This window comes from Rhodococcus sp. WY5, from assembly GCF_018588185.1.
In the GTDB taxonomy this organism is placed as follows: domain Bacteria; phylum Actinomycetota; class Actinomycetes; order Mycobacteriales; family Mycobacteriaceae; genus Rhodococcus_F; species Rhodococcus_F qingshengii.
In genome coordinates, this window is the sequence record NZ_JAAMPR010000001.1 from 3609822 (window position 1) to 3666122 (window position 56301).

Consider the following 56301-nt stretch of genomic DNA (forward strand, 5'->3'; position numbering starts at 1 on the left):
GACTCAGTGGCAGGTCGTGCTCGATTCGGAGTCGCTGGTCGGCGGCCGTCCACAATTCGGTTTCGAAGCGGACGAGGTTGTCGAAGTGCCTGCTCAGGGCTGATCTGGTCACGAGCAGACTCCGAACCGATATGCATTCCGTGGAATCATTCGTTCACCGTACGCCCGATTCGTGATTAATTCCATGGAATCTATTTCCGAACCTTACGCAGTGTCGGTGGGTCATGGGAACATATGTTCGTGTCATATGAACCGCTGGACCAAGAAACGCCAGGTGAGCACCCCGGCGATACTCGTTCTGGCGGGAACTGTTCTGGCGGTAGTCGGCCCACGGGTGACGCAACGATCCTGCATGCGGACCTCGATTCGTTCTACGCATCAGTCGAGCAACGCGACGACCCGACTCTGGCCGGCAGGCCGGTCATCGTCGGCGGTGGGGTGGTCTTGGCGGCAAGCTACGAGGCCAAGGCGTTCGGGGTTCGCACAGCCATGAGCGGTGGTCAGGCCCGATCACTGTGTCCTCAGGCGATAGTCGTCCCTCCGCGAATGTCGGCGTACTCGCAGGCGAGCAAAGACGTGTTCGACGTCTTTCACGACACGTCGCCGCTGGTCGAAGGAATCTCCATAGACGAGGCCTTTCTCGAGGTCGGCGGGCTCGCCAAGATCGTGGGAAACCCGCTGCAGATCGGAGCCAACCTCAGACGCGATGTGGCCGAGCAGGTCGGACTACCGATCACGGTCGGAATCGCACGCACCAAGTTCCTGGCCAAGGTCGCCAGTGCATTCGCGAAACCCGACGGATTGCTGCGAGTGCCGCCGGAGGGCGAGACCGAGTTCCTGCATCCCTTGCCGGTCGAGAAGCTGTGGGGCGTCGGCAAGATCACGGCCCAGAAGCTGCGAAACTTCGACATCGTGACGGTGGGTGACATCGCGCGGCACGACGAATCCTCGATCGTCTCGATTCTCGGGGGCGGCGCCGGTCGCCATCTCTACGCACTCTCACACAATCGAGATCCGCGCCCCGTCCGCGCCTATCGTGGCCGCAGTTCGATGGGTGCTCAGCATGCGCTGGGTCGCGGATCCCATCCCCGCGCAGAACTCGATGCGTCGTTGATGTCCCTTGTCGACCGTGTCAGTCGACGCATGCGTTCGGCGCAGCGGACGGGGCGCACGGTCACGCTCCGGCTCCGCTTCGCGGATTTCACGCGGGCAACTCGATCTCACACGCTGCGCCGGTCCACCGCCGACACAGCGGAATTGCTGAACGCCTCGATGGTGCTGCTGGACGAAGCGATACCGATGATCGCGGACAAGGGCATCACGTTGATCGGCGTCGCTGTCTCCAACCTGGATCGGGACGGCGCCGAACAACTCGAATTGCCCTTCGACGGTCCAGGATTCGCGGGTCCGGACACTGCCGCCCTCGACTCGGCAATGGACAGTGTTCGGAAGAAGTTCGGCTCCGCGGCCCTTACGAGGGGAGTGCTCCTGGGACGCGATCCGGACCTGTCGGTGCCGCTACTGCCGGACTAGGTGAGGTTTGCTCGCAGAGTCGCTCCCTTGTATTCGCGACGGAACAACCCACGCGCCTGCAGCACCGGAATCACGTGATCGACAAAATCTTCCAGACCCTGCGGATAGGTCGGCGGCATCAGATTGAAACCGTCGGCACCGCGGCCGTTCAACCAGGATCCCATCTCGTCGGCAATCGACTCCGGTGTTCCGATCATCGTTGCGTGACCACCACCCGCAGCGAGCGTCCCGAGGAGTTCCCGCACAGTCGGTGCGTCCTTCTCGACGATCCGCAAAATAGTGGCGTAGCGGCCCTGCGGCCCGGTGAACGCTTCGAGTGGAGGCAACGGGGGCACGGGCCCGTCGAGATCCCAGTTCTCGCAATCCTGTCCGGTGAACAACGAGAGTTGGCGTATCGACTGTTCGGTGGGCAGCAGGAGATCGAGTTCGGCCTTCTTCGCCCTGGCCTCGGCGACGGTGCTGCCGACGTAGGTGACCAGTCCCGGCATCACGGCGACCGAACTCGAATCCCGGCCGGCTCGCTCGATTCTCGATTTCACGTCCGCGTAGTAGGTCTGTGCGCTGGGTAAGTCGTAGGCAACCGAATAGATTGCCTCGGCGCGACGCGCCGCCAGATCGCGACCCTGCTCGGACGCCCCGGCCTGGAACAACACCGGCCGGCCTTGCGGGGAGCGCGGAACCGTCAACGGCCCGTCCACCCGAAAATGTTTGCCGTCGTGATCGATTCGAGAAATCCTGTTTGCGTCGGCAAAACGCCCCGACCGGTCGAGAATCAGCGCGTCTTCCGACCATGAATCCCACAATGCGAGGGCCACTTCGACAAATTCGTCGGCTCGTTCGTATCGGGATGCGTGATCGGGCATCGCCTCGAGTCCGTGGTTGCGCGCCTCCTGGTCGAACATCGAGGTCACGACGTTCCAGCCGGCCCGTCCGCCGCTGATGTGGTCGAGCGAGGCCAACAGTCGCGCCGCGTGAAACGGCGTGTAGAAAGTGGTGGAAATGGTGGTCACCAGGCCGATGTCCGCTGTCGCTCGTGCCATGGCAGTCAATGCGGTGATCGGCTCGAGAAACCACGACGCACCCGACTCGGGTTCGCGAACACTGTGACCGTCAGCGAAGAAGACGGCGTCCAGCTTGCCGCGTTCGGCGATCTGGGCGAGCGACTCGTAATACGTGATGTCACCGAGACTTTCGACCGGTGAGTCGCGATGACGCCATGCCGCACTGTGATGTCCGCAACCGAGCAGGAACGCACCTATCCGCAGCTGTGCGCCCATCAGTTCTTGACGAGTCCGCCGTCGACAACCAGGTTCTGACCGGTCACGGCCCGCGACCATGGGGAGGCGAAAAAGAGTGCAGCGTCGGCAAATTCGTCCGGCGTGGTGACTCGGCGCAGGGGAGTGCTTGCCGCGATCATGTCGAAGACGGCTTCGGGTGTTGCGGCGCTCGCATCGGTGGTGCGGAGCAAGCCGCCCGAGACCATGTTGACTGTGATCCCGTCCGGACCGAGGTCGGCGGACAGTGTCCGTGTCAGTGCCAGCAGTGCGGCCTTGGCAGCGGTGTAGTCGTGGTACGGAACTACCGGATTCTGGACCAGATTGGTTCCGACAGTGATGATTCGGCCGAAGCCGAGTTCGCGCATGCCTGGTAGCGCTGCCTGGGTGGTGTTGAGTGTTCCGGCAACGGCTCCGCGTAGTTGAGAGTCGAAGTCGGCCCAGGTGATCGTGTCCGCGTTCGGCCGTGCATCGCCGTTGAACGAGAAGTCGACCAGTGCATTGTCGACCACGGTCGAGATCGGTGCGTCGAATCTCTCGCGTGCAGCGGAGAACAACTGGTCGACGGAACTGCGGTCCGTCACGTCCGCCTGGACTGCGAAGGCACGATCCTCACCTAGTTCGGTGACCAGGGTCTCAGCGGCGTCACGGCTCTTGTTGTAGTTCACGATTACCCGGGCCCCCGAGCGGGAGAATGCTCGGCTCAGTGCGGCGCCGAGCCCGCGGGCGCCACCGGTGATCAGAACGATCTGCTCGTCCAGGCTGAGTGCGCGCTGAAATTGCTGTTCGGTCATGTCGACATCCCTCCGCCAGTGCTAACTGGTCAGGTTCATCGGGTCTGATCTCAGCCGACTTTTTCGGCACCCCGTGTCACCGTCCATCAGACCACGTGAGGTGAATCGTCCTGAACGCCGGGTGCGTTGTAACGGCCGGCGCGATGAGTTTTCGATCGCTCGGGAGTCGTAATTGCAAGCGAAGTGGCAACCGGCCGCTCGCCTTCGCCCCAGGAGATTCCGATGACCACCCAGCCCGTCCACAACGAAACTGTTTCCGGTAACGCCACGACGACGACACCTTCGGCCACGGCTCGCAAGCTCGGATACGTCCTGAGTGGGCTGTTCGTCGTTTTCATGCTCTTCGACGGCATCATCCACATTCTCAACCTTCAGACAGTCAAGGATGCGTCGGCTGAACTTGGGTTGCCGGACTCGCTGGCATTGACGGCTGGGGTGGTGCAACTGATCTGCCTTGCGCTGTACGTGATTCCGCGAACGTCGATACTCGGCGCGATTCTGCTCACCGGTTACCTGGGGGGAGCGGTGTTGACCAACCTTCGAGCTGAACAGCCTCTGCTGAGCACGACCCTGTTTGCCGTCTACACCGGAATCGTCATGTGGGCGGGACTGTATCTCCGGGACGAGAAGGTTCGCGAGATCATCCCGCTGCGTCGGGCCTGAAATAGGCCCCCGAGGGGGTTGCGTGGGACGCGGTGTCCCATTATGTTTGACCTCATTCAAGTCCGTCGACTGCAATCGACGGACTGGCCGTGAGGAGACACCGATGGCTCGGTCAGCGTCGATCGAAGTGGAAAAGCCGTACCACCAGGTACTGCAGACTTTGTCCGAGGGCTCGGTTGCCCGCAGTTTCGATCCCTATCTCGACATCGACTGGGATTCACCAGAGTTCGCGATCGATCCGCATGATCCGAGATGGGTGCTCTCGTCCGTGTCGGACCCCCTCGGGGCGACGCAGTGGTACCAGGATCAGTCGTTGGAGCGTCGAATCGCCATGGGAATGTGGCGTCAGGCGAACGTGACCAAGGTGGGTTCGGCTTTCGAGAGCATCTTGATCCGGGGAATGCTGCAATACATCATGGCGCTACCCAACCAGTCGCCTGAGTTCCGGTACTGCCTGCACGAGATGACCGAAGAGTGCAATCACATCCAGATGTTCCAGGAACTCGTCAATCGCATGGACATCGACGTGCCGGGTATGCGTCCGATGTTCCGGCGGCTGTCGCCGATCATCGGAGTGCTGGGAGCAAAGTTCCCGGTCATCTTCTTCATCGGCATTCTGGCTGGTGAAGAACCGATCGACCACTTCCAGAAGGATCTCATCCGTGAGGGTAAGGACACGCCGCCGGCGATGCTCCGCACCATGGAGATTCACATCGCCGAAGAAGCGAGACACATCTCGTTTGCTCACGAGTTCCTGCGCAATCACGTCCCCAGACTCAGTCGTACGAGTCGAGCCATCACATCGGTCGCCTTCCCCGGCGCGATGCGTTGGCTTGCGGGTGAAATCATGTCACCGCCAAAGGAATTCGCCGAAGAGTTCGGAATCCCGGACGAGGTGATGAAGAGCGCCTTCTGGGGGAGCCCGCATTCACGCCGCATCCTGGGTAACTACTTCGGCGAAATGCGAGCCCTGGCAGACGAACTCGGATTGATGAATCCGGTGTCGAAGCGTGCGTGGCGAAAGCTGCGCATCGACGGCGACTACGCCCGCTACCGCGGCGAGCCGAAGCGTTCCGACAAGACCCGGATCTAGTCCGGCCGCGAAGTTCCTCCGTCGGAGGACACCAGCTCGGCTATGAGCGTGGACAATTCGACATGGGGATCGATCTGTAGTCCGCTCGAGCGGGCAACGCCGTCGAACATGTACCAGGTGTATTTCGCGAGGTCGGCGACGATCTCTTCGCGGCTCGGCTTCGGATCGGTGCTTCGGACCCAGTGGGTGAGCGTGCCCTCGACCATTGTCACCACTGCGAACGGTAGTGAATCGAAGGGTGAGGAGTCGATCCCCACGGATCGACCGACTTCGGTGATAGTGGTGCGGGCGGAGTCGGCGATTGTGGCCTTCAGACTGCTGATCGCGTCGATGCTCTCGTCGTCGTAGTCGGTGGGGCCGGTACCCATGAACTCGTGAATCCGCGGATGCTCGGTGATCCACTCGGCGACGGCGCTGATGGTTCGGGTCAGGATCTGGTCGAGAGTGCCTACCGAAATGCTCATCGACGCGTCCAGGGCCGCCGCAAATTGTCCGAGCACAAACGCTCGGACTCGTCGATCGAGGTCGTCTCGGCCGCTGAATTGGCGGTACACCACCGACTTGGCGAGGCCGGCACGATCGGCGATCTGCTGGACGGACACCTCGGCACCTGCCGCACGCTCTTCGATCAGTTCGACCGCCGAGGTGAGTATCCGTTTCTGACGCTCGGAGTTGTGTCGCTCCCACCGCGCTTCGCGACCGGTCAACTCTGCAGTGACAGGTTGCGCAATTGCGTCGCTCGGCATCGCGCCAGTCTATCCGGACGGACCTGCCGTGTTTCCGACTTGTCATCGGGCGCGGCATCGGGATCGGTCGTCGGTACAACGTGGGACACTGGTCGAGTGAGGTTGTATCGAGACACGGCAGTGGTGCTGCGCCTGCACAAACTGGGCGAAGCCGACCACATCGTCACGTTGCTCACCCGTCAGTTCGGGTTGGTACGTGCCGTGGCCAAAGGTGTCCGCCGAACCACCTCCAAATTCGGTGCCAGACTCGAACCGTTTGCTCACATCGACGTGCAACTACTTCCGGGCAAGAATCTCGACATCATCACTCAGGTGCAGACGGTCGACGCATTCGCCACCGACATCGTCGACGACTACAGCCGGTACACCACGGCCTGCGCCGTACTCGAAACTGCCGAGCGGTTGGCCGGCGAGGAACGCGCGCCGGCCCCGCAGCTTCAGCGATTGACGGTGGGAGCGCTGCGTGCGATTGCCGAGCAGGCACGACCGGTCGAGTTCGTGCTCGACGCGTTCTTGTTGAGAGCCATGGGCTATGCGGGTTGGGCGCCTGCCCTCGAAGAGTGCGCCCGCTGCAGTGCTCCTGGACCGCACCGGGCCTTTCATGTCGCCGCAGGCGGAGCCGTGTGTACCTATTGCCGCCCGGCGGGTGCTGCGACGCCGTCGCCCGGAGTGCTCGACTTGATGGAAGCCCTGCTCCGAGGGGAGTGGGAGGGTACCGATTCGGCGCCCGCGACGCTGCGGACGCAAGCCAGCGGACTGGTCGCGGCACACCTGCAGTGGCATCTCGAGCGCCAATTGCGGACGTTGCCGCTGATCGAGCGTTCGAGGCCGCATGCAGCCGTCGAGGTCGACTTGCCCGTGAGGCAGGATGGAACACGTGATTCGACGACGCGAACCGCGAACTCCGCTTGATTCTGCTGCTGACCGGGTGATCCGACCACCGGACCCACATCCGTCCGGGGCGACCCCGCCGATCCTGCAAACCGAACTGATCCCGCGCCACGTCGCTTTGGTGATGGACGGCAACGGACGATGGGCGCAGGAGCGCGGTCTGCCCCGAACCGCCGGGCACGAACGCGGCGAAGCTGTCCTGATGGACACCGTCTGCGGGTGCATCGAGATGGGTGTCGAGTGGCTCTCCGCTTACGCCTTCTCCACCGAGAACTGGAAGCGCAGTCCCGACGAGGTTCGATTCCTGATGGGCTTCAACCGTGATGTCATCCGCCGCCGACGCGACGAGATGAACGAAATGGGTGTGCGTGTTCGGTGGGCCGGTCGTAAGCCGCGCCTGTGGGCCAGCGTGATCAAGGAACTCGAGATCGCCGAAGAACTGACCAAGAACAACACCGTCATGAACTTGACCATGTGTGTGAACTACGGCGGCCGGGCCGAAATTGCCGATGCGGTAAAGGAAATCGCGAAGCGTGTCGCGGCCGGTGAGATCAATCCGGACAAGATCACCGAGGCGACTGTTGCCAAGTACCTCGACGAACCCGACATGCCCGACGTCGATCTCTTCCTGCGTCCGTCGGGGGAACAGCGGACGTCCAATTTCTTGATCTGGCAATCCGCCTACGCCGAAATGGTGTACCAGGAGAAGCTGTTTCCCGATTTCGACCGCCGCGACCTTTGGGCCGCCTGCGTCGAGTACGCCTCACGTGACCGTAGATTCGGTGGCGTCAAATGACAGGGGAGAACATGACCGACACCACCGACGAAGCAGCCCGCCTACAAGAACGCGCGGCCGCCTCGCTGGCGCATTTCGTGACGGTCGATGTTGCCGCCGACGGATCACTGGGTTTCCAGTACTCCGGCGCGCTGTGTTCCATCCAGGCGATGAATCTGTCCGAGGGTCTGGACGTGCTGTCCATGACGTGCGTTCTCGCATGGGACCGACCGGTGAGCGCGGCACTGCATCGCAAGGTGGCCGAGCGGAATCGCACCATCCAATTCGGCTCCATCGCGGTGTTCGGCCACGGCAGTCTGGCGGACGTCATCCTGCGTTACACGTTCCCTGCCGCCGGACTGGACGACGAGGCACTGACCACGATGTTGCTACTGGCGCTCACCGGTGCCGATACCGCCCGGCAGGGTTTGATTCCCTGACGCTCTCAGGCGGCGGCGCAGTCGCGGCAGGTGCCGAAGATCTCGACGGTGTGACTCACTTCGGTGAAACCGTTGTCCTCGGCGATGGTCTGTGACCACTGCTCGACCGTCGGGCCCTCGACCTCGACGGTGAATCCGCAGTTGCGGCACACCAGGTGATGGTGGTGCCCGGAGGAGCAGCGTCGGTAGACGGACTCACCTGTGTCGGTGCGTAGGACGTCGATGGTTCCGGCGTCGGAGAGTGCCTGCAGCGTGCGGTAGACGGTGGTCAGGCCGATGCCTTCACCTCGCTTGCGCAGTTCGTCGTGCAATTCCTGTGCCGACTTGAATTCGTCGATGTCGTCGAGCAGGGCGGAGATGGCGCTGCGCTGTTTCGTGGAACGAACGCCGACTGTGGCCGGTCCACGTTTCGAGGTCGTACTGCCCGGGGTGTTCATGCGGTGGAATCTCATCCTTCTTCGGCGTGGGCGACAGCGTCGACGACGATGTGTGCAAGGTGATCGTCGACGAGTCGATAGAGAACTTCTCGTCCGTTGCGCTCGCCGCGGACGACGCCCGCTGCTTTGAGTACGCGCAGATGCTGGCTGATGAGTGGCTGAGTGACACCGAGAGCTCCGACGAGTTCGTGAACGCAACGCTCCGACTCGTGCAACTGAAGCACGATCGCGATCCGAACGGGTGCAGCGAGCGCCCGCAGAATTTCGCCGGCTGCCGCCAGGGTTTCCTTGGGCGGCACGGGCGCGGGCGGTGCGGCTTCGAACGGGTCGTGCGTGTGTCCGAGGTCGGAATGATCATGGCTTTTGTGGAGATCGCCGGTATCCGCAATGCTCACAGCGAGGCTCCTTCGAGGGGTAGATCATGATGTCCGGGCATAGCCATCTCACCACATTATTGCAAATCACTTTCATTTTGATATGCACAAGTATGCATGTCAACCTTGGACGGAAGTGCGTGGCAGCCGCCAGATAGGCTGATGGTGCGAAAAGCGCACGAAAATCATGCATCTATTACCCAGATGGAGAGCAATCGAGTGGCACCCAAGTCCAAGATCGAAGCCGTTGTCAATCTCGCCAAGCGGCGAGGCCTGGTCTACCCGTGCGGTGAGATCTACGGCGGTACCAAGTCCGCATGGGACTACGGCCCATTGGGTGTCGAGCTCAAGGAGAACATCAAGCGCCAGTGGTGGCGCAACATGGTCACCAGCCGCGAGGACGTTGTCGGCCTCGACTCGTCGGTGATTCTGCCCCGCGAGGTGTGGGTCGCGTCCGGTCACGTCGGTGTCTTCAACGACCCGCTCGTCGAGTGCCTCAACTGTCACAAGCGTCACCGTCAGGATCACCTGCAGGAGGCGTACGCGGAGAAGAAGAAGCTCGACAACCCGGACGACGTCTCGATGGATGTCATCGGTTGTCCCGATTGCGGCACCGTCGGCCAGTGGACCGAGCCGCGCGACTTCAACATGATGCTCAAGACGTACCTCGGCCCCGTCGAGAGCGAAGAGGGCATGCACTACCTTCGCCCCGAGACCGCACAGGGCATCTTCGTGAACTTCGCCAACGTGCTGACCACCTCGCGGAAGAAGCCGCCGTTCGGCATCGGCCAGATCGGCAAGAGCTTCCGCAACGAGATCACCCCCGGCAACTTCATCTTCCGCACCCGTGAGTTCGAGCAGATGGAGATGGAATTCTTCGTCAAGCCGGGCGAGGACGAGCAGTGGCATCAGTACTGGATCGACTACCGCCTTGACTGGTACACCGGCCTCGGTATCAACAAGGACAACCTGCGTCTGTACGAGCATGCGCCGGAAAAGCTTTCGCACTACTCGAAGGGCACGACCGACATCGAGTACCGCTTCCACTTCCAGGGCAGCGAATGGGGCGAGCTCGAAGGTATCGCGAACCGTACCGACTTCGATCTCTCGACGCACTCCAAGCACTCGGGCACCGAGCTGAACTACTACGACCAGACGACGGGCGAGCGGTACACGCCGTACGTCATCGAGCCGGCGGCCGGTCTCACGCGTTCGCTGATGGCCTTCCTGGTCGACGCCTACACCGAGGACGAGGCGCCCAACTCCAAGGGCGGCGTCGACAAGCGCACAGTGCTCCGCCTGGATCGTCGACTCGCTCCCGTCAAGGCTGCCGTTCTGCCGCTCTCGCGTAACGCGGACCTGACGCCGAAGGCCAAAGATCTTGCAGCGCAGCTGCGTCAGAATTGGAACGTCGAGTTCGACGACGCCGGCGCCATCGGTCGTCGTTACCGTCGCCAGGACGAGATCGGCACACCGTTCTGCATCACGGTCGACTTCGACACTCTCGAAGACCAGGCTGTGACGGTGCGTGAGCGTGACTCCATGGCGCAGGAACGCGTCGCCCTCGATCAGGTGGAAAGCTACCTGGCCGCACGGCTGATCGGCTCCTGATTCTCGTTCGAAGCTGACGGGCGGTCCTTCTCAATCGAGAAGGACCGCCCGTTTTCTCTTTCCCCGATGGTCCTTCAGGCGCAGGATCGAAGTTATGAGAAAACTCAGCGTGACCAACAGCGTGACTCTCGACGGTGTCATGCAGGCACCTGGTGGGCCGGACGAGGACCGTCGTGGCGGATTCGAGCACGGTGGGTGGGCAGCACCCTTCAACGATTCCGTCATGGCGCAGAAGATGGGGGAGGGGATGGCGAAGAAATCGGAGTTGCTGTTCGGCCGCAGAACGTACGAAAACTTCGCCTCGTACTGGCCGTTTCAGACCGACAATCCGTTCACCGAGGTGCTCGACAACACGCAGAAATACGTAGTTTCAAGAACTTTGGGTGAACCGCTGCCGTGGAAGAACTCGACCTTGTTGAAAGGTGATGCCGCCGACGCGGTCGCCACGCTCAAGGAAAGTGAGGGCCCGGATCTGGTGATTCTGGGCAGCGGCGACTTGATCACGTCCTTGGCCGAGCGACGTCTCGTCGACACCTACACTCTGCTGATACATCCGCTGGTTCTCGGAACCGGGCGCAGATTGTTCCCCGACGGAGCTGCGCTCGCTCAGTTCACCCTCACCGACAGCGTCCCCACGACAACAGGCGTCATCATCGCGACGTATCAGTTGAGCTGAACGCAGTTGAGCTGAACGCAGTTGAGCTGAACACAGTCGAGCTGAGTACATCAGGGAACTCGCCGAAATGCCGAATCTGCCAGCGCTGAGTTCTGACTGCTTGCGCGCTGGTCGGCGTAACCCAGGGCGCATAGACCCGGACAGCGCGCTTACCGCCGGAGAAGTTCGTCGAGACGATGTCGTGTTCGACGAGGGTTTCGACGGGAAAGACGAAGTGCCCCGAATGCTCTTCGTCGTATACCTTCACCACGAACAGCATCACGCGGTCGCCGATGTCGAAGGGGCGGATGGGCCCGGCCTCAGAACGGCGCCACAGTGTGACGAACTGACCGAGCTTGGTCGGCGTCGTCTTGGCGGTTCGATAGACGGTGGGAAGGCCGTTGACGGTCAGCGTGTGAGCGTCGTACTCAGCACCCTCGGACTCGGGAATCGGTGTGGACCAGGTAAATCCGTCGGCGTTCATCGGCACCGATGATGCCACGAACCACCGACAACCTTCGTGACGAACGCTGTCGGTGGTAGTCCCGATTCAGGCCGAAGGCACCTTGTCGAGAAACCCGAGGACAAGCGTCACCCGGCCGTCGTCGTCGCGTTCGAGTACGTCGAATCCGTCGATCAGTGACTCGGCCCCCGACGGGCCGAGAGCCCAACCGAATCGGGCCTGTCGGTGATGCGCGTCCACAGGTCCGACGAGGGTGAAGTGCATGCCCGGAAATTGTTGCTGCACAGCGTCGATCATCGCGTCGATCTGATCGTGTCCGGTGACGTCCGCGAGCGGATCGGTGTAGCGACCGCCGGGTGCGAACAATTGCTCGACCCGTGCTTTACGGGCGGTGGTATCGGTTTCGTTCCACATGTCGATGTAGGCGTCGGCGATTGCGTCGAAGTCGCTCATGGTCGCTCCCTTGATCAGTTTCCGGTGGTGAATGTCCGGCGGCCTCGCCGGCTGAGACCACTGTTCCTCCGAAACTGCGTCGGGTCGATTACCTCTGAGGTCATGGCCTCGGCTACCTCGGGTCGCTAACTTGAAAGAATGACCTTCGAGACGATGGACGTGGGCTCCGAACTCAAGCGGTGGCGGGAGCGGCGAAGGCTCACTCAGTTGGGACTCTCGGCGGCGGCAGGAGTGTCGACCAGGCATCTGAGCTTCATCGAAACCGGCCGCTCCAAGCCGAGCCGGGACATGATTCTTCACCTGTCCGAATGTCTGGATGTTCCTCTACGACAACAGAACACGCTTCTGCTGGCAAGTGGCCACGCGCCGGAGTACTCGCAGAAGTCGTTGGCAGAAGCGCCGATGTCAGCGGTGAGTGAGGCCATCGATCGCATCATCGACGCGCATGACCCGTATCCGGCCGTGGTGGTCGATCAGCAGTGGGAGATGGTCGCCGGGAACCAGGCCGTGGGAATTTTGACCGCGGGCGCCGCTGATTTCCTCCTGGAACCACCGGTGAACGTATTGCGTCTGAGCTTGCATCCCGAGGGCATGGCGCCGCGGATCGTGAACCTCGCGCAGTGGCGGGCCCACCTGCTCACAAGGCTGGCTCGGGAAGTGGAGGTCAGTGCGGATGCGCAGCTGTCGTCGTTGCTCGACGAGCTGCGCGCCTATCCCAGCGGCGGAGACTGGCACGACGACCGCGCGAATTCCCTGCTGGTTCCGTTGCGTCTACGCGTCGGCGATACCGAACTGGCGATGTTCAGCACCACCACAGTGTTCGGTACGCCGCGCGACGTCACGCTCGCAGAGATTGCGATCGAATCGTTCTACCCGTCGGACACGCAGACGGCCGACTACTTTCGATCGGCCGCCGAGGTCACAGGGACTTCTTGCCGAACTTGAGCTTCCACGGCACCAGTGCAGACTCCAACTGAACCGAGAGACTCATCTTGGAGACGCCTTCGGTGCGCTCCTCGAAGCGGATGGGCGTTTCGGCGATCTTCATGCCGCGCTGAACAACTCGGTAGTTCATCTCGACCTGGAACGCGTAGCCGTTGCTCTGCACCGATTCGACGTCGATGTCGCGCAAGGTCTTTGCATGCCACGCCTTGAAGCCGGCGGTCGCATCCTTGACGTGCAGTCGCAGAATAGCGTTGACGTAGAAGTTCGCCCAGGCGGACAAAGCCTTGCGGTGCCACGGCCAGTCGCCGGCGACTGCGCCGCCTTCGACATAGCGGGAGCCGAGAACGACTGCCGCATCGGTAGTGGTGAGGATCTCGATCATGGCGGGGATCGCCTCGGACGGGTGCGAGAGATCTGCGTCCATCTGAATGACGATGTCTGCGTTCTCCGCCAGAGCCCGGCTCATGCCCGCGACGTAAGCACGGCCGAGTCCGTCCTTGACCGTGCGGTGAAGCACTCCGACCGGGATGGGACCGTCGATACCCAACTTGTCCGCAACCTCACCCGTGCCGTCGGGGGAGTTGTCATCCACCACGAGGACGTGCAGATTCGGGATCTTCAACGCGGCGAGGCGATCGACGAGCTTTGGCAGGTTCTCACGCTCGTTGTATGTAGGTACAACGACGGTTATCTGCGGGGCGACGCTTTCCATAACACCTTCGTATGATCTGTGATCCCGACTTGCCGGATGAAGCGTACGACGAGTGCGGTCGTGAACAAAGTAGGGATTTTACTACCTCGACGGGATCCGTCAGAACCGGCCGCCGCCGCCTCGACTGGTTCGGCCGCCGCCCCCGCCGCCGAAACCACCGCCGCCGCCACCGCGACCGGAGCGTCCGCTGCTGCTCGGTCCGCCGTACGAGCGGGGCCCGCCGCCACCTCGCAGAATGCTGTTGATCAGGATGCCGCCGAGGATCGCTCCCGTCGCATCGCCGCCGCCACCGCGGGGTCGTTGGTTTGCTTCCCAGGTGTTGACGTCGTTCTGCGCGGCGCGAAGTGAGTGCGTCGCCAAGGTGGTCGCGGCCTGGGCGTGTTGCAGTGCCTTCGACGGATCCGAGGTCTGCAATTGCTGGGCCGCCTGCAGGTGCCGCTGAGCCTCGGCGTAGCGAGTGCGCGCCTCCGCCCCGATCGCGCCGCGCCTGGTTCCGAGGAAGTCGCCTGCAGCGGTCACCTGAGCCTGTGCGGCCAGAATGTCCTGGGCGAGGCGCTGCTGTGCACGTTCGAGCTGCTGCTTCTGCTCCTGAGCGTCGGCAAGAAGCGCGTCGAGTTGGGCGTCGGCTGCGACGATCTGGTTGAAGGCTGTCAGCGGATCGCTGTCCTTCGACGTCTGAGCATTCGCCAACGCTGCCTGGGCTGCGGCCTTCGCGTCCGCCAACTTCTGCCCGCCTTGCGCCAGGTAAGCGTCCGCAGCGGTGATGCCCTGCTGGACGTCGTCCATCGCGGACGGAAGTGTCGCGATGGCGTTTCGGATGTCGTCGGCGGCGTGATCGACGCCGTCGAGTAGTTTGCGTGCCTGATCGAGGGCGGCTTCGGCCGTGCGAATCGCAGTGACGGCAGCGCCTTGCTTACCGGCCGGCAGTGCCGTCGCGTCTCGTCCTTCCTCGATCGACTTCTCGGCGAGCGTCAGGCGCTCACTCGCCATCGTGACGTTGTTCACGACCGATGCCAGCGTCGGCGCGGGGAATTGATCCTTCAATTTGGTCAGAATCGCCTCGGATTCGGGCAAGCGCACGCTGAGAGAAACAACACTCTGCGTCAACGCATCGAGGCGGGCGGGGGCGTTGATGAGAAGGTCGCGTAGTCCGTCGAATTCCTCGACGCGAGCTTCGAGTTCTTGGTCGGCTCGACCGCACGAGGAAATGATGTCGATCAGCATCTGTCGGCGTTGATCGGGAGTTTCCGGGATGGCGTCGTCGAGTCGCTGCCTGATCGCGAAGGCTTCGGCGAGGGTGGCCTTGGCCTTGTCGAATGCTGCCGAGAAGGGTGCGACGGCGGAATCTCCGAACTCGCTGCGGGCCAGATCGAGCTCCTCCTGGCTGCCGGCGATCGCGTTGTCCGTCTCGACGAGGATCTCCTTCGCGCGTTCGTCGAGCGTCGGCAGCGGGAGTGCGTTGAGGCTGGCGATGTCGTCGGGGGAGATGTTCTTCGCGGCTTCGACGCTTGCCTTGTTCTTGTCGTTCTTGCGCTTACGTGAGTACAGGACCACACCGCCCGTCCCGACCACCACAGCGCCGCCCGCGATGAGGAGTGTTCCGACTCCCATTCCGCCGCTCGTGTTGTTCGCGTCGCCGAGTGCGCCGGCTGCGGCAATTGCCGCGCCGGTCCAATCATCCTCGGCAAGAGCCGGTTCCACCGCGTCGGTATTGATCGATTCGATGTCGGAATCCGTGATGTTGCTCAGCTCAGCGGGCACATCGAGGTAGTAAGCACGCTCTGCCGTGGCAACTGCAAGCAGGACGGACTTCGTGCTCAGCGTCGACTTCGTGGCTGTCTGCTGTGCCCACGCCTGGCCACCCAGGTTGTTGAAATCGGGGACGAACGCGACCCACAGATCGATCTGGTGGTCCTCGCCGAGTTGATCGATCGCGGCTTGTATGTCGCTGCGTTGCCCGGAATCGAGGACCCCGGAGGTGTCGGTGATGTGATTCGGCAACACCATCGGGGCGTCTGCCGAGGCGAGCGCAGGACTGAAGACGAGCGCCAGCAGAGCGAAAATCGCAGCGACGGCGGCGGCGCTTCCCCGACGCCGAACGGGTCGGGTGATTGTCCGACTCTGCTCTACCGAGGACAACTGCGAGAAGTGTGGTGCGAGGGCCATGACGCAAATCTATCCGTTGTGGCGCGTCGGCATCGGAGGTGATCGCCGCGAACTGGCAGAATTGCGGGAGTGAAACCTGCTTTCGGTAACCGCCCCCACGACCCATCACCCTCACGGGCGGGCGGCTTCGGGGCAGGATTGGCTCGCTGGACGCGCCGACTGATCGCCGGTGCCGTGTTGATGGCCGTGGTTCTGGTCGGGGGTACTGCGTTCCGGGTGTGGCAGGTGGCGCGCATCGACGACACGCGGCCGGCCGACGCGATAGTCGTTCTGGGCGCGGCTCAGTATTCCGGCACTCCGTCATCCGTCTTCGAGGCCCGACTCGAGCAGGCGTACAAGCTGTACAAGCGCGGAGTGGCTCCGCAGATCATCACTGTCGGCGGTAAACAAGAAGGCGACGAGTACACCGAAGCGGCGTCGGGAAAGATGTATCTGACCGATCGCGGAATTCCTTCGAGTGCGATCACCGCGGTGGAGACCGGTTCGGACACACTGCTCAGCATCGACGCAGTCAGTGCCGAGATGTCCTCGCAGGGAATCAATTCCGCTGTCCTGGTCAGTGACCCGTGGCACTCCTTGCGAACGCGGACGATGGCCCGCGACACAGGACTCCAGGCGTGGACCGCACCTACTCGTCAGGGCCCGGCTGTCTTCACCCGCGAATCCCAGTTGCACGGAATCGCTCGCGAAACCGGCGCGCTGCTCTGGTATCAGCTCACGCACTTCTCGGCAGACTTCCCCTACACGGCAGGGCAATAGAGACCATGACAGCTCACACCACCTACGGAGGCGGCACCTACTCCGAACACGACCTCGAACGTCGTGTCGTCGAGGCGCCGAAGCGAGCGGGGTTGCCGGGTTCGCAGATCGCAGCGGCGCAGCATCGTTCGGACTTCTCGCGAGATCGGGCGCGTGTCCAACACTCCGCGGCTTTGCGGCGCTTGGCCGACAAGACCCAGGTTGTCGGCCCGCGCGACGGTGACACACCTCGCACGCGGTTGACGCACTCGATGGAGGTCGCACAGATCGGGCGAGGGATCGCCGACGGACTCGGTTGCGATCCGGACCTGGTGGACCTCGCCGGTCTCGCGCACGACATCGGGCACCCACCGTACGGTCACAACGGCGAGAAGGCCCTCGACGAAGTCGCCAAGGACTGCGGAGGTTTCGAGGGCAATGCGCAGAATCTGCGGATCTTGACCAGCCTCGAACCCAAGATCCTGCGCCCCGACGGTCTGAGCGCAGGCCTCAATCTCACCAGGGCGTCACTCGACGCAGCCATCAAGTATCCCTGGACACGCCCTGAGCCCGGCGCGAAGTTCGGGGCATACGACGACGACGCAGAGGTGCTCGCCTGGGTTCGCGAGGGAGCGCCCGAGCGACGGCAATGCCTGGAAGCTCAGGTCATGGACTGGGCCGACGACATCGCCTATTCCGTGCACGACGTGGAGGACGGGGTGATCGCAGGCCGCATCGACCTTCGCTCGCTTGCCGATCCGTCCGAGCAGCGCGCACTGGCAGAGCTCGGGGCCTCCGAGTTTCGCGGATTGGTAGTCGACGATCTGATCGAAGCCGCCCAACGGCTGTCCGAACTCCCCGTCGTACGCGGGGTCGGAAGTTTCGACGGAACGCTAGGGAGTTCCGTCGCATTGAAGAATCTGACGAGTGAATTGGTGGGACGCTTCGCCACCGCGGCGATCGCCAGCACCCGGCTGACACACGGTGACCGACCCCTCTCGCGCTATCAAGCCGACCTCGACATACCCGAGGCCGTCGCATCCGAGGTGGCGTTGCTCAAGACCGTGGCGCTGTACTACGTGATGTCCGACGCCGGACACAAGGCGCGCCAGGATCGGCAGCGTGATCGTGTTCATCGCGTCGCGGAATGGCTGCTGGCAACTGCGCCGGCCGGGCTCGATCCGATCCTGCTGCCCGCGTGGGAACGCGCCGCGGACGACGGTGCCCGGGTCCGGGTGGTGGTGGATCAGATCGCGTCGTACACGGAGAGTCGGCTGGAACGGGTGGACAAAGCGAGCCTGGGCGCGCAGGCCAGCTGGGGCTGAGCCACTTACGCCCTCAGCAAGTCATCCGCGTCGACGGGTCGGTAGTGGTATCGAGCCACTTGCCGTAAGCGTCGCCACCTGCTGCGCGAACGTCCTTGCAGATCTTCGACTCGGTGTTCCCGGATTCGCGATACACCGTGTAGATCGCCGTCCCCGAATCGGAGACTTGACGCAGTGACGGGCAGGACTGGTCTGTGCGTAGGTATTTCGAGCCGGGGAACGCGTCGAGGTAGTTCTGGATCTCGCTGGCGTACGTTGCCGGATCGGTGGCATTGGCCAACACCACGATTCCGGTTCCTTTGCACGAAGGGACGGTGATCGGCTTGCTCACCCCGAGATCGCCGTTCTTCGTGGCGGAGTTCGGCGCCCGCGTGGTCGTGGTTGCCTGCTGTCCGGCGGTGGGTAGCGGCTCGAGCATCGGCGTTCTGACCGGATCCTGAATGGGTGCCAGTGCCGACGTGGCGGTGGAAGCTGCTGCAGCGGTTGGTGATTCGGGGCCCGAATTCCCCAGCGTCACCCAGGCCGCTGTGCCTCCTGCGGCCAGAACGAGTGCAATTCCAGCCGCACCGATCGCGATCGGTGCTCGGTTTCGCTTGGTCTTTGTCACGATGTGCGTGTAGTTCCCGTGAGCGGGATTCGCCGTGGTGTAGGTGGGCTGCCCGACGATCGTGGGTTGCAATCCGCCGGCGGCACCGGGGTGTGGGTCGTAGAGAGGGCCTGCCGCGCTTGGAGTGCGAGCGCTCCCGTAGTCGGATAGCGGTGTGCGGGATCCTTTGCCATGCCGCGAGCCACGACGGCGTCAAGGCCTTGCGGGAGCGACGGAACCGCCAGTGTGGGGCGCGGCGGCGGAGCGTTCAGGTGCGAATTGACGAGATGGCCGATGCTTGTGGTGTTGAAAGGCGTTGTTCCGGTGAGGGACTGGTAGAGAACACAAGCCAGGGAATAGACATCCGCTGCGGCCGTCGGCGTTTCGATTCCGAACCGCTCCGGCGCCATGTATGCATACGAACCGACTGCGCTTCCCTCGGTGGTGATCTTCGTGTCCGTCTGTGAGTATGCGATTCCGAAGTCGACGAGGTAGGCGAAGCCGTTGTTCGTGAGAATGATGTTGTCTGGTTTGACGTCACGATGGATGAGCCCGCGGGCATGGGCGGCGTCCAACGCCGACGCGATTTGCGAGACGATGTCGACGGCTCGTACAGGCGTGAGTCGGCCGAATTCGGTCAACTGGGCTCGCAACGTATGACCTTCGACCAATCGCATGTCGATGAAGAGAACTCCGTCGATCTCGCCCCAGTCGTGCACCGGGATCACGTGCGGTTCGTTCAGGGCGGCGGTGGTGCGAGATTCTCGGCGGAAACGAGCTTGGAATGACGGGTCGGCCGCAAGCTCTCGATGGAGCAACTTGAGTGCGACCAGGCGATCCTTCGAGGTGTCGTACGCCTCGTACACTTCACCCATTCCGCCTCGGCCGAGGAGGCTACGCAACTCGTACACGCCGAATCGGGTTCCTGATCGCCCTTCGTGCGCGCTCGAGGCGTTTTCAGTCATCGTCGGTCCCATCGCTGCGGTGCAGAGTCGGCCATCAACATATCGTTGTCAGGAGGTGCCGGGCGACCGCCTAGACTGATGTACGTGGCGGGCCGAATTTCTGACAGAGACATCGCGGCCATTCGCGAACGCACTCGCATCGAGGACATCGTCGGTGAATACGTTTCACTCAAGCGTGCCGGTGGCGATTCGATCAAAGGTCTGTGTCCCTTTCACGACGAGAAGTCGCCGTCGTTCCATGTGCGACCCAACCACGGCCTCTACCACTGCTTCGGCTGCGGTGAGGGTGGTGACGTGTACTCGTTCCTGCAGAAGATGGATCACATCAGCTTCGTAGAGGCCGTCGAGCAGTTGGCGGATCGACTCAGCTACACGATTTCGTACGAGGGCGGCGGACCGTCCGTTCAGCGCGATCGCGGCACCCGTGCACGCTTGATCGCAGCAAACGCTGCGGCTCAGGAGTTCTACGCCGCTCGTCTGCGCGAACCCGATGCCCAGGCGGCTCGCGACTACCTCACCGAGCGAAACTTCGACGGTGCCGCGGCCTTGCAGTTCGGGTGTGGATACGCGCCAGAAGGTTGGGACACTCTCACAAAACACTTGATGTCCAAGGGCTTCGAGTTCAAGGAACTAGAAGCAGCCGGGCTGTCCAAAGAAGGCCGGCGAGGTCCGATCGACCGGTTCCATCGCCGACTTCTGTGGCCGATCCGCAGCGTCGCCGGTGACGTCATCGGCTTCGGTGCCCGCAAGCTCTTCGACGACGACACCATGCCGGGTAAGTACGTCAACACGCCGGAAACGATTCTCTACAAGAAGTCTCAGGTCTTGTTCGGCTTGGACCTCGCCAAGCGCGACATCGCCAAGGGGCACCAGGCGGTAGTCGTCGAGGGTTACACCGACGTTATGGCGATGCATTTGGCCGGCGTCAAGACCGCCGTCGCTTCGTGCGGGACCGCCTTCGGTGAGGAGCACCTTGCGATGCTCCGCCGACTCCTGATGGACGACAGCTACTTTCGCGGTGAAATCATCTACACCTTCGACGGTGATGCCGCGGGGCAGGCCGCTGCGATGAAGGCGTTCGAGGGTGATCAAAAGATGGCCGGGCAGACGTTCGTCGCCGTCGCGCCCGACGGAATGGACCCGTGCGATCTGCGACTGAAGTCTGGTGACGCCGCCGTTCGCGACCTCGTGGCACGGCGCACTCCGATGTTCGAGTTCGTGGTGAAGTCCATCCTCACCGAACACGATCTGGAGACCGCTGAAGGTCGTGTCGAGGCACTGCGTCGTACCGTGCCCGTCGTTGCGCAGATCAAGGAATCAACTCTGCGCGACAGCTACGCGAATCTGTTGTGCGGATGGGTCGGTTGGGACGATCTTCCGTCGGTTCGACGACGCGTGCGTGACGAAGCTCGCAAACGGGCGTCGACGCGCGGATCGTCACCGGCGCCCAAGCGTCGTCAGGTTGTCGACCAACCTGCTGCCGATGCGCTTGCGCTGCCGATCGGAATCTCCAGGCCCCGGCCCAACGATCCCGCGCTCTCGACGCAGCGAGCTGTCCTCAAGGCCGCATTGCAGCACCCTGGCATCGCCGGCAGTGTCTTCGACTCGTTGCCGCCCGAGACGTTCACCCACCCCGCCTACGTTGTCATCAGACAGGCAATGGCTGACGCCGGTGGAACGAGCAAGGGACTCGGCGGCGCCGAGTGGATCGAAGTCGTCACCAAGGGCGTCGAAGACATGACGGTGGCCTCGGTTGTATCTGAGCTGGCCGTCGAACCGATGCCGTGTGACGAAGACACGGTTCCGCGCTACATCAACGGAGTGCTCGCACGACTGCAGGAAGCGTGGGTGGGCGAGCAGGTTGCCGACCTCAAATCCAAGCTTCAGCGCGTTTCACCTGCTGCAGCCCCCGAGGAGTACAACTCACTGTTCGGCGACCTCGTGGCGCTGGAGCAGTATCGCCGACAGCTGCGTGAGCAGGCTGTCGGCGACCAAAGCGTCTGACCTAACGGTTTTTCTTCAACTGGTCGTGGGGGACCAGAATCGTAGTCTCCTCGTTGATCGGCTTCATCGGCTCGAGCTTGGGCTGAGTACTCAGTGAGTCGGCCAGCTTCTGCCGTGACGCGTCCAACACCTTCTTGGTGGCCGGACTGGTGGCCACCGCCTTCGCGGCCCGGCTGATCTGCTCGTATCGTGCGCGGCCCGCTTTGGTTCCCAGGACGTACCCAGCTGCAACACCGATCAACAAACGCATCATTCCTGCTTCCCTCCAGCACCGATCGTCCTGACTCCATCCTGCCTGATGACTCGCTGGGCAGGCGATTTGGTACTTCGGTGAAGGATTCGCTACAGTTTCTCAGGCAACGCCGGAACGGGCGAAGCGAGCAAGACAATCCCCTGTAGCTCAATTGGCAGAGCTTCCGACTGTTAATCGGACGGTTGCTGGTTCGAGTCCAGCCGGGGGAGCAGCAAAGCCCCTCACCTGAGAAATCGGGTGGGGGGCTTTCTTGTTGTGGTCTGACCTTGTTTTTGTCTGACCTAGTGCGCTCGCAGCAGACCCACCGATCGAAGTGCCGATTCGACGTCTGCCGCCTTGTTTGCTTGTTCGCCGCGAATTCCCAGCCGTCGAGCGCTGAGGACGTTCACCGGGTTGTCGTCGACGAAGAAGGTCTGCTGTGGACGCGCATCGAGCAACTCCAGCGCAGCCAGGAAGGCCGCAGGTTCGGGTTTGGTAGCTCCGAGCATGCAGGAGAAAACATGCTCGTCGATTGCCGATGGAGTTACGACACTCTCGATGGCGGCCAAGAGAACAGGTCCGTTGTCGGAGAGTGTGGCGACCACGACCCCCCTCGCTTCGAAGCGCGATTGCGAGATCGATGACCGCGCGGTCCGGGATGAAGGCCTTGGCCCAGGCTCGGCGTAGCTCGTCGCGGTCACCAGGAAACCCGAGTCGTCGAAAGCGTTCCAGGATCGCGGTTTCGGAGTGAATGCCGAGATCGCATTCCTGGTCGAACCCGGACGCGAACACGAGGGCATGAATCTCGTCTTCCGTGACGCCGATTGCCGCAGCCAGTTCTGCGGCGCGACGGTCAGGCTCGAATCGACACAGCACACCGCCCAGGTCGAACAACACGAGTTCAGGTGGTCCGCTGTCGTTCGCCATGTCGGAGAGGATAGGCGGCATCAGCATCAGTGAACGCGAAGCGAAGATGATGGCGGCGGAGATGCGAAAAGCCCGACGCAATACTCTGCGTCGGGCTTTCGGCGGAACCGTCGAACTGTTCGGCCGGTGCGCTTACTTCGCTGCGCGATCCGAAGGCTCGAACAGTCGGACGATGTGGCTGGGGTTGATGTAGTAGACACCATTCGGAGAATTGAGAACGAGAGTGTCTTCGGTGAAATCGGTGACGGTGCCGTTCAGCTTCGCGCCGTCGGACATGATGATCCGGATCGTGGCCTTCGAGTTCTTGAATTCGGTCAGTGCAAGCTTCATGTGGTGATCCTGTTCCGTGGGGTGTGCACTCCCACGGTATCGGCTCATCGCGCCTGTGCCGACCAACCTTGGAAGACTCGACTCGAAAGAGTGCAACGCGTCACCGCCTGCCCGATTGTGATCCGCGTCGGATGTGCCGGTAACATTCGGATTCGCCGCGATGCATCGCATCCGGATGGGGCGGTAGCTCAGTCGGTTAGAGCCGTGGACTCATAATCCATTGGTCGCGGGTTCGAGCCCCGCCCGCCCCACATTCAGTTGCCGTGAGCCCGCAGGTCAGACCCAATGACTTTTGTCGAAAGTCATGCTGCCGACGATCGCAACGGCGACAAGTGCGCAGAGTGCAATCAACAGGGCAGTTGCCCACAGGTAGTTGGTGCAGTTGCCCACACGTAGTTGGTATTGAATCGCACGCAACGCGCATGCGGGTACGGCTGAGTTGATCCTTCGTGGCTACACAAGTAAATGTCGTACCGCGATCGTCGATCTCGGACGAGGTGAAAGTCTCGGATCCGGATACCCAATCCTCGACAAGTATCGGGAGCGCAGTGCAATTGGGCGCAACCGAGCGAGCGACGTGCCGGACGTGAAGGAAAAGTAGGTACCTATCCGGGTATTTCAGCGTATGTGCTCGACGTACAGAAGTGTCACGCTTTAGACGTGCCTACCGGTGTAGGTACAAGGCAGTCGAGCCGTCCCCCCGCGGCTCGGCTGCACCCAAATGTTGACGCGCTGACCGGCAGCCGACTGTCGGAAACGACTCCACGCGAGGAACGGCAACGATAGTGGGCCCCGCAACTGCGGGGCCCTTTCTCTGTCTGAAAAGCGCTGTCGGACTTGGGTCATCACCATTGAGGACTTCGTGCTCGATCACTGGAAACGAGAGCCAACGAGGGCAGTCTCGCCGTCCTTGTCTGCGTCGGATCCATTTTGCCGAGCTTCGTGAATTGCAGAATCCGCAGCCCGCGAGAGCTCAGTAGTTGCCTTGATCGGGTGCAAAACCGGGCAATCGGAACAAAACACTTGTCGATGCGTTACAACTATTGTTAAAGTGTAACGACGAACTGCAAGTGAACAGCAACTTGAAGGTCTCGCTACCGGAAGCCGATGGGCGCCGGGGGAGATTCGTCTGCTGTCGATGGACGCGACGCCGTTGGGCGGCACGGATAAAGGCTCTGTGAATTGCGCCGGGTCGCACCCCTGATCAACCTGACAGACCAACGTAACGGAGAACATACTGTGACAATCAAGAACTCGATCGGGCCTGGTGTCGAAGCCGATCATGGAAACAGGCTGTTCGGCAACACTATTCGATCAGCTGAAGGTGAGGAACTGGTCCAGCGGCTGAATGCCATGTTCGAGCGAGCGAACAGCGCAGGTCAGGTGGTGAATCAACGAGAACTCTCGACCGTGCTTTCTGTGCGGAGATCCGAGGGTTCGCCGGTCGACCGGTCGATTCCGGCGCCTGACAGGCTGATGCATGCGATCGAGGGACTCTCGTACGAATCCCTTTCCCTGTTGATTTGTGCGGCCGAGCATTTACTGCGTTCGGAAGGGGTACATGTCGACTCGACGCCCTTCACGTGAGGGGCGACGAGACCCGTCGAGGAAATCGAAGTGATCGGTCCGTCGCCGACGAACGAGTATTTTGTCACGAACGGAATGACGTAGTTACGTCGTCGTTTGTAATTCTGTTGTGCGACCGGCGAATCAGGCCTCCGGCGTTGCTCGGTCGCACGATCCCGATTTCGCTGCTTCGAAGGCTTCTTGGGTGCGCTCACACGCCTCAGCGTCGAATCCTCTCCAGTCGTCGTGCGGTCCGCTCGTGTCATCGCGGACTCGATCGATCGGCGACGTGGAATCAGTCGGAGTATGTCCAGTTCTTCGGCCGATCCGAGTATCGACCGGCAAATCTTGTCGACGGAGTCAGATGCCGGATACCGGCACCGAAATACGGATCAACATTCACCTCGGGAAGCCGCATGAAGTGAACTGACTATCGCAGTCTGCTGTTGTGGTGTGAACGCTGCCCAGGCGCTGGCGGAACCCGCGAGTTCAGGGACATCGTTCCATCCAGGGCTCTGTAGCCGGGCTAACGCCGCCTCGACCGTCCCGAAAACTTCGAGGTACGCATGTGCGTCGTCGCATGTGAAGGCGAGTTCGTGTGGTTCGGCGTCGCCCCCGTCCCCGCCACACGAAGTAAGCATCAGCACGAATGGAATCGCAATACCGACCATGATGCGCTTCATCGGCCAATCGAAGCAGACCGACTCCGCTCCCGCGGACTATTCTCGATGCATGCCGATCACCCCGGATACAAAGAACTGGACCTGGGTCCTCGAACGCCCATGCGGCGAGTGCGGGTTTGATTCGTCCGCTGTGGCGTTCGCGGATATTCCAGATCTTGTGCGTAGCAATGCCATCTCGTGGGCCGAGGTACTGGAGCGCGAAAATGTGACGGAGCGACCGGACAGCGACACATGGTCAGCGCTGGAGTATTCCGCCCACGTACGCGACGTGTTCCGGATCTTCAAGGTGCGGTTGGAACAGATGCTCGAATTCGACGATCCGAGATTCGAGAACTGGGATCAAGACGCAACAGCTGAGACCGAGCGGTACAACGACCAGGATCCGGCAACGGTGGCATCGGAATTGTCCGACGCCGCGGCGGAGGTCGCGAATGCCTTCGAAACCGTGCCGGAGGGCAGCCGCCACCGACGGGGTCTCCGCAGTGACGGATCGGCGTTCACCGTCGAATCGTTGGCGGCCTACTTCATTCACGATCCGATCCATCACCTGCACGACGTTTCGGCGTAGTCAGAGCCCGCGTACCTCCTCGAGGGTCCTTCTGGCTCCGACGGAGTGCAACGAGTCGAGCGTCTTTCGGAAGCTAGCGACAAATCGGCGATCGTCCACGAGATCGCCGAACACTTGGCGGTACCCGATGAAGGCCAACGGGTCGCTCGACTGTTTCTGGGCGAGCGGCACCAGAGTGTCCGACAGCTGATCGACGACGGTGATGGGATCTCCGTTCTCGTCTGTGCCCTCGGCGTAGCGGGCCCAGCTGGCGACAATTGCGGTGGACAGGTTGATCGACCCACCGGTGTCGAGTTGGGTTCGGATGACGGGCAACAGCCACTTGGGAATTCGATCGGACGATTCGGCGCACAGACGTGCAATCGTGTCGCGGACCTGGGGGTTCGAGAATCGTTCGATGAGGGTCTTCTTGTACTGATCGAGGTCGACGCCGGGTACCGGATCAAGGGTCGGCGTCGCTTCCAGATTCATGTAGTCGAGCAGGAATCCTGACAAGAGTTCGTCCTGGCATGCCTCGTGGACCAGACGGTATCCGGCAAGGTAGCCGAAGTACGCGATGCCTTGATGGCTGGCATTGAGAAGGCGCAGTTTCATCAGTTCGTACGGGCGAACATCCGGCACGAGATTGACGCCGGCATTCTCCAGAGGTGGCCTGCCTGAGGTGAACTCGTCCTCGAGGAACCACGCGGTGAACGGCTCAGCTGCGACCGGCCACTGATCGTCCACGCCAAACGTCTCGGCGATCTCGGTGGTCACCTCGGCTGTCGTGACGGGTGTGATCCGGTCGACCATGGAGTTGGGGAAGGCGCCGTTCTCGTCGATCCACTCCGTAAGTTCGGGATCCTTCAGGGCGGCGAACGCTCCGACAGCCGTCCTGGCGACCGATCCGTTGCCTTCGATGTTGTCGCAACTCATGATCGTGAACGGGGTGAGGCCCCGGTCGCGACGGAGTGCGAGTGCCGCACAAATCAGACCGAAGGTGGTGCGGGGGAGTGTTCCCGGCTCGAGATCGTGCATCACATCGGGATGGGACGCGTCGAACTCGCCCGTAGTGTGCGAGATGTTGTATCCGCCCTCGGTGATGGTGAGAGATACGATTTTTGTCGATTCGGATGCCATCTTTTCGATCACCGCCTCCGGATCCTCTGGAGCGAACAGGTACTCGACGATCGACCCGATGACCCGGGCCTCGAGGGTTCCGTCGGAATGCTTGAGCGCCAGCGTGTAGAGGCAGTCCTGCGCGCGGAGAGCGTCTTTCATCCGCTTGTCCGACGGCATCACTCCCACTCCGCAGATTCCCCAGTCGAAGCCCTCACCGCGTCGCAGGAGATCATCGATGTACATGGCCTGGTGTGCACGGTGAAAGCCTCCGACACCGAAATGCACTATGCCAGTAGTGACTTTGCTCCGGTCGTAGTTCGGCACTTCGAGTGCAGCATCGAAGTCGAACAGGGTCTTCGTATTGAGTTCCATGAAAGTACTAGTCTCCTTCGGCGACGATGACTACGGCTTTGATGCTGCCGAGAATGCGATCGGCCACCAGGGCCTCTTGCGACTGTTCGAGTGAAAAGCGTGCTGTGACCATCGAGTCCAGATCGACGCGCCCGGCAGCGACCAATGCGGCGGCGATCGGCCACGTGTTGGCGTACCGGAACACTCCGGTCAGCATCAGTTCGCGATTCTGAATGATCGGGACCGGCAACGGTATCTCGTCGGCACCCATTCCGACCAGAACGACGGTTCCAGCGGGCCGAACTGCGTGAATCCCGTCGATCACTGCGGCCGTGGCACCCGACGCGTCGATGAATGCGTCGACGGCCAGCGAGCGTACGTCGCTCTCACGTGGATCAACGACGGTTGTTGCGCCGAATTTCAGTGCCACATCACGCCGGGCCGCGTCGATGTCCGAGACGATGACTTCCGTCGCGCCGAATGCCTTGGCCACCTGCGTCGTCACGATTCCTACCGGGCCGGCGCCGGCGATCAACACCCGAGAGCCGGCAGTGATCCCCGCCTTCTGGGCTGAGGCGATCCCTACGGAAAGTGGCTCGAACAGCGCAGCTGCCTCGTAGGACACGGAATCTGCGATGGGATGGGCGAAGTCGGCACCGATCGTGACGTAGTCGGTCAGCGCACCGTCGATCGGCGGCGTCGCGAAGAACTCCATATGAGGGCAGAGGTTGTATCTGCCTGCCTTGGATTCGGGACTTGTCGGATCGGGCTTCTGAGGCTCGATGGAGACACGCTGCCCGATGCGTCTTGGGTCGACGCCGTCACCGACCGCAGCGATGCGTCCCGATGCTTCGTGTCCGAGAACGAGCGGTGAGTTGACTACGTAAGGGCCGATGCGACCTTCGTGAAAGTAGTGCGCGTCCGACCCGCACACGCCCACGGCATGGATGCGAACGAGGACTTCACCCGCCTTCGGGAACGGTCGTGGTCTCTCGACCATCTGCATCTTTCCGGTCTCGACGAGGACATTTGCCCGAATTGTCGCAGGTAGATCGACGGATTCTCCGGAAACTGTTGTGTGCGTCACAACGTAGATGTTAGCTTAATGAGCATAAGAACATCTAGTGAGCATTTGCTCACGATCGAGAAACTTTGAACCTGATGCACAAGGAGACCGTGTGAACCAGTCGGCTCAGCCCACAGGACTCAAGACGTCGAAGTTGCCCGCTTCCGAAGATGTGCGGCTCGCCTTGCGGGCAGCGACCATGTATCACCTCGAAGGTGCCACTCAGGCTGAGATTGCAGCGAAGTTGGGCGTCTCGCGGCCGACAGCCGGGCGACTGTTGGCCAGGGCGCGGACGCAAGGTTTGGTCAGGGTCGAGATTTTGGTACCGCCGGAGCTCGAAGGTTCGGTGAACACGGAGTTGGAATCGAAGCTGGAGAAGCACTTCGGGTTGGCCGAAGTGTTGATCGTCCCCGAAGCGATTTCGGATGCGGACGACCCGGACTTCGACGCACTCGGTCGAAGAGCAGCGGAAGTTCTGGTTCGTCGTCTGCAGCCGTCGAGCGTTCTCGGGTTTACCTGGGGTCCGGAAACCGTTGCGGTAGCAGGATCTTTGCCAGACAAGGCCGCGAAGTGCTCGGCTGTGGTACAACTTGACGGCTCCATGACGGTGACCGACTACCAGACCGGTGTCGACTTCACCATCGGCCGATGTGCACAACAGTTGCAGGCCAATCCTATTCGTCTCAACGCTCCGCTGTATGCCGACCCGGCGACTGTGGAGTCGATGCGAAACGACTCGGTGATCTCGAAGGCGCTGCAAGCCGGAACTGATTCCGACATCATGGTTTTCGGAGTTGGTGCCGTCTCGACTGCCACGACCTTGTTTGCCGGTAGCTTCGTCGACTCGACCATGCTGGACGAGTTGGAAAGTCGAGGCGCTGTCGGTGAAATCGGCGGCCGTTTCTACACGATCGACGGCAATCCAGTGGAGGGGCCACTGCCTGAGCGAACGGTCTCCGTATCGCTCGACGCAGTGAAATCCTGCGATCAGACGATTCTGATTTCGGGGGGAACACACAAACGCCAGGCCGTTCTGGGCGCATTGCGCGGAGGTTTGGCAAACGTACTCGTCACCGACGTCGAGTGCGCCCAGTGGCTGCTCGAAGGCTAGCGATCTCACGAGTTTCGCGGTCCGAGCGCGCGACTGACACGCAAGTGTGAAGGAAGGTAATCCGTGAAAACAGGAAGACGAGTGTGGGGCGCTGCCGCGGTGGCGCTCTGCCTCCTGGTGTCGGGATGTGCGGGCGCTGGTGCGCTCGGTGGTTCCGGCGAACGAACAGTCACCATCGCGATGGTGTCGAACTCGCAGATGCAGGACGCCATCAAACTGGCGCCGGCTTTCGAAGCCGAGAACCCTGGCATCGACCTCAAATTCGTCAGCCTTTCCGAGAACCAGGCGCGCGCCAAGATCACAGCGTCGACGGCAACCGGCGGCGGTGAGTTCGACGTCGTGATGATCAGCAACTACGAGACACCTCAGTGGGCCGCAAACGGTTGGCTCACGAACCTGTCCGACTATGCAGACACGACGCCCGGTTACGACGAGGACGACTTCGTACCGTCGATCAAGACTTCTCTGTCGTACGAGGACAGTTTGTACGCGGTCCCCTTCTATGGGGAGTCGTCGTTCCTGATGTACCGCAAGGATCTGTTCGATCAGGCGGGGATTACAGTTCCCGAAGACCCGACGTGGCAAGAAGTTGCAGGTTGGGCAGCACAGTTCGACAACCCGGACGCCAAGATGGCGGGAATCTGCTTGCGCGGAAAGCCTGGCTGGGGTGAGGTACTCGCACCGCTGAACACCGTGATCAACACCTTCGGTGGACGCTGGTACGACGAGAATTGGAATGCGCAGTTGACCAGTCCGCAGGTCGAGGATGCGGTTCAGTTCTACGTGGACACTGTCAAGGAGCACGGTCAGCCGGGTCCTGCCACAAGCGGATTCGGTGAATGTGCAACACAATTCGCGCAAGGCAACACGGCGATGTGGTACGACGCGACCTCGGCTGTGTCGGTGCTCGAAGATCCCGCCTCGTCGAAGGTGGTCGGCAACATCGGATATGCGAAGGCCCCGAAGGTCGAGAAGTCCGATCCTGGTTGGCTCTACACGTGGGCGCTCGGAATCCCGGAGTCGGCACAGAACAAAGATGACGCCTGGAAGTTCATTTCCTGGATGACGAACAAGGACTACATCCAGAAGGTCGGAACCGAACTCGGCTGGTCGAGAGTTCCTCCGGGAAGTCGCCTTTCGACCTACGAGATTCCGGAATATCAAGAGGCTGCTCAGGCATTCGGTCCGATCACCCTCGAATCGATCAACAATGCAGATCCGAAAAACCCGACAGTGCAACCGGTTCCGTACACCGGCGTCCAGTTCCTCACCATCCCTGAGTTTCAGGACCTGGGCACTCGCGTCAGCCAGCAGATCAGTGCGGCCATCGCGGGTCAGAAGAGCGTGAAAGAAGCACTCGAACAATCCCAGCAGTATGCCGAGGTGGTCGGCAAGACCTATCAGGAGAACCGATGACTACGGTTGCCGAGCCCAGAACTACGGTGGACGACGCGCCACCGGTCCGTGTCGAAAAGAAGATCTCCCGCGCCGAGGGTTGGCGTCGTAGAGGTCCCCTGTTGCCGGCGTTGATCTTCTCGATCGTCGTCACTCAGATTCCGTTTCTGTTCACCCTCTACTACTCGACGCAGTCGTGGAACCTTGTCCGGCCGGGATCGCGGCACTTCAACGGGTTCGACAACTACATAGAGGTTTTCAAGGACAGTCAGTTTCGGGAAGTCGCGGTCAACACGGTCATCATGATCGTGGGTACGGTCATCGTTTCGGTGATCCTCGGACTCGCGCTGGCGCTGCTGCTCGACCGCGCATTCCTTGGTCGGGGCATCGTCCGGACACTGCTGATCACGCCGTTTCTCATCACTCCCGTCGCCGGCGCATTGCTGTGGAAGACAACAATGTTCGACCCGGTGTTCGGTATCGTGAACTTCGTACTCCAGCCTTTCGGCGTCGGCCAGGTCGACTGGGTCAGTAAGTTTCCGCTCGCCGCCGTCATGATCAATCTGATCTGGCAGTGGACGCCCTTCATGATGCTGCTCATTCTGGCCGGTTTGCAGTCCATGCCCCGAGACGTTCTCGAAGCCGCACGGGTGGACGGAGCCAAGCCGTTTGCGATGTTCCGCGAACTGACGTTGCCGCACCTGCGCCGCTTCATCGAACTCGGTGCAGTTCTGGGTGCGATCTACCTCGTGAACACTTTTGACGCGGTGTACATGATGACCTCGGGTGGGCCCGGCGTGGCCAGCTCGAACCTGCCGTTCTACATCTACCAGCGCGCGTTCCTCGGCTTCGACGTAGGTCAAGCTGCGGCGATGGGTGTCGTGACAGTGATCGCGACGATCATCGTGTCGACACTTGCGCTCCGATTGATCTTCAAGAGCTTCACCGGCAACGAGGAGGCGGCGTGATGACTGCCGTAGAGACGACAAGCGCGACGACCGACAAACCCGTCGTCAAGAAAAAGAAGAGCAGCAAGTTCAGTCCGTGGTCGGTTGTGGCGTGGATCGCCGCTCTCGGATTCTTCTTCCCGGTCTTCTGGATGGTCCTCACCGCGTTCAAGACCGAGGCAGACGCCTACACGGATCCGCCGAAGCTGTTCTTCACTCCCACCCTCGAACAGTTCCGTGCCGTCCTCGACTCCGGTCTCGGCACGACGCTGGCAAACTCCGCATTTGCGACGGCCATGTCGACGATTCTTGTTCTGCTACTGGGTGTTCCGGCTGCGTTTGCATTGTCGCTTCGCCCGGTAGCCAAGACTCAGGACGTTCTGTTCTTTTTCATCAGTACCAAGATGCTCCCAGTCGTCGCTGCAATCGTGCCGCTGTACGTGATCGTCAACGACATCGGATTGCTCGACAACATCTGGGCGCTGGTCATCTTGTACACATCGATGAATCTGCCGATCGCAGTGTGGATGATGCGTTCGTTCTTTCTCGAAGTCCCCGGCGAACTTCTCGAAGCTGCCAGCATGGACGGCGCGAGTTTGTGGACCTCGGTTCGCGAGGTGATCCTCCCGCTGATCTCGCCCGGAATTGCTGCGACTGCGCTGATCTGCGTGATCTTCTCGTGGAACGAATTCTTCTTCGCCGTCAACCTGACAGCTGTTCAAGCACAGACGATTCCGGTCTTCCTGGTCGGGTTCATCACCGGCGAGGGCCTGTACTGGGCTCGGCTCTCCGCGGCAGCGACCATGGCGGCATTGCCCGTCATCCTGGCCGGTTGGTTCGCCCAGAACAAACTGGTGCGCGGCCTGTCCTTCGGTGCAATCAAATAATTCTCCTCACCCTCTCAGGAGTTCGTCATGGCTGAAATCTCGTACCAGAAAGCGTCTTGCATCTACGAAGGTGCCGGGACCCTCGCTGTCGATTCACTCGATCTCGACATCAACGACGGGGAGTTCATCGTGCTCGTCGGTCCGTCAGGTTCCGGAAAGTCCACGGCCCTGCGCATGTTGGCAGGGCTCGAGGACATCGATTCCGGCGCGATCACCATCAACGGCAAGGACATGACCGATGTCCCGTCCAAGGATCGCGACATCGCAATGGTCTTCCAGAATTACGCGCTGTACCCCAACAAAACCGTCGGGGAAAATATGGGGTTCGCGTTGAAGATGCGCGGTGTGCCCGTTGAGGAGCGTAAGAAGAAAGTGGCCGAAGCGGCCAAACTGCTTGACCTGACTGACTATCTCGACCGCAAGCCGGCCAAGCTTTCCGGTGGTCAACGGCAGCGAGTTGCCATGGGCCGAGCTATCGTTCGTGAACCGCAAGTGTTCTGCATGGACGAGCCGCTCTCCAACCTCGACGCAAAGCTACGCGTCCAGACCCGCACGCAGATCGCGGCGTTGCAGCGTCGTCTCGGAACCACCACCGTCTACGTCACGCACGATCAGGTGGAAGCGATGACGATGGGTGATCGCGTGGCAGTGCTCAAGGGCGGCAAGTTGCAACAATTCGCTTCTCCGACCGAACTTTACGATCGGCCGGCCAATGCGTTTGTTGCAGGCTTCATCGGATCTCCAGGTATGAACTTGGTAACGGCGCCGGTCAGTTCGGGTGGGGTGCGTTTCGGCGACGTCGAGGTTCCGCTGGACCGCGAGCAGATGGCGGCAATCGCCGCGGCCGGTCTGGCTTCGGTCACAGTAGGAATTCGGCCCGAGCAATTCCAGGTGGTCGCTGCCGGAGACGGAATCGCAGCTCAGATCGACCTGGTAGAGGAACTGGGCAACGAGTCGTACATCTACGCACACGTGCCTGGTACCGAAGCCGACCCGATCTCGCTCGTTGCACGCACCGGCGGGCGATCGAAGCTGCAGTACGGCCAGACGCTGGGCTTCGAGCGGGTGGACGGCCTTGTTCACCTCTTCGACCCGGCTACGGGCGAGCGTGTGGGTAGCTGAATCCCATCACAATCGTGACCTGCTCGGCACCCGAACTCGTTCGTGCCGAGCAGGTCACATCCATCTTCGACTGGTGAGAAGGTTAGGGTCTACCGATGAGTGATACACGCGAACGATCCGTCGTGGTGTGTGGTGAGGGACTGGTTGATCTGGTTCCGGTGGGGGAGAACTTCTCACCCAAGTTGGGCGGTGGACCGTTCAACGTTGCGATTGCACTGGGTCGACTCGGATCCGACGTGGGATTCGTCTCTCGCTTGTCCACAGACGCTTTCGGAGATCGGATGATCGACTCGCTGGCCGCGTCCAATGTCGACACAACTGGGGTCGAACGTGGGCCCGAGCCGACAACTCTGGCCGTCGTGAACCTTGCAGCGGACGGAGGTGCGCGGTATTCCTTCTACCTCGAGGGAACGGCGGATCGACAGTTCGCGCTGCCGAAACTTCCCTCTGCCCGGGCATTCTCGTTCGGAACGCTGTCGCTGGTGCTCGAGCCCGGGGCCTCTGCCTACGAAGCTTTGCTGCACGAAGCACACGCCCGCGGTCGACTCACCATGGTGGACCCCAACATTCGTCCGGCGGTGATCTCCGACCCGGACGCGTATCGACGACGGTTTCGTTCGTGGTTGCCCGCCATCGATATTCTCAAAGTGAGCGACGACGACGCGAAGTGGTTGGGTTCGGTCGACGGCGCCGAGTGGCTCCACGAAGGCGTCGGCGCCGTCCTGCTCACCCGTGGTGGTGACGGGTTGCGGTTGATCACCGAGGAACTCGATGTTTCGGTGCCGGCGCCCGCGGTTGACGTCGCGGACACGATCGGTGCGGGCGATACCGTTCACGGAGCCCTGTTGGCCTACCTTGATCGTCACGACGCACTCGACGTCGCTGTTGTGCGTGCGTTCACCGAGGCAGATTGGTCGGCCGCGTTGACCTTTGCCGCACGCGCGGCAGCCGTCACCGTGTCACGTCCCGGGGCGGATCCGCCGTGGTCGAGGGAGTTGGGCCGGCCCGTCTAGCACTGGGGACCACCGCCCTACTGCGAGCGCAGTACGTCGAACTGCCTACCTGTGCACGATGTGCGACGGGGTCGTGTATCGGCACAGTGACACGCATGTCGATATTCCTGTACAAACTCTCGCGACTCGCGTTTCGGCGCCGTTGGGCAATGGTGGGCTTCTGGGTCGTCCTGCTGGTGGCGGGCGGAGTAGGCGCAGCAACGCTGTCCGGTCCGACCGTCAATACGTTGTCGATTCCGGGCACCGAATCACAAGCGGCGCAAGATCTTCTGGCTGAAAGATTTCCGCAATCGTCCACCGACGGAGCCAGTGCTCGCATCGTCTTCGAATCTCCGGCGGGCACGACGCTCACCGATCCGGCGATTCGACAATCCGTCAGTGACTTGGTCTCTGCGCTCGGGAAGGATCCTGAGATTGCAGCGGTATCGGATCCGTATGCCTCCGGCGGAGTGTCGCCGACTGGGACGATCGGATACATGCAGGTCTCCTATACCGCCGACTCGATGGACTTACCGGACAGTTCGAAAGAACTGCTCGAGTCCGCCGTCCACGACGCCGCGGATTCAGGGCTGGCAGTCGATGTTGCCGGCAACGTGCTGATGGAAAGCAGCGCCGAATCGATGGGCGAAGTGATCGGCGTCGCGATCGCCGCTGTGGTCCTGACGGTCACTTTCGGTTCGTTGGTGGCAGCAGGGCTTCCCTTGATCAGCGCGTTGATCGGCATCGGCATCGCGATCTGCACGATCACTATCGCAACTGGTTTCATCGAATTGGGTTCGAGCACAACCGTCCTGGCAATGATGCTTGGGCTCGCCGTGGCGATCGACTATTCGCTCTTCATCGTCTCGCGCTACCGCTCCGAACTACGTGACGGACATGATCCGGAAATTGCTGCGGGCCGCGCAGCGGGGACGGCGGGTTCGGCCGTAGTGTTCGCGGGGTTGACGGTGCTCATCGCATTGGCAGGACTGTTCGTCGTGAACATCCCGTTCCTGACGAGCATGGGTCTGGCTGCAGCATTCGCAGTTGCTGTTGCAGTGGTGATTTCACTGACGCTGCTGCCCGCCACACTCGGATTTGCAGGGTCGCGCGTCATGAGTCGGTCTGATCGTCGACTGCTGGCGTCCGGCGGTGAACTGACACACCGGAAACAGTCGGAGGGGGCGGGCTCGCGATGGGCCAAGTTCGTGATCCGGCGTCGAGTTCCGGTTTTGCTCGCGTCAGTCCTCGGGCTGGGATTGCTGGCGATCCCCACATTCGGAATCAACCTGAGTTTGGCGAGCCCACCAGTGCCCGACACAACTGCCGCCAGGGCTACCGACCGACTATCCGAGGGGTTCGGTGCCGGGTTCAGCGGTCCGCTCATGGTGGTCGTCGACGTTGCCGACGCCGCAGATCCGGCAGCGGCATTGAGCGGCGCCCAGGAAAAGCTCGGCGCTCTGCCCGACGTAGCGGCAGTGACGCCGCCAGCACTCAATCAGGCCGGCGATACAGCAGTCATCACGGTGGTTCCCTCGAGTGGCCCGGAAACCGAGGCAACAAAGGCGCTCGTCGCAGATATACGTGAGGTCGCCGGATCACTGACCGACGAGACCGGAGCCACGATGTCGGTCACCGGTCAGACAGCGTTGACGATCGACGTTTCGGATCGCCTGGCCGACGCCCTGGTTCCCTACCTCGCATTGGTCGTCGGCCTCGCCTTCATCCTCCTGATGTTGGTGTTCCGCTCGATCTTGGTACCACTCAAGGCAACTCTCGGATTTCTGCTCTCGATCGGTGCGACGTTCGGTGTGCTGGTCGCGATCTTCCAGTGGGGTTGGTTCGCCGGCATTCTCGGAATCGAAGGTCAAACCGGATCAGTTGTGGCGATGTTGCCCATCTTCATGATTGGCATCGTCTTCGGGTTGGCGATGGACTACCAGGTGTTCCTGGTGACCAGAATGCGTGAAGCGTTCGTCCACGGTGAGGGACCGGATGAAGCAGTCGTGAAGGGCTTCGACCAGGGCGCGCGAGTGGTCACGGCCGCGGCGCTGATCATGATCGCCGTTTTCGCGGGCTTCATCTTCGGCGGCGACGCCTTCATCATGCAGATCGGACTCGGACTCTCGTTCGCGGTTCTGTTCGACGCCTTCGTGATCCGTATGACCGTCGTACCGGCCGTCATGTCCCTGTTGGGCTCGAGGGCATGGTGGTTCCCCTCATGGCTGGACCGGTTGGTCCCGAACGTCGATGTCGAGGGGGAGCAGTTGACTGCGCTGCTCGCAGATTCGAAGGAATCCAGTGAACCCACGAGCGACAAGTTGTCGGTGTGACCCGGATACGGTAGATCGATGACTTCGACATCGACGTGGGGTCGATGGTGTGCGGAACACCCGCGCACCATCGACCTGGCACTGGCGATTCTCGTGCTCCTTGCCACGTGGACGGCGCACCGCATCGCGCTCGACGGCAATGACACCCGCGAGGTCACGGTTGTGGGAGTGCTTGTAACAGCGATCGCAGCGGCAACCATCGTGTTCCGAAGGCGCTATCCGTTCTCGGCACTGGCGGTGGCAGTACTCCTCGGCGTATTGATGATTGCACTGTCAGCGCCGCCGAATGCCGGCACAGGTTCCGCAGCGATGGTGTGCCTCTACTACGTTGCCAGCACGAGTGACCGCCGGAGGACCTTCTTCGCAGCGGCGAGCACAGTCAGCTCGCTGATGCTCGTCACGATCTTCCTGGGAGTGGGGAACAATCTCCTGCAGGAGGCACTGGGGTTGTTGGCTTGGTTGCTGATGGCAAGTTTTGCCGGCGCCGAGGTCCGTTCTCGCCGAGCCTATCTGGAGTCCGTCGAGGCGCGCGCGGTGCAAGCGGAAAGAATGCGCGAGGACGAGGCCCGACACCGCGTCGTCGAAGAAAGGATGCGGATTGCGCGAGACCTGCACGACGTTGTCGCGCACCACATTGCCTTGGTCAACCTGGCAAGTCGGGGTCGCGTCGCACTTGATCGGGAAAGACCCGGAGAAGGCGACGACTGCACTACGCGGAGTGGAGGAAACGTCCAAGGCGGCACTCGATGAAATTCGGGCCACGGTCGGAGTTCTCCGTGATGCTCAGGACGGTGATCGCTCGATGAAGCCGGCTCCGGGGCTTTCGGATCTACCGGCACTGGTGGATCAATTCGTCAGTGCGGGAATGGAAATCGAAGTGCGCGCTGTGGGTTCGCTGCGCCCTCTCGGGCCAGCAGTAGACCTCACGGCGTACCGAATTATCCAGGAAGCACTCGTGAATGCGAGCAAGCATGCGTTGCCAGGGGCCGTCACCGTGTCGTTGTCGTACGAAGCCGAGGTTCTGGTGCTGTCGGTCGAAAACTCCGGAACGGCAGTGCCTTCGACGTCACCGCCCGGGTACGGACTGCTGGGAATGAAGGAGAGGGCACAGGCAATGGGAGGCGAGGTCTCAGCAGGATTCCGCGCGGACGGGGGATTTCGTGTGGACGCCCAACTGCCGCTTGTCTCGGTGTCCAGGGGTTCGGAGAGTGGGGAGTCGTGAGTATTCGGGTGGTAGTGGCAGACGATCAGGCGCTCTTCCGTCAAACGCTTGCGCTGCTGATCGGTTCGGAAGAGGACATGGAGGTGGTCGCCGAGGCGGCAGACGGAGAGCAGGCATTCCAGGCGGCGATCGAGCACCGACCCGACGTTGTATTGATGGACATTCGAATGCCAGGCACCAGCGGAGTCGAAGCGACCGCCATGATTGCCGATCATCCGGATTTGACCGACGTGCGCGTGTTGATCCTTACCACCTTCGAAGTGGATGAGCATGTGGCACAGGCGATCCGGGCTGGAGCCAGCGGCTTCATCGGCAAAGGAATCCGAGCGGAGGATCTACTCGATGCTGTTCGGACGGTCGCAGGTGGGAACTCTTTGCTGTCGCCGATTGCGACCAGCGCGTTGATTTCTCGGTTCCTTTCCACTCCGTCGCGGGCCGACTCGACTTCTGGGATTTTCGGTCAATTGACACCACGCGAACTCGAAGTGGTAACCCTCGTTGCCCTCGGGATGTCCAACGACGAAATCGCCGCGGAATTGGTGATCAGCGCGGTCACGGCAAAAACCCATGTGAATCGGGCGATGACGAAACTGGATGTCCGCGACCGCGCGCAACTGGTGGTTCTCGCATATCAATGCGGTGTGGTGATTCCGGGACGCTCGGTGGATTGACTCGAAAAACTCTTGACTCGAACGGGTGTTCGAGTATGATATGGGGAGGGGATCGGGGGATTCAATGAGTGTCTTGTTGTCGGATGTGGTGTCTGGTTCTGCGGTGGGGTTACGTGGACGGTTGTGGCGGTTGACTGCTTCGGAGTTGCGCGCTGCTGCTGTCGAGGCGAGTGCGGAGATTCTGCGCCTGGAAGCCGTTCGTGTTGCGGTGGTCGACGAACTCTCGTTGCGCCCGGATGATCAGGTGATTGCGAGCCGCGGTGTGGGGTCCTGGTTGGCGGCGAACACGATGTTGCAGGTTCGGGACGGGAAGAAGATCGCCGCGTTGGGCGCGGCTTTGCGGCCGCTTCCGGGTGTGGCGGCTCGGTTCGGTTGTGGGGATTGCTCCTTCGATCATGCCGTGTTGATCGTGGCGTTCTGTGAATCACCACCGAAGGGGATGCCGGAGGAGGCGCTCCCGAAGTGCATCGATTTGTTGCTCGCTGCTGCGTCGGGTGTGGAGGCGACGACGACGAAGGTGCGGAACGTGATCGCGACGTTGGAGCGGTTGTTCGAGTCGGATGAGATTCCGCCCGCCGAGGATGTCGATCTCAACGAGTTGCGGATCGCGTCGACGCTCAATGGTCGGGTGGTGGTGCGTGGGGATTTCGACGCCCTGACCGGTGAAATGTTGTTGTCGGCGTTGTCGAATCTGACGATGCCGACCCCCGCTCCGGATGGAACCCCGGATTCTCGGTCGGCGGCGAAACGCACTGCGGACGGGTTCACCGAACTGATCCGCCGTTACCTGGACTGCGCCAAAACAGGCACAGACGGTGGTCAACGCCCGCACGTGAACGTGCACATCAACGCTGGGGATCTCGCTGAGCATCGGGACTGCGCCGCGACACCCTCCACTGCTGATGACGGAATGGCTGTATCGGATCTCGATGTCGGGCACATGCCCTGGCTCGGACCGCTGTCGGTGTCGCAGACCAGGCTTCTCGGGTGTGATTGTTTCCTGTCCACGGTTCTGCTCGACGATCACGGCGCACCGCTCGATGCGAAACCCGGAAAACGATTGGTCACCCCCGAACAGCGAGTGGCGTTGATCGCCCGAGACAGGGGCTGCGCGTTCCCGGGGTGTTCATGTGTGCCTGCCTGGACGGATGCGCACCATATCCGGCACTGGGCCAACGGTGGCCCGACGGTGATGAACAACCTTGTCCTGCTGTGCCGTTCGCACCACCGGTTGATGCACCGGAAATCAGGGTTCGTCGGGAAGTGGGCGATTCGGATCGGTGTCGACAACAAACCCTGGTTCATCCCACCACCCTCGATCGACCCCGGCCAGCAACCGCGGCCGGCGAACACCACCTTCAAAACCTGAGGACGAACCTCAGATGCACCAGAACATGCCCAGGTCTGTTTCAGACCCGCTGCTCTGTGTCCGACCGATTGGTGGGGGGTGGAGTCGAATGGTTGCGTGCTTTCGGGGCGGCTCTACTTTCGGGTGCCCGTGTGGCCTGTCCCACTCAGTGGGTCATTATTCCGTTGTTGCCGCGCCGGTTGTGCCAGGTCATTTGGACGTCTGACCTGCAGTGCAAAATCTTTCGTTAGAACACGTTCCAATTTCGCAGATTTGTGGCTATGGTCACAGAGATAGATGCGGGTGTGCGAATGAAAGGGTGAAGTGACGTGAAGACCAAGGGTGCAATCCTGTGGGGCCTCAATGAAAAGTGGTCCGTCGAGGAGATCGAGATCGGTGAGCCGGTAGCCGGCGAAGTTCAGATTCGCATGGAAGCGGCCGGAATGTGCCACTCCGATCACCACATCGTCACCGGCGCGACCCCGATGCCGTCGTTCCCCGTCATGGGTGGGCACGAGGGTTCGGGCGTCATCACCAAGCTCGGCCCGGAGGTCAAGGGTCTGGAGGTCGGCGACCACGTCGTTCTGTCCTTCATTCCGGCTTGTGGAACCTGTCCGGCGTGTTCGGCCGGTCATCAGAACCTGTGTGACCTCGGGATGGGCCTCCTCAGCGGCCAGGCCATCAGTGACGGCACTTACCGGATCCAGGCTCGCGGCGAAAACGTGATCCCGATGTGCCTGCTAGGGACGTTCTCGCCCTACATGGTCGTGAACCAGTCGTCAGTGGTGAAGATCGACAAGGACATTCCGTTCGAGGTTGCCGCACTCGTCGGTTGCGGCGTTCCGACCGGTTGGGGATCGGCAACCCACATCGCCGATGTGAAGCCCGGCGAAGACGTTGTGATCATGGGTGTCGGCGGCGTCGGTATCAGTGCGCTACAGGGTGCAGTTGCATCGGGCGCCCGGTACATCTTTGCCATCGACCCCGTGCCGTGGAAGCGTGAGCAGGCTCTGAAGTTCGGCGCAACGCACGCTTTCGAAAGCGCTGCCGCTGCCATTCAGCCGATCATCGACGCTACGTATGGCCGCATGGCACAGAAGACGATCATCACCGTCGGCGAAATGAGGGGTGAGTACGTCGAAGAAGCGATGATTCTGACGGCAAAGGCCGGCCGTTGTGTCGTCACCGCAATGGGGCACCTGACGGACATGGATGTGAAGCTGAACCTGTTCCTGATGGCGATGCTTCAGAAGGACCTTCAGGGCAACATTTTCGGCGGTGGCAACGCTCGCCAGGACGTGCCGAACCTCCTCGCGATGTACAAGGCAGGCAAGCTGAACCTCGACGACATGGTGACTCGGACCTACACGCTCGAAGGCGTGAACGACGGCTACCAGGACATGTTGGATGGCAAGAACATCCGCGGCGTCATCCGCTACACCGAAGCTGACTGGTGATCGGAAGCGCAACTCTTGTGCCAGTAGTCTGATCGGGTGCCCAGTACTCACAGTCTCGACGTAATCCAGCAGTGGCCGGTCGACAATGCGGCAGCGGTCGTCCTCTCCGGGAAGAATCCCGGTGAGGGCGACCGCATTCGTGGTTTCAGTGGCGACCAGGCGCATGTTTTCCCCCTGGCTTCGGTGACAAAACTGTTGTGCGCCTACGCGATTCTCGTGGCAGTGGAGGAGGGGGCGGTCGAGTTGGATGGGCCGGCCGGGCCTGAGGGGTCGACCGTTCGTCATCTCCTCGCACATGCTTCGGGATTGGCATTCGCCGAACGTGTTGTTCAGGCGCCGGTGGCGTCGAAGCGGATCTACTCGAGTGCGGGGTTCGAGGTGCTTGCCGAGTTGGTTTCCCGGGAGACCGAGATCGAATTTGCCGACTATCTGGCCGAGGCGGTGTTCGCGCCGTTGGCGATGACCAGCGCGGCTCTTGTCGGTCCGGCCGGTCACGGTGCGCAGGCATCGGCAGACGACTTGGCCAAGTTCGCGGCTGAACTGCTCTCGCCGACTCTGGTCTCGGCGCAGACGTTCGCAGAGGCGACAACTGTGCAGTTCCCGGGGCTCAACGGAATTCTTCCGGGTTACGGCTCTCAGCGCCCCAACGACTGGGGGCTCGGATTCGAAATTCGGGGCGACAAGCGTCCGCATTGGACGGGTCTCGAGAACTCGGCCGCTACCTTCGGTCATTTCGGCCAGTCCGGGACGTTCCTGTGGGTCGATCCCACGATCGATACTGCGTGCGTCGTGCTTACCGATCGCGATTTCGGTGATTGGGCCAAGCCTTTGTGGACCGAATTGTCGGATGGCGTGGTCGGTGAAGTTTCGCGGTAGAGCACAAATTTCTCTCCTTCCACTGGCGCAACACGGGTAACACAAGGCACACTGTTCAATCGAGCGTGCTGCACGAACTCGACAGAGGTCGTTGGGGAAGACGTCCCTCGTCGAAGCAGGAGGCTCGAGTGCGCGAAATGAATCAATTCGCGGACGTGACGACTGGTGTGGTTTACATCCACTCGTCGCCCGCGGCGCTGTGCCCGCACGTGGATTGGGCTTTGTCCGCCACGTTGGACAGCCCTGCCAAGCTCAGATGGACCTCACAGCCTGCCTACGACGGGCTTCTGCGTGCGACGACGGACTGGACGGGTCCCGTCGGAACCTGTGCCCGCCTGGTCGACTCGCTACGCGCGTGGCCGATGTTGCGGTTCGAGGTCACCGAGGACCCGAGTCACGGCGTCGACGGCGAACGGTACAGCCATGTGCCCGGTCTGGGCCTGTGGCGCGGATCCACCAGTGCGAACGGTGATGTCGTCGTAGGGGAGATGAAACTGCGGTCCATCATGAATTCCGGTGGAGACATCGCCGCGGAAATCGATCGGGCGATAGGTACACCGTGGGACGAGGAACTCGAACCCTTCCGGAGTTCAGGCGAAGGTGCCGAAGTGACATGGCTGCGAAGGCGTGTCAGCTGACCGAGGTCCATCCTGAACCCGGAGTGCTCTCGCGGCTTGAACGACAAAGACTTGAATGACAAAGGTGGGCCCCGCCGTATCGGCGAGGCCCACCTTGCTGTCCAGGGTTGTCAGAGCGGAATGTTCTTGTGCCGCGCGCGGACAGATGGTGCAGACGCGAGGGCAGCGGTCACGATGCTGCGAGTCTTCGCCGGGTCGATTTCCTCGTCGACGACGCCGATTTCGACCGCGCGGTCGACGCCGCCCGCGATTGCCTCGTGCTCGGCAGCGAGTCGGTCGTGCAATGCTTCACGCTCGTCGTCCGGTGCAGCTGCGAGGGCCCGCTTGTGCAGGATGCCGACAGCAGCCTTCGCACCCATCACGGCTACTTCGGAGTTGGGCCAAGCGAATACGGCAGTGGCTCCCAGTGCTCGCGAGTTCATCGCGATGTAGGCGCCGCCGTAGATCTTTCGAGTGACGACGGTGACGCGGGGGACCGTTGCCTCGGCGAAGGCGTGAAGTAACTTCGCTCCGCGTCGGACAACGCCTTCCCACTCCATCGAGACGCCCGGCAAATACCCGGGAACATCGACGACGACCACGAGCGGCACGCCGAATGCGTTGCACAGTCGCACGAATCGAGCGGCCTTCTCTGCACTTTCGGAGTTCAGGCACCCCCCGAGTCGCAGTGGGTTGTTCGCAATGACGCCAACGGTGCGTCCGGCCATCCGGCCGAAACCGGTGACGATGCTCCGAGCGTAATTGCCTTGCAGTTCTTCGAAACTCGACTCGCCTTCGACGTTGTCGAGCATTTCGTGAACGATCGGACGAACGTCGTACGCGCGTTTCGCGGAGGCAGGCATCATGGCGCGCAGATCACTGTCGCCGAGTTCCGCTGCCCGCTGATCGAATTCGCCCTGCTCGCACATCATCGAGACCAGGCGGCGCGCGCGGTGCAATGCGTCGGCCTCGTCGTGTGCGGCGATGTGCGCGACACCCGACTTCTTGGTGTGTGTGTCCGGACCGCCGAGTGACACCATGTCGACCTGTTCGCCGGTGACACTACGAACTACGTCTGGCCCGGTGACGAACACTCGGCCTTCCGGCGCCATGATTACGACATCGGTGAGGGCTGGACCATACGCGGCTCCGCCAGCGGCAAAGCCGAGCACGACGGAAATTTGAGGTATGAGACCCGACGCGCGGACCATGGCCTCGAAGACCAGTCCGACGGCGTGGAGCGCCTCGACGCCTTCAGCCAGACGCGCGCCACCGGAGTGCCAGAGGCCCACGATGGGGGACTCTTCCTCGATAGCGGTATCGATGGCTTTGACGAGGTGTTTGCAACCGTCGACGCCCATGGCGCCACCCATGACAGTGGCGTCGGAGCAGTATGCGATGGTGCGGACGCCGTCGATGTTTCCGGACGCGGCGAGCACACCGGACTTGTCACGGGCGTGGAGCGGCACTGTTGTGCCGGGGTCGAACAGATTTTCCAGGCGCGCAAGAGGATCGCGCGGGTCTGTCGATGATTCGGACTTTGTCACGGGGGCCAGGATGGTCATCGCGTCCTCCTTCAGTACGAGCCTTGGGTGGAACGAAAGGTCGGTGTTGTCCGCGGGTGACGTTGTGTTGCAACGACACCCGCGGACAGGTGCAAACCGCGGTTCGGGCTAGGCCCGACCGAAGGCGAGCGCGACATTGTGCCCACCGAAACCGAACGAGTTGTTCAGTGCGAAATCGAAAGAGCCGGTTCGGGGTTCACCCTTGACGACATCGAGATCGATTTCTGGATCCTGGCTGTCAACGTTGAGCGTGGGCGGGATGATCCCGTCACGCACTGCCAGAACCGTGAGGACTGATTCGAGGGCGCCGACAGCGCCGATCGAGTGTCCCAGCGCGGATTTCGGGCCGTACACCGCAGCGTGATTGCCGACCGCTGCGTTGATTGCCTTTGCCTCTGCGATGTCACCGATCGGCGTCGCAGTGGCGTGGGCGTTGATGTGCTTGATGTCGGACTTCGTCAGTCCGGCCATCTCGATTGCTCGGGTCATGGCTCGCGCCGCGCCCAGGCCTTCCGGATGCGGTGCCACGATGTGGTACCCGTCCGAAGTGATTCCGGAACCAAGCAGGCGGGCGTGAATCGTTGCCCCGCGTGCCTTTGCGTGCTCCTCGGTTTCGAGGATCATCAAGGCGCCGGCTTCGCCGAAGACAAATCCGTCGCGGTCCTTGTCGAAAGGACGTGAAGCTGCGGCCGGATTGTCGTTGTTGGTGCTCATCGCACGCATCATGGCGAAGCTCGCGATCGGAACGGCGTCGATGAAGCTCTCGACTCCACCAGCCACAACCATGTCCGCGTCACCCATGACAAGCATGCGGTGAGCGTGAGCAATTGCCTCGGAACCTGATGAACATGCCGACACCGGAGTGATGACGCCACCGCGGGCCCCGAGTTCGAGTCCGACCGTTGCGGCCGGTCCGTTGGGCATGACCATCTGCACCGAGAACGGGGACACCTTGCGGTATCCGCCGCCACGGAGCTTGTCGACGGCGTCGATGAGCGTGTCGCCGCCGCCGAGTCCGGTGCCGATGACAACGGCCAGGCGGTCCTGATCGACTTCAGGGCTGCCGGCGTTGCTCCAGACCGTGCGACTCAACGTGAGGGCAAGGCGTTCCACCCAGCTCATCCGTCGAATTTCGACGCGGGACAAGCCCTCGTCCGGTGAAACCTTCAGGTGCCCGCCGATGCGAATGGGAAGGTCGAACTCGTCGATGAACGGGTCATCGAGGATTCCGATGCCGCTTTCGCCGGCGAGTAGCGCCTTCCACGTGCCATCCACATCACCAGCCACCGAGGTCGACGTCGCGAGGCTCGTGACGACGATGTCGGGGAATTTCCCTTTGCGGGTAGAAGCGGAAGTCACGGTCGGCTCACTCTGCGTTCTTGGCTTCGGCGCCTTCGGCTTCGAGCTTCTGGATGTACGCGACGATGTCGCCGACGGTGCGCAGGCCTGCGAGATCCTCGTCGGGGACCTTCACGCCGTACTTGTCTTCGGTCTGAACGGCGATCTCGACCATGGACAGGGAGTCGATATCGAGGTCGTCCACGAAGGACTTGTCGACGGTGACCTCGGAAGGCTCGATACCGGTGACCTCCTCCACGATCTGGCCGAGTTCCGCGATGATTTCTTCCTGAGTGTGGGCCACTGGTGTGGCTCCCTTCTTGATCGATTGAGGTGGGGTGAAACGTCCGGCCGCCGTTCGGGCTGATCGGCCGGGTGGGCGTCCGAGCTAGGTCAGCTCGGACAGTGCGGAGATATCCTCCGGGTTCTTGAGGGCCACCGTCGGTGTGCCACGCATTTCACGCTTGGCAATTCCGACGAGGGTTCCGGCCGGCGGGAGTTCCACGATCGCGCTGACTTCTGCTGTCCGCAACGACGCGGAGCAGAGGTCCCAACGAACGGGGCGGGTTACCTGCGCGGCAAGCTTGGTGAGGGCGTCGGCGCCCGAGGAGACGGGTGCGCCATCCGAGTTGGAAAGCAGCGTGCGCGTCGGATCGGAAGGGGTGATCTTGGCGGCAGCAGCTGCGACGGCGTCCTGCGCCGGCGCCATGAAGCGGGTGTGGAAAGCTCCGGCGACGGGTAGTGCGCGGACTCGGGCCTTTTCGGGTGCGTTTGCTGCGAGTTCTTCGAGCGCGGTGAGCAGTCCGGCCGCCACGATCTGGCCGGCCGCATTGCGGTTGGCTGCTTCCAGTCCGAGTTCTTCGATTCGTGCGAGCACTTCGGCTTCGTCTCCACCGAGAACGGCTGACATGCCCGTGGGCTCGAGCGCACAAGCCTTGGCCATCTCGGCGCCACGGAGGGCGGCAAGCGCGACCGCGTCGTCAGCGGAGATAACACCGGCGACCGCAGCAGCGGCAAGCTCACCCACCGAATGGCCGGCAGCGATGACGTCGGCGCCGAGGAGCCCACGTGATTCGATTTCCTCGTATGCCAGCAGAGCAGCGGCAACGACGAGGGGCTGGGTTACCGAGGTGTCGGTGATTTCTTCGGCGGTCGCGGTCGTGCCGAGCCGGACGAGGTCCAGGCCGGCTGCCTTCGACCACACTTCGAGGCGGTCTTGTGCTCCGGGCAGTGCCAGCCAGGGGCTGAGCATGCCGGGTGTCTGAGAGCCCTGTCCCGGGGCGAGCAACGAAATCACTTATTAAGAGAACACCGCCGCGAGCGACCTGCGAGATGTCGGTCGCGATGAACTCTGGCGAAGTGTTTTGTAGGATTCCCACAAAATCCCACGTCGCGCTCGGCCATCGAAATTGGACGCTCAGGGGTTACAGGTTTGTTTGTCCGGATGTTAAAGATGTGACTGAAGTAACCGAATTGTTCGATTTGAGATCGATTTGTGTCAATCGGCCCACGGTAGCGGCGATCCGTAGTACATATGCGTCGCGTGGATTCGTTGGATCCCGGCCGGTAACTTCCGCGATTCGCTTCAAGCGGTACCGAACGGTATTTGGATGAACAAACAGAAGACGTGCACAAGTCTCAACCGCACCTCCACAGTCGAGATAACTGTCTAAAGTATCGGTCAAGACTGTGCCGGATTCAGCTAAAGGTGCGACGAGGAAATCGCGAAGAGCCTTCACGGCAGCGGCGTCTCCCAGTAGTGCCCGTTCCGGGAGCAGTTCAGTCGCGAAAACGGGACGAGGTGCGCCGCGCCACCCGGCAACAGCCTTGATTCCCGCCAGAGCTTCGGACGCACTGAAGTGCGCTGCGCTCAACGAGGGTGTCGTCGGGCCGATCACCACCGGCTCGTCGGCGAAACTCATGAGCAGGTCTTGAAGGAATTGGCTGCCTTCCGTCTTACTGCTCAGCTCGCCGCTGACGATCATCACCAGTCGCGGACCCTGCACCACGGCGAGAACAGCGCGCCCGTGCGCGGCGGCAGTCGCGTGGACGGTGCCGGCAACCGAGACCCGCTCGTCCGGCGGGGGAGACCCGACGATGACGGTGGCCGGAGCCGTGGCATCCCAGTTCAAGGTGGCGGCGCGAGAGAGCATGTCCGAGCCGGTGTCTCCCTGCACGACGGCGTCGACGACGAGCGCTTCCAGTCGCGTGTCCAGGGCACCCCGCGACTCGGCAGCGCTTGCGTACACCGTCGCTGCTGCGAAACCGAGTTCACGCCCGTAGCGCAGGACGGCTTCTGTCAGCGCGATCAGCTGCTGATCGTTGCGGGCGAGAGCCGGCAGCCATTTCTCGAAGAACTCCATCGCCACCCGGACCATGTCGACGGTCTGGCGCAGCGTGAGCTGTCGAGCAAGATCCTGAGGGATGACCGGAAACGACTCGTATCCGAAGCTGATCTCCGAGTCGAGTTGCCGCAGCCATTCCAGGAAATTCACCACCGACGTCTGCACCAACAGTTGAACGTCGGCGCGTTGCGAAGCGTCGAGACTGTCGAAGAACGGAAGCTGCTCCTCCATCACGGTCACGGCCTCGGTGGAGAGCCGGCCGGAGAACTGTTTGACGCGGCGGAGCAAGGCTTCTGGAAGTGGATCGCGAACCTGACGACGGCGGGCGAGTACAGCCTGCAACCCGGACGACTGTGGTCGAGTGCGGCGTACGCCCTCTTCGGGTTTCTCGGGATCAGGTTCGGGCATGAGAAAAACCTACGCCCATCGCCGCAGCGGATGTCGAGATGACACCCGCGGCGATGGGCGTAGGTCTGTTTTCGATCGCTGGGACTGTTGCCCTACGACTTAGGCGCTACCGGTGTCCCCGGTCTGCTCGGGAGCAGCATTCACGTCGTCGATGCGGTATCGGCTCGCTGCTTCGACGGCCTTCGACCGCTCGATCGATCCTTCCTTTGTCAAACCGATCAGCACGGCAACGACGATGGATTCGGCATCGACGTTGAAGTAACGACGCGCAGCGGTGCGGGTGTCGGAGAAGCCGAACCCGTCCGTGCCGAGCGTGGTGTAGTCGCCGGGAACCCACTGACGGATCTGGTCCGAGACCGCCCGCATCCAGTCCGAAGCCGCAACTACGGGGCCTTGGGCCGACGACAACGCCGTGGTGACGAAGGGAACCGGAGCATCCTCGGACGGATTGAGCAGCGCCTGACGTTCGCATTCGACGCCTTCGCGGCGCAGCTCACCCCAGGACGTGACCGACCAGACGTCGGCCGAGACGCCCCATTCGTCGGCAAGTAGCTTCTGCGCGCGCAGCCCCTCGGGCATCGCGACACCGGAGACGAGGATCTGTGCCTTCGGGCCGGATGCTTCGGACGTCTTGTAGAGGTAGATGCCCTTGAGCAAGCCCTCGACGTCGAGACCTTCGGGCTCGGCCGGCTGAACGTACGGCTCGTTGTAGATGGTCAGGTAGTAGAAGATGTTCTCGCCACCGAAACCGTCGACGCCCTCGGTGCCGCCGTACATGCGGCGCAAGCCGTCCTTGACGATGTGCGCCAACTCGTACGAGAACGCGGCGTCGTACGTGACAGCTGCGGGGTTGGTGGATGCCAGGAGCAGGGAGTGTCCGTCGGCGTGCTGGAGACCTTCACCGGTCAGAGTGGTACGACCGGCGGTTGCGCCGAGAACGAATCCCCGAGCCATCTGGTCGGCAGCCGCCCACAGGCCGTCGCCGGTGCGCTGGAAACCGAACATCGAGTAGAAGATGTACAGCGGAATCATCGGTTCACCGTGGGTGGCGTACGACGTGCCGACTGCGGTGAACGAAGCCGTCGAACCGGCCTCGTTGATGCCCTCGTGCAGGATCTGGCCGATCGGGCTCTCCTTGTAGGCGAGCATGAGTTCGGCGTCGACGGAGGTGTAGAGCTGCCCGTTGCGGTTGTAGATCTTCAGCGACGGGAACCACGAGTCCATACCGAACGTGCGAGCCTCGTCCGGGATGATCGGCACGATGCGCTTGCCGATTTCCTTGTCGCGCAACAGTTCCTTGAGGATGCGCACGATCGCCATGGTGGTGGCGACTTCCTGCTTGCCCGAACCCTTGCGGATGACGTCGTACGTCTTGTCCTCGGGGAGCTTGAGCGGCGCCGCATCGGTGTTGCGGGAAGGCAGGAACCCGCCGAGTGCTTTACGACGGTCGAGCATGTACTTGATCTCGGGAGCGTCCGCGCCCGGGTGGTAGTACGGAGGCAGGTACGGATCCTTCTCGAGCTCGGCATCCGAGATCGGGATGTGCTGCATGTCGCGGAACGCCTTGAGATCGTCCAGCGTCAGCTTCTTCATCTGGTGCGTGGCGTTGCGGCCCTCGAAGTGCTTACCGAGGGTGTAGCCCTTGATGGTGTGCGCCAGGATGACCGTCGGCTGGCCCTTGTGTGCCATGGCCGCTGCGTAGGCGGCGTGGACCTTGCGGTAGTCGTGGCCACCGCGCTTGAGGTTCCAGATTTCCTGGTCTGTGAGGTCCTTGACCAGTTCCTTGGTGCGGGGGTCACGTCCGAAGAAGTGATCGCGTACGAACGCGCCGTCGTTGGCCTTGTACGTCTGGTAGTCACCGTCCGGCGTCACGTTCATCAGGTTGACCAGTGCGCCGTCGCGATCGGCGTGCAGCAGCGCATCCCACTCGCGACCCCAGACGACCTTGATGACGTTCCAGCCGGCACCGCGGAAGAACGATTCCAGTTCCTGGATGATCTTTCCGTTGCCGCGGACCGGGCCGTCGAGGCGTTGGAGGTTGCAGTTCACGACGAACGTGAGGTTGTCGAGGCCTTCGGTTGCCGCGACGTGAGCGAGGCCGCGTGACTCGGGCTCGTCCATTTCGCCGTCGCCGAGGAACGCCCACACGTGCTGATCGGTGGTGTCCTTGATGCCGCGGTCGTTGAGGTAGTGGTTGAACCGGGCCTGGTAGATGGCGTTCATCGGACCGAGGCCCATCGAGACCGTCGGGAATTCCCAGAAGTCGGGAAGCAGCCGTGGGTGCGGGTAGGACGGCAGTGCGCCGCCGAAGTCGGCGTGGGACTTCTCCTGGCGGAATCCGTCGAGCTGTTCCGCGGGGATGCGGCCCTCGAGGAAGGCGCGTGCGTAGATGCCGGGGGAGGCGTGACCCTGGATGAAGATGTGGTCGCCGCCGCCGGGATGGTCCTTGCCACGGAAGAAGTGGTTGAAGCCGACCTCGTACAACGCTGCCGACGAGGCGTAGGTCGAGATGTGACCGCCGACGCCGACGCCCGGTCGCTGAGCGCGGTGGACCATGATCGCGGCGTTCCAACGGATCCAGGCGCGATAGCGGCGCTCGACCTCTTCGTCACCGGGGAACCACGGCTCGTTTTCGGTCGGAATCGTGTTGACGTAGTCGGTCGAAGTGAGCGCGGGGAGTGCGACGTGCTTCTCGCCGGCGCGTTCGAGCATGCGGAGCATGAGGTAGCGGGCACGCGTGGGTCCGGATCGATCCAGAAGTCCGTCGAATGATTCGAGCCATTCGGTGGTCTCGTCCGGATCGATGTCCGGCAGGTACGACGCAACACCTTCGCGAATGACGCGAACGCGACCGTCGGTTCCCCCCGACGTATTCGACGCGGGCGAACCCGACTCGCCGGCGGCGCCGGAATCGGCGTTCTGCCCGGACGCGGGACCCTGGATCAGGTCAGACAACGTGTGCTCCTCATTGGTTTGGGGACGCGTGGTGGGGCGTCCTTACATAGGTGATCGAGGCCTTGTTAGGTCCGACGCACTTCCATCGTGAATATGGCGCGTACCTCATCTTTCACCATCCCGGTCGGTCCGGCACACCTCGCCTCTGGTTACTCTCGGGTAGCGTTTTTCGGCGTGACGCAGGGGTGTGATGGTTCCCCGTAGTCACAGGCTTGGGGGATCGATCGGAACGTATGAAGGGGTGGGAAAAAATAAACAAAGAAATCAATTACGGCAGGGTCGGGGCGTGGGTCTCGGTCGGATCGATCGCAGTGGGACTGTCGGTGATCGTGGGATGTTCGGCGGCGGTGACCGGATCGGCAGTACCCAATGAAGCGCACGTGGCTGCATACCAATCCGAGGTGAGTATTTCGATGGCCGCCGCGTCCTCGTCGAAAGCGGCGGCAGATGCGGCAGAGGCGGCTTTCGCGATCTGTGAGGAAGCGGTCTCTCGATCGAAAAACGACGTGGTCGCGTTCAACGCCTACGTCGACGCCGGAAATCATGGTGAGACCGACCTGAGAGCCGAAGCAAGCGCTGCTGCTTCGTCGGCCAGGGACACCGCCTCGTGGTTCGACTCGGTCGCGAGTGAACTTCCGACGCAACTTTCCGGACTGTTCGCCGAATTGGCCGCGAACCTACGTTCATCTGCTGTCGTGATCGAGAGTGATCATTCGGCCGATGAAATCAATTCGATCAGCGATACGAGCAATTCGATTCGCAAGTCGATCTTCGATGAATGTGGATCCCTGTGACCTGCGGTAATCCGCAGGCGTAAGGTTCGCCGTGTGTCAGAAGACGATCTTTGGTGAAAGTTTTCGGCGTGGTCGGCTTGCGCTAACGCCTCAGACCATGTTCGCTTTCCCTAATTGATCGTCAAACGGTAGGTGTGCGGGGTCGCCACACACCATCAACAAAAGGAGGACCCCACCGTGGTCGCCGCGGCGGATGCCCAGAACTACGCTCAGAAACTCGGGATTACCACTGACATGGTGGTGCAGGAACTGGGCTGGGATGAGGATACCGACGACGGCATTCGTGCCGCGGTTGAGGAAACCATCGGCGGGGAAATGCTCGACGAGGATTCCGACGAGGTCATCGACGTCGTGCTGCTGTGGTGGCGCGACGAGGACGGTGACCTGGTGGACGCCCTCATGGATGCCATCGGGCCCCTCGCCGACGAAGGCTTCGTGTGGGTTCTCACTCCCAAGACCGGTCTCGACGGACACGTCGAGCCCAGCGAGATCGCCGAATCGGCGCCGACTGCCGGCCTGACGCAGACATCGGCAGCCAACCTCGGTGACTGGTCGGGAAGTCGACTGGTTCAGCCGAAGGCTCGTCCGGCCAACAAGCGCTGACCCGGTCCTTTCCGCACTTTCCCAAGGAATCGCACATGCCTCTCGAAGTTGGTGCCCAGGCACCGGATTTCACCTTGAAGGACCAGAACAACCAGGAAGTTTCGCTCGCAGATTTCCGCGGTAAGAAGAACGTTCTGCTGGTCTTCTATCCGTTGGCCTTCACCGGGACTTGTCAGGGGGAACTCTGCAAGGTCCGTGACGAGCTTCCGAAGTTCGAGAACGACGACACCGCCATTCTCGCGATTTCTGTCGGTGCTTCGCCGACTCACAAGATCTGGTCGGCCGAGCAGGGATACACATTTCCCTTGCTGTCGGACTTCTGGCCGCACGGTGAGGTCGCTCAGAAGTACGAGGTGTTCAACGACAAGTTGGGCTTCGCGAATCGTGGCACCTTTGTCATCGACAAAGACGGAATCATTCGTTTTGCCGAGATGAACGGCCCCGGAGAAGCCCGTGACCACGGACTTTGGGCAAATGCGCTTGCCGCGCTAGAGTCTTAGAGCACTCCCGGTGAGGGTCTCACCGGGAGTTCGGGCGTGTAGCTCAGTGGTAGAGCTCTGGTTTTACACACCAGCGGTCGGGGGTTCGAAACCCTCCGCGCCCACCCAGGATCGAGGCTCCGATCAGCATTCCGATGCAGGTCGGGGCCTTCTCTTTGCTCAGGCGGTTCCCTCACTTTCCGTTTCTGCCCACTTTTTGCCCACACCTGATTTCGTACGGGCTTCGCTGAGTGCCAAGCCGACGGCGTCCAGGTCGTCGTCGAAGAGATCAGCGTAGACATCGAGCGTCATCGCCGCCGACGCGTGCCCGAGCATCTTCTGCAGCGCCTTCACGTTCGCACCGGCCGATACCGCCAGGGATGCCGCAGTGTGCCGCAGATCGTGCGGGGTGACCCGTGGAACTTCGGCGGCACTGACAGCCTTGTCGAACCACCCGGACTCGGTATGGGAGCGCTGAAGGTAGGTGCCGTCCTCGTTCGGGAACACGAGATCCTCACGAGACTTGCCCTCGCACCGCTTCGCGAGGATCGCGATGAGGAAGTCGGCGAGCGGAACAGTCCGCCGTTTGTGGCCCTTCGTCGTGCCGACGATGATCTCGCTGCCGACTTCGACCGCGTTCTCATCCACCGTGGCGCGCCGGCGCAGCAGATTGAGATCCCGAACCTTCATCCCTGTGGCCTCGCCCCACCGCACGCCGGTGTACGACAGGAACAGGACGAGATCGGAGTGCTCGCCACACTCTCGGGCGAGAGCGTCAACCTGTTCGTGTGTGAGGTAGACGGGGCGCTTCTTCGGCTTGCGTGGGCAGCTTCATCCCACGGGCTGGATTCGAACGGATCAACCGGTCGCGGACTGCGTCCTCGAGGATGCCGGCGAAAACTTGATGCGTTCGGATGACGACGGTGGCGCCGACGGACTTCACGTCCCCCTTGCCGCGGCCGAGCTCCGTGATCCAGGCCTGGACAAGACTCGGCCGGATGTCGCCGAGCTGGACCTCACCCCACCGCGGTTCGACCCGCAGCCGCCACGCCACCTCGAGTGGTCGATACGCGGACTCCTTCAGATGCCCTCGCTGCCGGGCGAGCCATCCCGGCCCGAGCTCGCCGACCGTCGTGCGCGCGTCGGTGGGGGAGATGTATTGGCCTTTGAGCTTGTCGACCTCGACCTCGGCGGCGAATGCTTCGGCTGCCTTCTTGGTGGTGAAGCCGCGCTTGTCGGTCTGGCTACCGTCCGGCTTGCGGTATCGAACTCGGTAGCGCTTCCCCTTCGCCGTTTCGTACGGCTTGATGGTGGCCACTACCCGGCCGGTCTCGATCGTTGATGCTGGTCCATAGCTACACTTCCTATCGAATCTGGAGATTCAATTCGTCCCCGCGCCCACCTCGTATGGGCGCGGGGGCGAGCCTTTGGTGCCAGATGGGCGACGTGATCAGGACCGCCGCTCGAGCTCCTGGCTGATGTATCGACGCTCGCCCTCGGTCAGATCACGGATGCGGTGCTGCAAGGTTGGCAGATCAACCCACAGTTCTTCGGCTGTCTCGTGATCGACACGCCGCGACCACACAAGAGCGTCGACGAGCTTCTCGATGGTGATCAATCTGCGTGCTGTGATGCATTCGACAATCCGCTCTTCCTTCAAGGCAAGGTGCGGGTCGTCGGGGACCGGGCCTCGTTCGAGATGCACGATCTCGTGGGTCAGGGTGCACCGGCGTTCAGCTTGGTTCGATGTGCCATCGATCTCGATGCCGTCCGCGGTCCATTTCCCCATGCACCCGAAATGCAGGCAATTGGGGAACGTGACGTCGAGATGCGGGTAGCAGCGCTGAAGGTGTCGCCATGGATGCCATCGATGAACGGCGGGCGACACCAGCGGTGTCGGTGTCCAATCGGGCATTTGCGGTAAGCCGAGGGACTGCGTTCGCGCATGGTGTCGGCGGCGACATCGCGGCGACGATTGCCCCGGCAGAAGAGCACGTCCACGACTTGGGGACAGTTGTAGAAATGCGGTAGCCGCGAGTATCCCGACAGCAGGTGACCCCGCCGGCAACTTCGGGGGAGCCGGCGAGGTCTGCGCACAACCCCATAGGGCCTGCGAGTGGTGCGCGTCGGCAGAGTAGATGGACAGGGTTAACGCGACATTTCTACTCGGTGCGCCAACGGGCAACCAGCAGAGCGGGACCGCCGCCAAACCCGTAGGATCTACACTGACCCCGCACTTCAATAGCTGCCGATTACCGGCCGGGGATCTCCCCCTCGTGCTGATCGCAGAAGGCGCCGATTGCAATGCCCGCAAGCTGGCCGGCTTGCTCCGGTGTCCGTTCCGGGTTGGTTTTGGGAGCCACTGCCGC

The 56301-nt window shown here is 61.9% G+C and carries 59 protein-coding genes, 3 tRNA genes, 1 pseudogene and 1 riboswitch (2 of these 64 running past the window's edge); of the genes and pseudogenes, 37 read left to right on the forward strand and 26 right to left on the reverse strand.

The genetic code is table 11. The features are described 5' to 3' along the window. Positions 1–112: the 5' end (the start) of a MarR family transcriptional regulator gene (locus tag G4D79_RS16840; RefSeq protein ID WP_214514254.1), read on the reverse strand. 350 nt of this gene lie to the left of the window's left edge; 112 of the gene's 462 nt are visible here — the first part of the coding sequence; it begins with the start codon at positions 110–112; its stop codon lies off the left edge, out of view. 122 nt (positions 113–234) lie between these two features. Here G4D79_RS16840 and dinB point away from each other — a divergent pair, with 122 nt between their 5' ends. Then, positions 235–1533, forward strand: coding sequence for a DNA polymerase IV (dinB, locus tag G4D79_RS16845; RefSeq protein ID WP_214514255.1), 1299 nt, complete (start codon positions 235–237; stop codon positions 1531–1533). Here the strand turns inward: dinB and G4D79_RS16850 are convergent. Both G4D79_RS16850 and G4D79_RS16855 read right to left on the reverse strand, forming a co-directional pair. Then, positions 1530–2810 carry an LLM class flavin-dependent oxidoreductase gene (locus G4D79_RS16850; protein ID WP_214514256.1) on the reverse strand — a complete coding sequence of 427 codons (1281 nt, stop codon included), beginning with the start codon at positions 2808–2810 and terminating at the stop codon, positions 1530–1532. The genes dinB and G4D79_RS16850 overlap by 4 nt on opposite strands. Further along, positions 2810–3601, reverse strand: coding sequence for a 3-oxoacyl-ACP reductase (locus G4D79_RS16855; RefSeq protein ID WP_214514257.1), 792 nt, complete (start codon positions 3599–3601; stop codon positions 2810–2812). Before G4D79_RS16855 ends, G4D79_RS16850 begins: the two co-directional genes overlap by 1 nt. After that, positions 3592–3685, reverse strand: a riboswitch (TPP riboswitch). (Overlaps the previous gene by 10 nt.) Before the next feature lie 138 nt (positions 3686–3823). Between G4D79_RS16855 and G4D79_RS16860 the strand changes: the two genes are divergently transcribed. Both G4D79_RS16860 and G4D79_RS16865 read left to right on the forward strand, forming a co-directional pair. Beyond that, entirely contained in the window at positions 3824–4264 is a 441-nt protein-coding gene (locus G4D79_RS16860) for a DoxX family protein (RefSeq protein ID WP_003944516.1), read from the forward strand. Positions 4265–4367: 103 nt separating this feature from the next. After that, complete coding sequence (locus G4D79_RS16865) at positions 4368–5357, forward strand: diiron oxygenase (RefSeq protein ID WP_003944493.1); 990 nt, start codon at positions 4368–4370, stop codon at positions 5355–5357. Here the strand turns inward: G4D79_RS16865 and G4D79_RS16870 are convergent. Further along, positions 5354–6103, reverse strand: coding sequence for a TetR/AcrR family transcriptional regulator (locus G4D79_RS16870; RefSeq protein WP_007731095.1), 750 nt, complete (start codon positions 6101–6103; stop codon positions 5354–5356). The genes G4D79_RS16865 and G4D79_RS16870 overlap by 4 nt on opposite strands. Positions 6104–6199: 96 nt before the next feature. Here G4D79_RS16870 and recO point away from each other — a divergent pair, with 96 nt between their 5' ends. Genes recO through G4D79_RS16885 form a run of 3 tightly spaced genes read left to right on the forward strand, consistent with a single transcriptional unit; the run spans position 6200 to position 8209 of the window. Then, positions 6200–7015: a DNA repair protein RecO gene (gene recO, locus G4D79_RS16875; protein WP_029255636.1), complete on the forward strand. Its 816-nt coding sequence runs from the start codon at positions 6200–6202 to the stop codon at positions 7013–7015. Continuing rightward, entirely contained in the window at positions 6972–7790 is an 819-nt protein-coding gene (locus G4D79_RS16880; RefSeq protein ID WP_003944543.1) for an isoprenyl transferase, read from the forward strand. The genes recO and G4D79_RS16880 overlap by 44 nt, the downstream gene beginning before the upstream one ends. Continuing rightward, positions 7787–8209, forward strand: a complete 423-nt coding sequence (locus G4D79_RS16885; protein WP_019749000.1) for a YbjN domain-containing protein — start codon at positions 7787–7789, stop codon at positions 8207–8209. The genes G4D79_RS16880 and G4D79_RS16885 overlap by 4 nt, the downstream gene beginning before the upstream one ends. A gap of 5 nt (positions 8210–8214) precedes the next feature. Here G4D79_RS16885 and G4D79_RS16890 read toward each other — a convergent pair whose 3' ends face one another. Continuing rightward, positions 8215–8646, reverse strand: a complete 432-nt coding sequence (locus G4D79_RS16890) for a Fur family transcriptional regulator (RefSeq protein ID WP_003944514.1) — start codon at positions 8644–8646, stop codon at positions 8215–8217. Positions 8647–8657: 11 nt separating this feature from the next. Continuing rightward, positions 8658–9041 carry a metalloregulator ArsR/SmtB family transcription factor gene (locus G4D79_RS16895; protein ID WP_003944457.1) on the reverse strand — a complete coding sequence of 128 codons (384 nt, stop codon included), beginning with the start codon at positions 9039–9041 and terminating at the stop codon, positions 8658–8660. Positions 9042–9239: 198 nt separating this feature from the next. Here G4D79_RS16895 and G4D79_RS16900 point away from each other — a divergent pair, with 198 nt between their 5' ends. Beyond that, positions 9240–10631, forward strand: coding sequence for a glycine--tRNA ligase (locus G4D79_RS16900; RefSeq protein ID WP_003944491.1), 1392 nt, complete (start codon positions 9240–9242; stop codon positions 10629–10631). Positions 10632–10725: 94 nt separating this feature from the next. Beyond that, positions 10726–11307: a dihydrofolate reductase family protein gene (locus G4D79_RS16905; protein WP_118602591.1), complete on the forward strand. Its 582-nt coding sequence runs from the start codon at positions 10726–10728 to the stop codon at positions 11305–11307. Here G4D79_RS16905 and G4D79_RS16910 read toward each other — a convergent pair. Further along, positions 11282–11788 carry a MepB family protein gene (locus G4D79_RS16910; RefSeq protein ID WP_083059202.1) on the reverse strand — a complete coding sequence of 169 codons (507 nt, stop codon included), beginning with the start codon at positions 11786–11788 and terminating at the stop codon, positions 11282–11284. The genes G4D79_RS16905 and G4D79_RS16910 overlap by 26 nt on opposite strands. A 48-nt stretch (positions 11789–11836) precedes the next feature. Then, positions 11837–12202, reverse strand: a complete 366-nt coding sequence (locus G4D79_RS16915) for a nuclear transport factor 2 family protein (RefSeq protein ID WP_118602594.1) — start codon at positions 12200–12202, stop codon at positions 11837–11839. A 138-nt stretch (positions 12203–12340) separates the two neighbouring features. Here G4D79_RS16915 and G4D79_RS16920 point away from each other — a divergent pair, with 138 nt between their 5' ends. Next, on the forward strand, positions 12341–13147 hold the full coding sequence (locus G4D79_RS16920) for a helix-turn-helix domain-containing protein (RefSeq protein ID WP_042924110.1): 807 nt from the start codon (positions 12341–12343) through the stop codon (positions 13145–13147). On the opposite strand, the gene G4D79_RS16925 is transcribed toward G4D79_RS16920, so the two are convergent. Together G4D79_RS16925 and G4D79_RS16930 are read right to left on the reverse strand one after the other, a co-directional pair. Next, entirely contained in the window at positions 13122–13859 is a 738-nt protein-coding gene (locus G4D79_RS16925) for a polyprenol monophosphomannose synthase (protein ID WP_003944487.1), read from the reverse strand. The two genes, G4D79_RS16920 and G4D79_RS16925, sit on opposite strands and share 26 nt — an antisense overlap. Positions 13860–13958: 99 nt before the next feature. After that, a complete protein-coding gene (locus G4D79_RS16930) occupies positions 13959–16025 on the reverse strand; it encodes a TPM domain-containing protein (protein ID WP_214514258.1) in 2067 nt (688 codons plus the stop codon). A 180-nt stretch (positions 16026–16205) separates the two neighbouring features. Here G4D79_RS16930 and G4D79_RS16935 point away from each other — a divergent pair, with 180 nt between their 5' ends. Then, positions 16206–16784: a YdcF family protein gene (locus G4D79_RS16935; protein WP_128638009.1), complete on the forward strand. Its 579-nt coding sequence runs from the start codon at positions 16206–16208 to the stop codon at positions 16782–16784. A 5-nt stretch (positions 16785–16789) separates the two neighbouring features. After that, a complete protein-coding gene (locus G4D79_RS16940) occupies positions 16790–18088 on the forward strand; it encodes a deoxyguanosinetriphosphate triphosphohydrolase (RefSeq protein ID WP_003941643.1) in 1299 nt (432 codons plus the stop codon). A gap of 13 nt (positions 18089–18101) precedes the next feature. Here the strand turns inward: G4D79_RS16940 and G4D79_RS34555 are convergent, their stop codons facing one another. Next, entirely contained in the window at positions 18102–18695 is a 594-nt protein-coding gene (locus G4D79_RS34555; protein WP_250887534.1) for a serine/threonine protein kinase, read from the reverse strand. Next, positions 18692–19639, reverse strand: a complete 948-nt coding sequence (locus G4D79_RS34560) for a serine/threonine-protein kinase (RefSeq protein ID WP_374223436.1) — start codon at positions 19637–19639, stop codon at positions 18692–18694. The genes G4D79_RS34555 and G4D79_RS34560 overlap by 4 nt, the downstream gene beginning before the upstream one ends. An 84-nt stretch (positions 19640–19723) precedes the next feature. On the opposite strand from G4D79_RS34560, the gene dnaG reads away from it, so the two are divergent. Next, positions 19724–21643 (forward strand): DNA primase, encoded by a 1920-nt coding sequence (gene dnaG, locus G4D79_RS16950; RefSeq protein ID WP_030536590.1) that lies wholly within the window; start codon positions 19724–19726, stop codon positions 21641–21643. 1 nt (position 21644) lies between these two features. Here dnaG and G4D79_RS16955 read toward each other — a convergent pair whose 3' ends face one another. Beyond that, entirely contained in the window at positions 21645–21896 is a 252-nt protein-coding gene (locus tag G4D79_RS16955; protein ID WP_003941570.1) for a hypothetical protein, read from the reverse strand. 136 nt (positions 21897–22032) lie between these two features. Here G4D79_RS16955 and G4D79_RS16960 point away from each other — a divergent pair. Beyond that, a tRNA-Asn gene (locus tag G4D79_RS16960) sits at positions 22033–22105 on the forward strand. A 72-nt stretch (positions 22106–22177) separates the two neighbouring features. Here the strand turns inward: G4D79_RS16960 and G4D79_RS34565 are convergent. Continuing rightward, the gene (locus tag G4D79_RS34565; RefSeq protein WP_308252588.1) at positions 22178–22480 is read right to left on the reverse strand and encodes an HAD-IA family hydrolase; all 303 of its coding nucleotides are present in this window, start codon (positions 22478–22480) and stop codon (positions 22178–22180) included. Between the two features lie 142 nt (positions 22481–22622). Between G4D79_RS34565 and G4D79_RS34570 the strand changes: the two genes are divergently transcribed. Further along, positions 22623–22835 (forward strand): hypothetical protein, encoded by a 213-nt coding sequence (locus G4D79_RS34570; protein ID WP_250887535.1) that lies wholly within the window; start codon positions 22623–22625, stop codon positions 22833–22835. A gap of 99 nt (positions 22836–22934) precedes the next feature. Here G4D79_RS34570 and G4D79_RS34575 read toward each other — a convergent pair whose 3' ends face one another. Continuing rightward, a complete protein-coding gene (locus G4D79_RS34575; protein WP_223304512.1) occupies positions 22935–23132 on the reverse strand; it encodes a hypothetical protein in 198 nt (65 codons plus the stop codon). Between the two features lie 177 nt (positions 23133–23309). Here G4D79_RS34575 and G4D79_RS16975 point away from each other — a divergent pair. From G4D79_RS16975 to G4D79_RS16985, 3 genes are all read left to right on the forward strand, one after another. After that, positions 23310–23383: transfer RNA gene (locus tag G4D79_RS16975), tRNA-Ile, on the forward strand. Between the two features lie 988 nt (positions 23384–24371). After that, positions 24372–24719, forward strand: a complete 348-nt coding sequence (locus tag G4D79_RS16980; protein WP_054781977.1) for a hypothetical protein — start codon at positions 24372–24374, stop codon at positions 24717–24719. 711 nt (positions 24720–25430) lie between these two features. Then, on the forward strand, positions 25431–25949 hold the full coding sequence (locus tag G4D79_RS16985) for a DinB family protein (RefSeq protein WP_065456305.1): 519 nt from the start codon (positions 25431–25433) through the stop codon (positions 25947–25949). Here the strand turns inward: G4D79_RS16985 and G4D79_RS16990 are convergent, their stop codons facing one another. Further along, positions 25950–27422 (reverse strand): mannitol dehydrogenase family protein, encoded by a 1473-nt coding sequence (locus G4D79_RS16990; RefSeq protein ID WP_214514259.1) that lies wholly within the window; start codon positions 27420–27422, stop codon positions 25950–25952. It lies immediately after the preceding gene. A gap of 7 nt (positions 27423–27429) precedes the next feature. After that, on the reverse strand, positions 27430–28440 hold the full coding sequence (locus tag G4D79_RS16995) for an NAD(P)-dependent alcohol dehydrogenase (protein WP_063316289.1): 1011 nt from the start codon (positions 28438–28440) through the stop codon (positions 27430–27432). Between the two features lie 139 nt (positions 28441–28579). Between G4D79_RS16995 and G4D79_RS17000 the strand changes: the two genes are divergently transcribed. The 14 genes from G4D79_RS17000 to G4D79_RS17060 all read left to right on the forward strand — a co-directional run bounded on the left by G4D79_RS17000 (position 28580) and on the right by G4D79_RS17060 (position 43466). After that, a complete protein-coding gene (locus G4D79_RS17000) occupies positions 28580–29578 on the forward strand; it encodes a sugar-binding transcriptional regulator (protein ID WP_054827191.1) in 999 nt (332 codons plus the stop codon). A gap of 63 nt (positions 29579–29641) precedes the next feature. Continuing rightward, positions 29642–30994 carry a sugar ABC transporter substrate-binding protein gene (locus G4D79_RS17005; RefSeq protein WP_058227204.1) on the forward strand — a complete coding sequence of 451 codons (1353 nt, stop codon included), beginning with the start codon at positions 29642–29644 and terminating at the stop codon, positions 30992–30994. Further along, positions 30991–31941, forward strand: coding sequence for a carbohydrate ABC transporter permease (locus G4D79_RS17010; RefSeq protein WP_058227205.1), 951 nt, complete (start codon positions 30991–30993; stop codon positions 31939–31941). The genes G4D79_RS17005 and G4D79_RS17010 overlap by 4 nt, the downstream gene beginning before the upstream one ends. Beyond that, positions 31941–32807: a carbohydrate ABC transporter permease gene (locus tag G4D79_RS17015; RefSeq protein WP_050657016.1), complete on the forward strand. Its 867-nt coding sequence runs from the start codon at positions 31941–31943 to the stop codon at positions 32805–32807. The genes G4D79_RS17010 and G4D79_RS17015 overlap by 1 nt, the downstream gene beginning before the upstream one ends. 27 nt (positions 32808–32834) lie before the next feature. Then, complete coding sequence (locus tag G4D79_RS17020; protein ID WP_042450146.1) at positions 32835–33929, forward strand: ABC transporter ATP-binding protein; 1095 nt, start codon at positions 32835–32837, stop codon at positions 33927–33929. A 95-nt stretch (positions 33930–34024) separates the two neighbouring features. Then, positions 34025–34942: a carbohydrate kinase gene (locus tag G4D79_RS17025; protein ID WP_058227207.1), complete on the forward strand. Its 918-nt coding sequence runs from the start codon at positions 34025–34027 to the stop codon at positions 34940–34942. 95 nt (positions 34943–35037) lie between these two features. Continuing rightward, positions 35038–37254: an MMPL family transporter gene (locus G4D79_RS17030; RefSeq protein WP_064689215.1), complete on the forward strand. Its 2217-nt coding sequence runs from the start codon at positions 35038–35040 to the stop codon at positions 37252–37254. A gap of 18 nt (positions 37255–37272) precedes the next feature. Beyond that, positions 37273–38004, forward strand: coding sequence for a histidine kinase (locus G4D79_RS34580; protein WP_250887536.1), 732 nt, complete (start codon positions 37273–37275; stop codon positions 38002–38004). Beyond that, the gene (locus tag G4D79_RS34585; protein ID WP_250887537.1) at positions 37928–38476 is read left to right on the forward strand and encodes a sensor histidine kinase; all 549 of its coding nucleotides are present in this window, start codon (positions 37928–37930) and stop codon (positions 38474–38476) included. The genes G4D79_RS34580 and G4D79_RS34585 overlap by 77 nt, the downstream gene beginning before the upstream one ends. Further along, positions 38473–39147, forward strand: a complete 675-nt coding sequence (locus G4D79_RS17040; RefSeq protein ID WP_042921920.1) for a response regulator transcription factor — start codon at positions 38473–38475, stop codon at positions 39145–39147. Before G4D79_RS34585 ends, G4D79_RS17040 begins: the two co-directional genes overlap by 4 nt. Positions 39148–39211: 64 nt before the next feature. Next, a complete protein-coding gene (locus G4D79_RS17045; protein WP_214514260.1) occupies positions 39212–40516 on the forward strand; it encodes an HNH endonuclease signature motif containing protein in 1305 nt (434 codons plus the stop codon). Positions 40517–40824: 308 nt separating this feature from the next. Then, positions 40825–41952: an NDMA-dependent alcohol dehydrogenase gene (locus G4D79_RS17050; RefSeq protein WP_007735481.1), complete on the forward strand. Its 1128-nt coding sequence runs from the start codon at positions 40825–40827 to the stop codon at positions 41950–41952. A 36-nt stretch (positions 41953–41988) separates the two neighbouring features. Beyond that, a complete protein-coding gene (locus G4D79_RS17055) occupies positions 41989–42828 on the forward strand; it encodes a serine hydrolase (RefSeq protein ID WP_007735479.1) in 840 nt (279 codons plus the stop codon). A 128-nt stretch (positions 42829–42956) separates the two neighbouring features. Continuing rightward, positions 42957–43466 carry a DUF3145 domain-containing protein gene (locus G4D79_RS17060; RefSeq protein WP_042445731.1) on the forward strand — a complete coding sequence of 170 codons (510 nt, stop codon included), beginning with the start codon at positions 42957–42959 and terminating at the stop codon, positions 43464–43466. A gap of 110 nt (positions 43467–43576) precedes the next feature. Here G4D79_RS17060 and G4D79_RS17065 read toward each other — a convergent pair whose 3' ends face one another. The 6 genes from G4D79_RS17065 to aceE form a co-directional block, all read right to left on the reverse strand. After that, complete coding sequence (locus tag G4D79_RS17065) at positions 43577–45010, reverse strand: acyl-CoA carboxylase subunit beta (RefSeq protein ID WP_003941597.1); 1434 nt, start codon at positions 45008–45010, stop codon at positions 43577–43579. Positions 45011–45118: 108 nt separating this feature from the next. Further along, positions 45119–46369, reverse strand: coding sequence for a KasA/KasB family beta-ketoacyl-ACP synthase (locus G4D79_RS17070; RefSeq protein WP_003941591.1), 1251 nt, complete (start codon positions 46367–46369; stop codon positions 45119–45121). Between the two features lie 7 nt (positions 46370–46376). After that, positions 46377–46652, reverse strand: a complete 276-nt coding sequence (gene acpM / locus G4D79_RS17075) for a meromycolate extension acyl carrier protein AcpM (RefSeq protein ID WP_003941649.1) — start codon at positions 46650–46652, stop codon at positions 46377–46379. An 84-nt stretch (positions 46653–46736) separates the two neighbouring features. Then, positions 46737–47645 carry an ACP S-malonyltransferase gene (locus G4D79_RS17080; protein WP_064689135.1) on the reverse strand — a complete coding sequence of 303 codons (909 nt, stop codon included), beginning with the start codon at positions 47643–47645 and terminating at the stop codon, positions 46737–46739. A gap of 127 nt (positions 47646–47772) precedes the next feature. Beyond that, positions 47773–49101, reverse strand: a complete 1329-nt coding sequence (locus tag G4D79_RS17085) for a CdaR family transcriptional regulator (protein ID WP_003941635.1) — start codon at positions 49099–49101, stop codon at positions 47773–47775. 99 nt (positions 49102–49200) lie between these two features. After that, positions 49201–52056: a pyruvate dehydrogenase (acetyl-transferring), homodimeric type gene (gene aceE, locus G4D79_RS17090; protein ID WP_214514261.1), complete on the reverse strand. Its 2856-nt coding sequence runs from the start codon at positions 52054–52056 to the stop codon at positions 49201–49203. A 233-nt stretch (positions 52057–52289) separates the two neighbouring features. Between aceE and G4D79_RS34590 the strand changes: the two genes are divergently transcribed. The 4 genes from G4D79_RS34590 (at position 52290) to G4D79_RS17110 (ending at position 54057) form a co-directional block, all read left to right on the forward strand. Then, on the forward strand, positions 52290–52850 hold the full coding sequence (locus tag G4D79_RS34590) for a hypothetical protein (protein ID WP_250887538.1): 561 nt from the start codon (positions 52290–52292) through the stop codon (positions 52848–52850). A gap of 177 nt (positions 52851–53027) precedes the next feature. After that, positions 53028–53453, forward strand: a complete 426-nt coding sequence (locus G4D79_RS17100) for a DUF3052 domain-containing protein (protein ID WP_003941575.1) — start codon at positions 53028–53030, stop codon at positions 53451–53453. 35 nt (positions 53454–53488) lie between these two features. Next, entirely contained in the window at positions 53489–53953 is a 465-nt protein-coding gene (locus G4D79_RS17105; RefSeq protein ID WP_003941619.1) for a peroxiredoxin, read from the forward strand. A gap of 32 nt (positions 53954–53985) precedes the next feature. After that, a tRNA-Val gene (locus G4D79_RS17110) sits at positions 53986–54057 on the forward strand. Positions 54058–54112: 55 nt separating this feature from the next. Here the strand turns inward: G4D79_RS17110 and G4D79_RS35240 are convergent. From G4D79_RS35240 to G4D79_RS17120, 3 genes and pseudogenes are all read right to left on the reverse strand, one after another. Continuing rightward, positions 54113–54670: pseudogene (locus G4D79_RS35240) on the reverse strand (tyrosine-type recombinase/integrase); the annotation flags it as partial. A 37-nt stretch (positions 54671–54707) separates the two neighbouring features. Then, the gene (locus G4D79_RS35245) at positions 54708–55250 is read right to left on the reverse strand and encodes an Arm DNA-binding domain-containing protein (protein WP_308252589.1); all 543 of its coding nucleotides are present in this window, start codon (positions 55248–55250) and stop codon (positions 54708–54710) included. Between the two features lie 132 nt (positions 55251–55382). Continuing rightward, positions 55383–55721, reverse strand: coding sequence for a hypothetical protein (locus G4D79_RS17120; protein WP_242430835.1), 339 nt, complete (start codon positions 55719–55721; stop codon positions 55383–55385). 68 nt (positions 55722–55789) lie between these two features. Here G4D79_RS17120 and G4D79_RS17125 point away from each other — a divergent pair, with 68 nt between their 5' ends. Together G4D79_RS17125 and G4D79_RS17130 are read left to right on the forward strand one after the other, a co-directional pair. Beyond that, positions 55790–55963: a hypothetical protein gene (locus tag G4D79_RS17125; protein WP_172403511.1), complete on the forward strand. Its 174-nt coding sequence runs from the start codon at positions 55790–55792 to the stop codon at positions 55961–55963. A gap of 273 nt (positions 55964–56236) precedes the next feature. After that, a protein-coding gene (locus tag G4D79_RS17130) for a hypothetical protein (RefSeq protein WP_214514262.1) crosses the window boundary here: on the forward strand, positions 56237–56301 show its 5' portion. 1450 nt of this gene lie beyond the right edge of the window; 65 of the gene's 1515 nt are visible here — the first part of the coding sequence; the start codon lies at positions 56237–56239; its stop codon lies beyond the right edge, outside the window.

Bases quoted from the DNA above. Each gene is read 5' to 3' on its own strand.
- G4D79_RS17105 (WP_003941619.1), top strand. From the start codon at position 53,489: ATGCCTCTCGAAGTTGGTGCCCAGGCACCGGATTTCACCTTGAAGGAC.
- G4D79_RS34580 (WP_250887536.1), top strand. From the start codon at position 37,273: ATGACTTCGACATCGACGTGGGGTCGATGGTGTGCGGAACACCCGCGC.
- G4D79_RS34560 (WP_374223436.1), bottom strand. From the start codon at position 19,639: ATGACTGAAAACGCCTCGAGCGCGCACGAAGGGCGATCAGGAACCCGA.
- G4D79_RS16855 (WP_214514257.1), bottom strand. From the start codon at position 3,601: ATGACCGAACAGCAATTTCAGCGCGCACTCAGCCTGGACGAGCAGATC.
- G4D79_RS16870 (WP_007731095.1), bottom strand. From the start codon at position 6,103: ATGCCGAGCGACGCAATTGCGCAACCTGTCACTGCAGAGTTGACCGGT.
- G4D79_RS17015 (WP_050657016.1), top strand. From the start codon at position 31,941: ATGACTGCCGTAGAGACGACAAGCGCGACGACCGACAAACCCGTCGTC.
- G4D79_RS16940 (WP_003941643.1), top strand. From the start codon at position 16,790: ATGACAGCTCACACCACCTACGGAGGCGGCACCTACTCCGAACACGAC.
- G4D79_RS16885 (WP_019749000.1), top strand. From the start codon at position 7,787: ATGACAGGGGAGAACATGACCGACACCACCGACGAAGCAGCCCGCCTA.
- G4D79_RS17085 (WP_003941635.1), bottom strand. From the start codon at position 49,101: ATGCCCGAACCTGATCCCGAGAAACCCGAAGAGGGCGTACGCCGCACT.
- G4D79_RS17010 (WP_058227205.1), top strand. From the start codon at position 30,991: ATGACTACGGTTGCCGAGCCCAGAACTACGGTGGACGACGCGCCACCG.
- G4D79_RS16930 (WP_214514258.1), bottom strand. From the start codon at position 16,025: ATGGCCCTCGCACCACACTTCTCGCAGTTGTCCTCGGTAGAGCAGAGT.
- G4D79_RS17045 (WP_214514260.1), top strand. From the start codon at position 39,212: ATGAGTGTCTTGTTGTCGGATGTGGTGTCTGGTTCTGCGGTGGGGTTA.
- G4D79_RS16920 (WP_042924110.1), top strand. From the start codon at position 12,341: ATGACCTTCGAGACGATGGACGTGGGCTCCGAACTCAAGCGGTGGCGG.
- G4D79_RS16890 (WP_003944514.1), bottom strand. From the start codon at position 8,646: ATGAACACCCCGGGCAGTACGACCTCGAAACGTGGACCGGCCACAGTC.
- G4D79_RS16955 (WP_003941570.1), bottom strand. From the start codon at position 21,896: ATGATGCGTTTGTTGATCGGTGTTGCAGCTGGGTACGTCCTGGGAACC.
- G4D79_RS16925 (WP_003944487.1), bottom strand. From the start codon at position 13,859: ATGGAAAGCGTCGCCCCGCAGATAACCGTCGTTGTACCTACATACAAC.
- G4D79_RS17025 (WP_058227207.1), top strand. From the start codon at position 34,025: ATGAGTGATACACGCGAACGATCCGTCGTGGTGTGTGGTGAGGGACTG.
- G4D79_RS17020 (WP_042450146.1), top strand. From the start codon at position 32,835: ATGGCTGAAATCTCGTACCAGAAAGCGTCTTGCATCTACGAAGGTGCC.
- G4D79_RS16860 (WP_003944516.1), top strand. From the start codon at position 3,824: ATGACCACCCAGCCCGTCCACAACGAAACTGTTTCCGGTAACGCCACG.
- G4D79_RS17125 (WP_172403511.1), top strand. From the start codon at position 55,790: ATGGATGCCATCGATGAACGGCGGGCGACACCAGCGGTGTCGGTGTCC.
- G4D79_RS16905 (WP_118602591.1), top strand. From the start codon at position 10,726: ATGAGAAAACTCAGCGTGACCAACAGCGTGACTCTCGACGGTGTCATG.
- G4D79_RS16915 (WP_118602594.1), bottom strand. From the start codon at position 12,202: ATGAGCGACTTCGACGCAATCGCCGACGCCTACATCGACATGTGGAAC.
- G4D79_RS16880 (WP_003944543.1), top strand. From the start codon at position 6,972: ATGGAACACGTGATTCGACGACGCGAACCGCGAACTCCGCTTGATTCT.
- G4D79_RS16985 (WP_065456305.1), top strand. From the start codon at position 25,431: ATGCCGATCACCCCGGATACAAAGAACTGGACCTGGGTCCTCGAACGC.
- G4D79_RS16990 (WP_214514259.1), bottom strand. From the start codon at position 27,422: ATGGAACTCAATACGAAGACCCTGTTCGACTTCGATGCTGCACTCGAA.
- G4D79_RS17065 (WP_003941597.1), bottom strand. From the start codon at position 45,010: ATGACCATCCTGGCCCCCGTGACAAAGTCCGAATCATCGACAGACCCG.
- G4D79_RS34575 (WP_223304512.1), bottom strand. From the start codon at position 23,132: ATGAAGCTTGCACTGACCGAATTCAAGAACTCGAAGGCCACGATCCGG.
- G4D79_RS16935 (WP_128638009.1), top strand. From the start codon at position 16,206: ATGGCCGTGGTTCTGGTCGGGGGTACTGCGTTCCGGGTGTGGCAGGTG.
- G4D79_RS16850 (WP_214514256.1), bottom strand. From the start codon at position 2,810: ATGGGCGCACAGCTGCGGATAGGTGCGTTCCTGCTCGGTTGCGGACAT.
- G4D79_RS17030 (WP_064689215.1), top strand. From the start codon at position 35,038: ATGTCGATATTCCTGTACAAACTCTCGCGACTCGCGTTTCGGCGCCGT.
- dinB (WP_214514255.1), top strand. From the start codon at position 235: ATGTTCGTGTCATATGAACCGCTGGACCAAGAAACGCCAGGTGAGCAC.
- G4D79_RS17120 (WP_242430835.1), bottom strand. From the start codon at position 55,721: ATGGGGAAATGGACCGCGGACGGCATCGAGATCGATGGCACATCGAAC.
- G4D79_RS16865 (WP_003944493.1), top strand. From the start codon at position 4,368: ATGGCTCGGTCAGCGTCGATCGAAGTGGAAAAGCCGTACCACCAGGTA.
- G4D79_RS34590 (WP_250887538.1), top strand. From the start codon at position 52,290: ATGAAGGGGTGGGAAAAAATAAACAAAGAAATCAATTACGGCAGGGTC.